This window comes from Citricoccus sp. NR2, from assembly GCF_027594385.1.
In the GTDB taxonomy this organism is placed as follows: domain Bacteria; phylum Actinomycetota; class Actinomycetes; order Actinomycetales; family Micrococcaceae; genus CmP2.
Genome location: NZ_CP115154.1, coordinates 1482031 through 1538521, shown reverse-complemented (window position 1 = coordinate 1538521; position 56491 = coordinate 1482031). Strand labels below are relative to the sequence as shown.

The window sequence follows — 56491 nt, the reverse complement described above, 5'->3', positions numbered from 1 at the left end:
AGGCGTCTTTCATGGCGCGCTTGAGCTCGGTGACGCGCTTCTTCTTGTCCGGGTAGACCACGTAGTAGGGCTGGAAACCGGACTCGGTGTCGACGGCGAACTTCCCGTAGGGCCCTTTTTTCATCTCCGCCGGCAGATCCGAGGGGCGCGGTAGGTCACGAATGTGCCCGGCAGACGCGTCGACCACCCATCCTTCGCCGAGGTATTTGGCGATGGATTTGGACTTGGCGGGTGACTCCACTATGACCAGCTTGATGCCTTCGTCGGTGGATGGCGCGGCTTTTTTGGCAGGCACGAGGCTCCTTCTGTTGCGTCGATACCCCTCTAATGTAGCGGGTTGATCGACACGGTGATGAACCGAGGGTCACCGGGGCGCGGTCTGCTCCCCGACGCGCGCGGCGTGTTCAGCCACCAGCGAGACCAGGTAGTAGACGCGTTGGGCGTCGTCGTCATCGCGGCGAGCCCGGGACCGATCCTCGAACTCGTCCAGGAGCGCGTACATGCGCGACATGAACTCGGCGCGGTCTTCTTCGGAGAGCTTCACGGTGCCGTTGGTCATCACCGGGGTGCGCGGCTCATCGACAGGCCGTTCTTCTTGGGCGCGGCGGGTGAGCTCGTCGGTAATGCGGCGGCGCTGCCGGGCGAATTGCCGGTCGACGATAGCGAATTTGCCGGCGGTGCTGGCGTCCGGGCGCAACACCAGCTCGGTGCCGACGGGACGCCAGAGCTTTTCCCGACCATCGGCGGATTCCTCGGCACGCTCGATGAACCCGTACTTTTCGAGCACCCGCAGGTGGTAGCTCATCGCGGGGGCGGTCACGCCGCAGCGCGCCGCCAACTGGGTGGCGGTGCGCGGGCTGGACGTGGCGTAGAGCTCGTCCAGCGCTTCGAGCCGGACCTCGTGGGCCAGGGCGCGCATCTGCGAGGGATCGGTGATGGTGGTGTTCATGATCAGCTCAGTCTACCCCGCCGGGCGGCTCCGATGTGCCGAAGGTCACATAGCCCTCGAGGGCGAGCTCTACGAGGGCCGCTTCCAGTTCGCGGACGGTGGCGTCGTCGAGGTCAAGAATGGCCGAGACCGCGGAGAGCAGCTGCCCGGCGCTCAGTTCACCGTCGGCAGCCGAGAGCAATCCGGCCAGGGCGGTGTCCACCGGCCGCGAGCGCTGAAATCCGGCGCCCTGCCGGGCCATGATGATCTCCGGATGGTCGGCTCCGAAATGCTGGTGACGCTCTTCGGTGACGTGGAAGGGCACGACCGGGTGCAGGGCACGCACCGCGGACGGGTCGGCGAGCGCGTCCCAAATCTCAATCGCCTCACCCCAGGCCGGGCCAAGCGGTTGGGCGATGGGGTGCAGGAGCTCCTCGGTGCGCAGCAGTGGTGCTGCCCGGTCCGAGAGATCGGCCCGGCGCAGCCACACGTAGCCGAAGCCGATCGCGGAGATGTCACGGCGGGCGAAGTCATCCAGGTAGCGGCGGTAGGCGCGCTGGTAGGCGTCGTCGTCGAGGGTTTCGGAGGAGTCCTGGAGCCACAGTTCGGCGTAACCGGCCGGGTCGTGGTGGTCGCGCTGGATGATCCAGGCGTCCAGGGGCGCCTCCGACCCAGCCACCCAGCCGCGCGGGCGGGTATCCCACGCGGCGGTTCCAGTGGATGCCTCAGTATCGGCCGGGATTTCCCAGTTAGCCAGCAATTGGGCGGTGCCACCGGGGGCGAGTACGGTGCCGACGGTAGAGATCAGTTCCGCCACCAGGTCATCACCCTGGCGGCCGGTCTCACGGTAGGTCTGCACGTGCTCCGATTGCTGTGGCGCGATCACGAAGGGCGGGTTGGACACCACCAGGTCGAATTCCTGGCCGGCCACCGGTTCGAGCAGGTTGCCCTGCAACAGGGTGACCCGCTCGGAAAGTCGGTCGCGGTCCAGGTCCAGCCGGGGCGCGTTCAGCAGCAGATTGAAGCGGGTGAAGTCCAGGGCGCGTTCGGAGAGGTCGGTGGCGGTGACGTGGTCGGCGTGGGCCAGCAGGTGCAGGGTCTGCACCCCGCACCCGACGCCGACGTCAAGCGCGGTAGCGACCTGACGGCGGATGGTGACCCCGGCCAGGGTGAGGGAGGCCCCGCCGATGCCGAGCACATGATCATCGGGCAGTGCGGTGCGGCGCTGCAACGCGGTTTGGTCGGAGGCCACCCAGAGATCTCCGGTGACATCGGTGGAATAAGGGGAGAGATCCACGGTGGGGTAGAAGAGGTGCTCGCGCACCTCCCCCAGGCGCAGCCGTGCCGCACCCTCGGCGGTGGTGCGGGGCAGGGCGCGGTTCAGCACGGTGACGGGTACCGGGTCCCCAAGCATCCAGGCGCCGATCAGTGCGGCCAGCGGTGCGGCGTCGGTTTCACCCAGCAGGCGGGAGATGATCTCGCGTGCGGGCACGGCTTGTTCGCGGTCCAGCGCCGTGGTGGCCATCGGGCCTAGCAGCTCCCCCACCGCGTCGACCGTGTAGCCGATCTGGTGCAGGTCTTCTTCCAGGGCGCTGATCAGTTCGAGCGCCTCCGGGCGCGCGTAGGGTGCCTCCCCGCTCATGCGGCCACCTCGCAGTGGGCGCACACGCGCTCCGGGTTCGCCTCGGCGCAGTCGCCACAGACCGTGTCCAGGTGCCGACACGACAGCTTCGAGCAGTTCCGCATGTCGGAGGTGGGCTGCTCGCAGAGCAGGCAGCGCCCGATGGTGACGGCGTCGTCGGAGAACTCCGTGTGCATCCGTTCGTCGAACACGTAGAGGGAACCCTCCCAGAGTCCGGCGTCGCCGAACACTTCCCCGTAGCGGACGATGCCGCCATCGAGCTGGTAGACCTCCTCGAAACCGCGGTGCTTCATCAGTGCGGTGAGCACCTCGCAACGGATGCCGCCGGTGCAGTAGGTCACCACGGGCTGATCCTTGAGGTGGTCGTACTTGCCGGACTCCAGCTCGGTGACGAAATCCCGGGTGGTCTCAGTATCGGGCACCACCGCGTTCTTGAATTTCCCGATCTTGGCTTCCACCGCGTTGCGTCCGTCGAAAAACACCACCGGACGCTTCTCGCTCTCACGCTGCTCGACCAATTCGTGCAGTGCCTCCGGTTTCAGGTGCACCCCGGTATCAGTGACCCCCTCGGTGGTCACCTCAATCTCTTCGGCTGCATCGAACGCCACCAGTTCGGGCTTCACCTTCACCGACAAGCGCGGGAAATCAGCGGCCGAACCTTCTGACCATTTGATCTCCATCCCCTGGAAGCCGGAGTACGACCGGGTGGTCTTCACATAGTGTTTGACGGCGGAGATGGGTCCGCCCACGGTGCCGTTGATGCCGTGCGGGGCAATGATGATGCGCCCGGTGAGCCCGAGCATGGTGCACAGGGCGTGCTGCCACAGCCGCACCGCCTCCGGATCGGCGATCGGGGTGAAGTGATAGTACAGCGCGATCTTGGACTGCGCCGAGGGGGCCAGGTGCAGCCCGGGGGCTTCAGGGGTTGATGAAGATGACGTCACACGTCAAGACTAGGTCACAGTTTGGTCTGAGTTCATGACTCAGACCTGCCGTTGCGCCCACCTTTGTGCCTATCCTGGGGGCATGACCTCGACACTGAATGATGCTCTGATCTCCGCTTGGGTGACCGGCTGGGCACGGTGCCGCGGCTACCGTGTGCGCCACGACGACGGCATGCACGCCACCCTGCGCCAACGCGACACCGGCGACGGCGCCACCGACACGGCCGGCCCCGGCAGCGACTGGGAGTACGTGGTGGCTGAACCCACCGACGAACAGTTGCAGACCCTGGGCGCCACGATCGCCGAGAACCCGCAACGCTTGCTGACCATTGTGGCCAGCGCCGAACGCCGCCCCGGTGACCCGGACCCGGATACCGCAGCCCGCGCTGCGGCCATCACCGGGCTGCGCGCCGTGGCCACCGGTGAACGGCTGATGACCACCGACATGGCCGAGCACGACGTCGAGACCCCGGTGATCCCCGATCAGTTTGAGGCCAAGGTGGACCGCAATGAGGGCTGGTTCCTGGTCACCTTCACCACCACGGAGGAGCACGGCCAGGGGGCCGGCCAGGTGGCTGCCCGCGGCCGCGTCGCCGTCGTGGATGACTACGCCGTCTTCGACCAGATCTGGACTTACCCGGCGTTCCGCCGCCAGGGGCTGGGCTCACTGACCATGCGCTACCTGTCCGCGCTGGCGCTGGAGCACGAAGTGGACGAGGGACTGCTGGTGGCCAGCGCCGACGGTCAGGCCCTGTACGGCTACCTCGGCTGGGACGCCCTGGCCGATGTGGTGGTCATGGGCACCGGGTCCGACACCTCCGGCGAGTCCTCCTCGCACAACACCGAGAATTGACCGACGCCGAACAGCTCACCGCCGCGCTCGGCTACCAGGGTGTTCCGGCGCAGCTCCTTCACACCCGGCGCTTTGAAGCACGCCCGGCCCGGTTCGACGACTGGCCGAAGCAGACTCCGCCCGCGTTGATCGATGCCTTCGGCGCCTCGGGGCTGTTGCGTCCCTGGCAACATCAGGTGGCCGCCGCGCAGCATGCCCTGGCCGGTGAGCACGTGGTGCTGGCCACCGGTACCGCCTCGGGGAAATCACTGGGTTACCAGCTGCCGATCGCCACGCAGTTGGCCGACGGCCGATCCACCGCCTTGTATCTGGCGCCGACCAAAGCCCTGGGTGCGGATCAACTCGGGGCATGGCGGGCACTCGCCCGTGATGGCGCGACCTGGTTGCGCGCTTCCCCCTACGACGGCGACACCGCGCCGGCGGATCGCACGTGGGCCCGCCAGCACGCGAACCTGGTGCTCACCAATCCGGACATGTTGCACGTAGGGATTCTGCCGCACCACCAACGCTGGGCGCAGTTCTTCCGGAACCTGGCCTACGTGGTGATCGATGAGGCGCACGTCTACCGGGGCGTGTTCGGCTCCCATGTCGCGGTGCTGCTGCGCCGGCTGTCCCGAGTGGTGGAGCACTACCGCGGCGCGCCCCCGGTGTTCATCGGCGCCTCAGCCACGTCCGGGAATCCGGCGACGGCGTTCTCCACCCTTATCGGAGCGGATGCCACTGCGATCACCCAAGACGCTTCCCCTCATGGCGCCGTCACCGTAGGATTCTGGGAAACCGAACTCACCGACAAACGGGGCGAGCATGGTGCTCCGATTCGCCGTTCCGCCACCGCCACCGGCGCGGACCTGCTCACCGATTTCGCCATCGCCGGGGTACGCACCATCGCCTTCATTCGGTCTCGGCGCGGCGCCGAGGCCATGGCCCAGGCCGCCTCACGGCAACTGGCCGAGGTAGACCCCTCGCTGGCCTCCCGGGTGAGTGCCTACCGGGCCGGGTATCTGCCCGAGGAGCGCCGCGCCGTGGAGACCGCGCTGAAGACCGGGCGCCTCCTCGGTGTCTCCTCCACCCCGGCGTTAGAGCTGGGCATCGACATCGCCGGGCTGGACGCCGTCGTCGTCGCCGGCTGGCCGGGCACCCGCGCCTCCTTCTTCCAGCAGTTGGGCCGGGCCGGGCGTGCCGGACAAGAGTCTTGGGCGGTGTACGTGGCCAGTGACGACCCACTCGACACCTACCTGTTGCACCACCCCGACGCCGTGTTTGATCTGGCGGTGGAGGACACCGTGATAGACCCGGTCAACCCGCATATTCTGGGCGCCCACTTGTGTGCTGCGTCGGCCGAACTGCCGCTCCAACCCGAGGATCTGGCACGGTTCGGGCCCGAGGAGCAGGTGCGCGCGGTGGTGGACGATCTGGTGGAGGGCGGCTACCTTCGCCGCCGCCCGGCCGGTTGGTTCTGGACCCACCCGGAGCACGCCGCGGCCATGGTGTCGCTGCGCGACGACGGCGGCGGGCCGGTGGACATCGTCGACGTCGAATCCGGGGCCCTGCTCGGGTCGATGGGCTCCCCTCAGACCCACTACCAAGCCCACCCCGGGGCCGTGTATGTGCATCAGGGCCGCACCTTCCTGGTGGAGGACCTGGACGAGGACGCCCACGTGGTGATGGTATCCCGCGCCGAGCCGGACTACTTCACTCAGGCCCGGGACATCACCGAGATCGAAATCCTGGACACCCACGAGAAACGCGAAAACCTCGACAAAGAGCTGGTATGGGCCACCGGGGCCGTGAAGGTCACCACCCAGGTCGTCTCGTTCCAACGCAAAGCCCTGGTCTCCGGGGAGATCCTCGGGGAAGAACCCCTAGAGCTGGCCGCCCGTGACCTGTTCACGACGGCGGTATGGTTCCACGCGCCCTCAGAGCGGCTGGTGGCCGCTGGGCTCACCATGGACCGGCTACCCGGGTCCCTACATGCGGCCGAACACGCGATGATCGGGCTGATGCCCCTGGTAGCGTCGAACGACCGTTGGGACATCGGTGGGGTGTCGATGGCGCTGCACCCGGATACTGGGCAGCCTTCGGTGTTTGTCTACGACGGTCACGCCGGCGGGGCTGGGTTCGCACAGCGCGGGTTCGCCCAGGCCGAGGTGTGGCTGCGCGCCACCGCCGATGCCGTACGATCCTGCCCCTGTGATCAGGGGTGCCCGGCCTGCGTGCAGTCGCCAAAGTGCGGCAACCGCAACAGCCCCCTCGACAAGGCCGGGGCGGTCACCGTGCTGGAGTTCGTGCTGGCGGGGCTGCAGTCTTCCGCCCGGTGAAGCCGTCCATGGTTGCGTTGACGCCGAGCACGTTCATCGCCCGGTCGAAGAGGCTCGTGGGCAGGATCCGCATCAACGGCAGGGCCCGAACGAGTTTCGGCATCATCAGTTGGTGACGGCCTGCTTCGATGGCAGCCAGGATACGAGTGGCGGCATCGCCGGGTTGCAGGATCGGCAGAAGGCGTGGGAATTTGGTGGCTACGCCGTCAAACATGCCGGTGTTGATGTAGTAGGGGCACACCACGATCGAGTCCACCCCGGCGCGTTCCTTGGCCAGTTCCATCCGGAGCGATTCGGCGAAACCGAGAGCCGCGAATTTCGTCGCCGAGTAGTCGGTCTGCCTGGCCACGCCGACCAGGCCGGCCGCACTGGCGATGGTGACCACCGCTCCGTTACCGCGCTCACGCATCCCCGGCAAGAACGCGCCCGTCACCCAATAAAGTGACAGCACGTTGACTGCATAGATTCGCTCGATCGATTCGTGGTCCAGGTCAGCGAAACGTTTGCCCGACACGATCCCAGCATTGTTTATCAGAATGTCCACGCCGCCGACGTCTTGTGCGGTTCGGTTGACAGCCTCACGGTCCGTCACGTCGACGCTCTGCGCAGTGGCCTCACCACCACGTCCCCGAATGGACCGGGCGACCTGCTCCCCTGCTTCTGCGGAGAGGTCCCAGATGATGACGCGCGCGCCGCGGGCAGCAGCACCTTCAGCCATCAGCCGGCCAATTCCGCTGCCACCGCCGGTGATGAGGACCGTCTGTCCAGGGAAGGGGTGTCGTTGCTGAGGCACAGAGAGCTCCTGTCGGTGAGGTCGTGGCAAACTGCCGGACACTCTGAGTATCTGCTGACAGTGCTCGAATCCGTCAAGGATCAGAGTATGCGCTGAGGGCGAAGGAACCAGGCGCGTCGCGAAGTGCGAGGTTTGAACCTCGTCACTCCGTCGTGTTGCCACGCTCCAGAATGATGTCTTTGTCGTCCCAGATCCCACGGCCAGAGAGTGACCCGGTAACGCTTTGTTCACTCGCGTCCGGGTCAGGAACGATCACGACGTTGGTATTGGTCCGCGCCCAGCCATCCGGTAGGTCAATGTCAAGCTGATCAGGCACCAAGAACGTGTCCAGGTCACCATGAGAGGAATCCTGGACCGTCATCGAAAGGGTTGGTGCGTCTAGCTCGTTGGCAGCCTTGCACGTCGTCGCCGCCGTACCATCGTCGCCATCCAGTGCGATGAAGCACAGCCCCTGGCCCGAATCTTCCTCCGAAGAACCACCCTGCTCGTTCACGAGGGCTGCATAGAACATCGTCGATGCGTAACGGCCCACGTGGCGGAAGTACGCCTCGTCGAGATCGTTGAGCGAAGACTCATCAAACTCCATCTCGGGAACATCGGTATTTCGGGGCTCCCGAGTAAACACCTCGTAGTCCACCATGACGTCTCGGTCGGGCGCAGACGAACAAGCACTCACGATGAGAGCAACAGAAAAACTGCTGTGACAGTGGCCATACCTTTCAACCGGGTGCGGTGCCGTGAGTGGTGGCCCATCACTGCACCCTACCGATTCTCCGAAAATTCGTCACCGGTCGGCGGGGGTCCGGCGCGGGCTTCACCCGTGGCGTTCCAGATGGGCAGGCGGGTTTCCACCACGGTGTGGATCCGGACCACGCCATCGCCCTCAATGTCACAAGATTCCAGTTGGGCCGAGTGACGAGCGACGGTATTTTCGGCCAGGGCACACGGGTCGGCGAGCATCAATCCACGGTCAGCATCAGAGGCTGCCAGGGCGGCCAGATCGGCGGCTGCGGCGGCTTTTGCGGCGGCAATGGCGGCGTGGTTGAGGGTCGCGGTGCCGGTAAGGAGCGTGAGTGCGACTGCCAGGGTGGCGAGCATGGTGATCGTGCCGGATCCGGCGTCGTCGTGTTGCAGAATATTCGTCACGGGTGCACCGTCCACTGTTGGGGTGCGTGACCTTCGGCTTCGAGTTGGAATCCGAGCAGCCAGGAGGCGGGGCCGGGTGCTGCTTTGCTGAGCTGAACGCTGGCCCATTCCCCCGACGTCGAGGTTCCGACGGAGGTATCAGCTCCGGCCATGGTGTGCACGGTGGCGGTGATCGTGGACGTGTCTTCCCCGCGGGCGAGCTGACGTGCCGCCGCGGCGGCGGCTTCTTCCATGCGGACCTGGTGGATGCCGATGACTGCAATGTTGACCGTCGCAGCCAGTACCAAGGCGGCCGCAGGCAGCAGCACGGCATATTCGGCGGTGGCGGATCCGGCGTCGGCGGTGCAGGTGATACCAAGGGATCGCTGGCGAGACAGAGTTCGAGGGCGACGTCGCATCACAGGGCTCCTTCATCTGGTGGTCAGGCGGATCCCGCCGGGCCGGGCGCTCACGGGGAACGCCCGGCACAACGAGGTGCTCGAATCGGACGGATCAGAAGGACAGCGCCTTCTCGACCAGTCCGGTGAGCAGCGACTGCACGGCCCCGGAGGACAGCACCAGGGCGAGAACGCCGGCGAAACCGACAGCGGCGAGCGTGACGATGCCATATTCCGCGGTTTGGGCGCCGTCGTCAGCCGACAGGTCGAGGCCGGTGTAGGTCTGGTCGGTGTCGTTCTGGTCGGTCAGGGTGGTGGACATGATGTTCTCCTTGGTTGAGGGGTGTGTTGGTTGGGTTCTGCGCGATATTCAGTTGTGGGTCACGGCAGCAGGGCGATCACCAGGGGGATCACGCCCAGGCAGATGAAGGAGGGAAGCAGGCAGGCACCCAGCGGCAGCACGAGTCGGATGCCGAGCTCGGACGCCAACTTTTCGGCGCGTCGGCGCCGGTTCCGGCGCAGGGTCGAGGCAGCCGATTGCAGTACGTCGGCGCTGGCGACCTGGGAGCGGGCGGCGAAATCGAGTTCGTCGCGCAGCGCGGTCAGTTCTCGGTCGTCGTCGATGGGCGCCCAGGATTGTTGCCAGTCAAGGCCGTAGCCGAGTCGGGCGGAGACCTGGGTGAGCGGGGCACATCCAGGCAGGTGCTGGCCGAGCAGTCCCAGGGCGGTGGTCAGGGGCTGGCCGGCGATGAGCATCCCAGCCATCACGTCCAGGGCGAGGGCTGCATCGACACTCTGTTTGGGCTCATGCTGCGTGGTCGTCATCAGTACGCCTCCTGGGAGGAACGGATCATCGAGGCCGTCCAGCGACGACCGGCCACGGCGAGGCCGGCACCGACCCCGAGTAGTGCCCAGCCGGCGGGGTGCACCAGGAGGTCGAACACGGTGGTGCCGAGCATCGCGGACATGCCGAGTCCGGCGGCGGGCAGCCAGCCCAGTAACTGGGCGGTGGATTTGGGACCGGCAGCGGCGGCTTCGCGGGCCTGGTGAGCGTCTTCTCCCGCGTCGAGGGCGTCGGCGAGTCGGGTGAGGACCAGGGCGACGGGCATGCCGGTGACGGAGCACAGCCGCAGGCACCCGCCCAGTTGCGCCCAGTGTTCGGCTGGTCCAGGGCCGGTGACGTTGGCGAAGAGCGCGGTGCCGCGCAGCAGGGCTGAGTTTTGGCGGCGCAGCACGTGGTGCAGGCAGCAGCTCTCCCCCGCCTCGGTGCCTTCTGGCCGGGGGCAGGGCTCGTGCAGGTCGGCCAGTTCCTGCCAGACAGTGTGCACCGAGCGCCCGGCAGACAGCAGGGCGGAGGCCTGACGGAGCATGCCGATGAAGGTTTCGGTAGGTGCGCCGGTACGAGCGGCACGCCAGACTCGCCAGGCTTCGGGGAGACGCTGGAGCGGGGTGGGTGCAGTCATGATGCGTCTTCCAGCAGGTGCAGGCCGGGGCCTTCGAGGATGCGGTGTTCCTCGACCCGTATGGCGGTGATCATGCGCAGCGGCGCTTCCGGGTCGTTGCTGGGTTCGAGCACCCCGAGTTCGACCGGATGCCTGCCGTGGGTGTGGCTGCGTCCCAGGTGGATGACTGCATCAATTGCGGAGCGGGCCTGGAGGCGCAATGCGGTGGCTCCCAGTCCGGCCAGTGCTCCCATAGCGTGGAGGCGGGCGGGCACGTCGTGGACGGAATTGGCGTGCAGGGTGCCGATCGCCCCGCGGTGCCCGGTGTTGAGTGCGGCGAGGAACTCTCCGATTTCGGCGCCGCGGCACTCGCCGACGATCAACCGGTCGGGACGCATGCGCAGCGCCTGCCGGATCAGATCGGCCAGGGTGACGCGTCCGCCGCCTTCGGCGTTGGGTTCGCGGGTTTGCAGGGACACCACGTGGGGGTGCTGGATGCGCAGCTCCCGGGTGTCCTCCACGGTGATGAGACGTTCCTGAGCGTCGGCGAGCCCTAACAGTGCAGCCATCAGGGTGGTCTTTCCGGAGCCGGTGGCCCCGCTGATGAGCAGCGTGGCGTGGGCCTGAACGAGATGCCGGAGCAGAGATAGCCACTGCTCCCGGTGTGGCCAGGAGGCGCTCAGCGTGTCGAGGGTGACGCCACGGGAGGGCAGCCGAATGCTGAGCTGCGGTGCCACGCTGATGGGCGGCAACACCGCATGCACCCGGGCGCCGCCGATCTGGGCGTCGGCGAAGGGCTGTCCGGCGTCGAGCCGGCGTCCGGCCTGGTGTAGCAGGCGGACCGCGAGCGCTTGGACGGTGTCGGCGTCAAGGATCTCGGCACGCTGTTGCAGCCCGTCGGCGCCGTCGGTCCAGAGGTGCCCGGCGGCGTCGATCATGAGGTCAGTGATGCCCTCGGTGCGGGCCCAGCCGGCCAGCGGTCCGAGCCCCACCAAGGCGTCGTCGACGTCCTGCATGCGTTGCCGAGCTTGTGCATAGCTCAGCGCCGGCGTGTGGCGCAGCACGGCTTCGGCGCTCACTTCCGGGCCAGGCGGGGTGACCCCGTGAGTGCTGACCATCCGGGTGGCGCCGGCGTCCGGGGTGGAGGCGGCACGCAGGGCGGCCCAGTCGCGGGCGGTGTTGGCGTGTGTGCGAGTTGGCGAGGGGGCGTTGGGAACAAAGGAGTTCGACATCAGCAGCCCACCCATTCCTGGCGTAGAGCGTTCAGGGCGCGATCCCGGGCACGGCGTCCGGATCCGGAGTTGGTGAGGGCGGCGGGAAGTTCGAGCAGAACCGCGTTGAAGAGTCGGCGGCGGCGCAGCTGGCGGCGCGGAGCTTTGGGAAGCAACCGGTCCCGGTGGGTGGCGGGCGTGAAGACCCGCCAGGACCGCCGTGGTTCGGTCAGTTCTCGGTGTAGCGGATCCTGAAGAGTCGCTTCGGTGAGCATGGCCAGGGCCGAATCGGTGTCTACGCACAGGGTGGGTTCGGCCGGTGCGCGGCGGGCCAACTCGAGGTGGTCCCCGCAGTCGATGACGACACCGTGTTCGGCCAGCAGTGGCACCACCTGGTCCAGTTGCCGGGAGCAGAGGTCGAGATCAACCGGCTCTCCCCCGGTTGTTCGGATCACGGAGACGGTGTCGATGCGCTCCGTCCAGCGTCTCAGGGCGGCGAGGCTGAGCCGTTCACCGCGGTCGATCACCGAGCAGAGTTCGGCCAGGGTGGTCCCAGGGCCGGGGCGGGCGGTGAGCAGGAAGGGCGAGGGGCCCAGCACGGAGGCGACGTGGCGGCTGAAGTCGGGCCACTGGTCGTCACCGCTCAGGTGCACCATGGCCACGCAGCGGGCCTGGGCAGAAATACCGGAGACCTCGAAGATACCGGGGGCAGCCGGCTCGGTAAGCTGTCCCAGTTGCGCGGTGAGTTCTTCGGCGTCGCGAGGTAGCCGCCAGGTGCGCCCTTGAAACACAGCGGAACCGTCAACGCGCAGTTCCACCACACCGAGCGCGTCCTCGGGAACCGGGGAGGTGAGCCCGCAGATCCTCGGCACCGCAGCCGCGGCGACCGCGCAGGCGCACAGGGTGATGAGCGGTTCGGAGGTGACCGGCTGCAGCGGCGGAACCGGCCAGGGCACGGTGATCGCCAGGGTGGGCAGTGCGGGGAGGTCTGGCTGCTGGGGTGTCATGCCTCCACTGTGCGATCCGGGGCCGGATCAGCGCGGTGGCGGCAGGAGCGCCTGTGGATCAGTCGCGGGGGTGGCCTGGCTGTGGAGGAGCGACGTCGGGCAGCGGCCGGGTGGCGTCCCAGTCGGTGACGTCTACATAGCGGTCGCGCTGCCAGGGCTGGGCCCAGCCGAGCAAATCCAGCATCCGGTCGAGCAGGATCGCGGTGAAACCCCACACCAGGGTGCCGCCCACCATGAACGCCGGTGAGGTAAACACGTGGCCGGTGGGCCCAGAACCGAAGCGACGCTGGGCGCTCACCCGGCGCTCGGGGTCGATAAGGTCGGCCACCGGCACCCGGAACACCCGGGTGGCTTCGGCCCGATCGACGACGGCAACTTCGCTGGGCCGGTCCCACCAGCCCACCACGGGGGTCACCATGAAGTTGGATACCGTCAGTGGCACCTCGGGCAGAGTGCCCAGCACGTGGACACCCGCTGGATCGAGGGCGGTTTCTTCTTCGGCTTCGCGGAGAGCACAAGCGATCGCGCTGGGATCTTCGGGGTCGCGGGCGCCGCCGGGGAAGGAGATCTGCCCGGGGTGTTTGCGCAGGGTGAGGGCGCGCTGGGTGAGCAGTACGTCGAGTTCTTCCGGCACGCGTGCATCCTGGTAGCGGGAGGGCACGTCGTCGAGGGCGCCAAAGAGGATGAGCACGGCCGAGGCCCGGGGGTCTTGCACCTGGAACCGGCTGAAGTCCCAGCCCAGGCTGGATTCGGGCAGCCGCCCGTTGAGCGGGATGCGCGAGGCGTTAAGTTTGCGGTGCAGGGTGCCATAGGTGCCCACCAGGGCAGCTAGGTCAGCGAGGGCGCCGTCGAGTTCGGCGGGCTGGGTATCTTGACTCATGGCTGCATCGGGTACCCTTCTGCCCGCAACTGGGCGCGGCGGTCACCGGCCAGCAGGCGAGCGTGGAGTTCTTCGCGGCCCGGCGCCAGCTCGTATTTCAGCAGGGCGCGGGCGCTGTCCGGGTTGGTTTCGCCGTCGCCGAAACTCGGACACCAACGGGCCACCGGGCACACCCCGCATGCGGGGCGTCGGGCGTGGCAGATGCGCCGACCGTGGAAGACCACCCGGTTCGACAGGGCGGTCCAGTCACGCGGCTCGAAGAGTTCGGCGACGTCGCGTTCTACCTTTTCTGGATCTTGGGAGCCCGTCCAGCCGAAGCGCCGAGCCAGCCGGCCGAAGTGGGTGTCCACCGTGATCCCAGGGCGACCGAAGGCGTTGCCGAGCACCACGAACGCCGTTTTGCGTCCCACCCCGGGCAGGGCGACCAACTCTTCGAGACGGCCAGGCACCTCGCCGTCGTGGTGTTCCACCAGGGCGCGGGAGAGCCGCAGCACCGCGGAGGCTTTGTTCTTGTAGAAACCGGTGGGACGCACCAGTTCCTGTAGTTCCCGCTCATCGGCATGGGCCATGGCTTCGGCATCCGGGAAGCGGTCGAACAGTCCGGGGGTCACCGCGTTGACGCGCACATCGGTGGTCTGGGCGGAGAGCACGGTGGCCACCAACAGTTCGAAGGGTGTGGTGAAGTCCAGTTCGGCCTCCGCATAGGGGTAGGTTTCGCCGAGCACCCGGTAGATTTTCCGGGCGCGACGTGTCCTGGCCAGCGGGGTTTCGTCGGTCATGACCGGGCTCGCTCCACCCCGTCAAGGTCAGCCAGCACACCCTGACGACCGTTGGGTGCCTGCACCAGGAAGGTGTCGCCGCGGTCTTCCAGTGCCAGAATCCATTCGCCGGCGGGCAACACAAAGCCGTGTTCGCCCTCGGTGCGCCGCTCGTTGGGCAACGCAAACCAGAAGGCGCCCGCGTGCGATTGGGCTGCTTGTGCAGGCTGCTCAGACGGGGCTGGCTGTGTGGGCTGACCTGGCTGTGCCTCGCGTCGACGCTCCTCGAACTGAGCTTGGAGTTGTTGCACCCGCTGCCCGGAAATGGTCAGTACCACTACGAGCGCCACCGAGCCCACCAGGCCCACCAGCAGCACCGCCGTGGACAACCCGAACATGGGCCCCGAGGCGGTGATCAACAACACGGCAAACCAGGTGCAGATCATCCAGCTCAACACCCGAGCCAGTTGTGGCAGGCTCAGCGTGCCCACCCGCAGCTCGCGCACCGAGGACATTCTCTCGTGCGCCAGGGTCACCCCCATCACCATCAGTGGAGCCACCACGCCCAGCAACAGCATCAATACCCAGTGCTGACGCCACACGCTTAAGCCCTCAAAGTCGAAGGAGTACTGCGACACGATAACGACGTAGCTCATCAGCGGCCACATCCCACCGACCAGCACCACGATAGAGGCGGCAAGCACGCTCCAGCTGCGTCGGGACAGCAGCCGCGCCGTCGTCGACTCTCGGGCCGCTCCGCCGGTCTGTTCCGTCATCGTCATCTCCACGTTGTCATCTGCTGAAGTCTGTGGCGCGCGTAGGGAACGCGTCGTCGCCACCACCATTGTTGCATTCTCGTTGCGGCCGCGTTGCACTGGGTCCAGCTCGCGACTGCGGCCCCACAGTTGGGCAGAGGGCGCCGTCTGCCGCATGATCCCTACCGCCTATCCGACGAGTGTGACCCGCTCGTTGCCTCGGGCGCAGGACGGCGGACTAAAGTAAACCACGAACCAGATGTGACCTCGGTTACATCGTGATCCCGCACCGCGATGCACGAAGGAGTTCAGATGGACAATCTGATGCACGAAACTCGCACGTTCCCGCCCTCGGAGGAATTCGCCTCTCAGGCGGTGGCCGGGGCCGAGCTCTACGACGAGGCCAACCAGGACCGCCTGGCCTACTGGGCCCGCCGCGCCCGCGAGGTACTCCACTGGGAGCAGGACTTCACCGAAACCCTGGACTGGTCCAACCCACCCTTCGCGCAGTGGTTCGTCGGCGGCACCACCAACGCCGCGTACAACGCTCTGGACCGGCACGTTGAGGCCGGCCTCGGTGACCGGGTGGCCATTCACTTTGAGGGCGAACCGGGCGACACCCGCACCTGGACCTACACCGAACTCGCTGCCGAGGTGCGCCGTGCCGCCAACGCTTTCGAGTCCCTAGGCGTGGCCAAGGGCGACCGGGTCGCTGTTTACCTGCCGATGATCCCGGAAGCAGTCATCACCATGCTCGCCTGTGCCCGCATCGGTGCGGTGCACTCGGTGGTGTTCGGCGGTTTCTCGGCCGAGGCGCTGCGCTCTCGTATCGACGACGCCGAGGCGAAACTGGTCGTCACCGCCGATGGCTCCTACCGACGCGGCAAGCCCTCGCTGCTGAAGCCTGCGGTGGATGAGGCGCTCTCCCCGAAGGCCGCCGCCGATGACACCGAGGCCTCCACCGTGGGCCACGTCGTCGTGGTTCAGCGCAACGGCGAAGACATCGAGATGACCCCGGAGCGCGACGTCTGGTGGCACGATGTGGTCTCTGGCGCCTCCGACGAACACGAGCTGGTCTGGCACGACGCCGAGCACCCGCTGTTCATCCTCTACACCTCCGGCACCACCGGCAAGCCCAAGGGCATCCTGCACACCACCGGCGGCTATCTGGTGCAGACCGCCGTCACCCACCACGACACCTTCGACCTGAAGCCGGAGACCGACGTCTACTGGTGCACCGCCGATGTGGGATGGGTGACCGGGCACTCTTACGTCACCTACGCTCCGCTGGTCAACGGCGCCACCCAAGTGATTTACGAGGGCACCCCGGATACCCCGCACAAGGGCCGCTGGTGGGAGATCGTCGAGAAGTACAAGATCACCCAGATCTACACCGCTCCCACCGCGATCCGCACCTGCATGAAGTGGGGTCGTGAGATCCCGGATGCCTTTGATCTGTCCTCGCTGCGCGTGCTCGGCACCGTCGGTGAGGCCATCAACCCCGAGGCGTGGATGTGGTACCGCGATGTGATCGGCTCCAATAACGGTGCGGGCACGAAAAACGACGACGGTTCCGTCACCCCGGGCCCGCGCAAGGAGCACCCCGCCCCGATCGTGGACACCTGGTGGCAGACCGAAACCGGGGCCCACATGCTCACCCCGCTGCCCGGGGTGGTGGCCACCAAACCCGGTTCGGCTCAGCGCCCGGTGCCCGGGATTACCGTGGACGTCGTCGATGACGCCGGCCAGAGCCTGGACACCACCTCGGGCGGGTTCCTGGTGGTCCGCGATCCGTGGCCGTCCATGCTGCGCGGCATCTGGGGTAACCCGGAGCGGTTCAAGGAGACGTACTGGTCGCGCTTCGACGGCATGTACTTTGCCGGTGACGGCGCCCGCCGCGACGACGACGGGGACATCTGGCTGCTGGGCCGCGTGGATGACGTGATGAACGTGTCCGGGCACCGACTCTCCACCACCGAGATCGAGTCAGCACTGGTGTCTCACGAGCTGGTGGCCGAGGCCGCCGTGGTGGGCGCAAAGGATGCCACCACGGGGGAAGCGGTCGTGGCGTTCGTGATCCTCACCGAGTCCCAGTCCGGCATCAATGCCGGCGAGGCCGACCAGCTGCTGCGCGCACATGTGGCTTCGGAGATTGGCCCGATCGCCAAGCCGAAGCACGTACTGGTGGTTCCGGAGCTGCCGAAGACCCGCTCCGGGAAGATCATGCGCCGCCTGCTCAAGGATGTGGCCGAGGGCCGCGATCCGGGTGACGCTTCGACTCTGTCGGATCCGACGATCATGCAGCAGATCGCCGAATCGCTGCGTCAGGACTAACCCGGCTCACCTCTCCACCTCATTCCCCACCACGAAGGGGCGGGCACCTCCTCACCGGAGATGCCCGCCCCTTACTGGTTTACTGTTGGTGTTTACTGCTCAGCCGCCTGAGCCGCAGCAGCCCGGCGTTCACCGTCGGTGCCGGAGGTTTCGTCGGGGTGGCGCAGTAGGTGGATCATGGCGACCACCAGGCCGCCCCAAATGGTCCCCAGCATGATGATCATCATGCCGATCGAAATCGCACTCATCGCTGAGCTCCTTCCAGTTCGGACGCTTCGTCCTCGTCATCGGTCAGGTTGGGATTGTCTTCCACATGTAGCGCCGAATGACGGGCCCACGGCACGAACGACAGCACGACGGCGACCACGAGCAGCATGGCCATCATGCCCCAGCCGAACGTGTTCACATACCAGTCCGGGTAACCACCGTAGCCCTCTTGAACGCGCTCGATCAGGTAGGCGATGACCATGTAGCCCAGCACCACCGGCATGACCACGGCGATGAGCACCTTGTACACCGGGCCCAGCCGGAAGGATGACACCGCGTTGAGGTGGTCGACCATGGGGCGCAGCCGTCGCACGATCCAGGCGACGATGATCACCGAGACCAGCGCGCCGCCGACAATGCCGACGTTGTTGGTGAACGCGTCGGTGGTGTCGAGCATCGGCAGGCCGGTGGTGGTGCCCAGCAGCAGCAGCGAGGCGATAGCGCAGGCGGTGCCCACGGTGAGCACCACGGTCCAGCGCGAGAGCCCGGTCTTGTCCTTCACCGCGGAGATCACGACTTCGAGGATCGAGACCAAGGAGGTGAACCCGGCGAAGACCAGGGAGCCGAAGAAGAGCACCCCGATGAGCGGCCCGAGCCCACCCGGAGCCTCGGAGATCAGCGCCGGGAACGCGATGAAAGCCAGACCAATACCCGCGTCGACGACGTCGGTGATACCCACACCGGAGGCTTGGGCCATGAAGCCCAGCGCCGAGAACACGCCGATACCGGCCAGCACTTCGAAACCGGAGTTCGAGAACCCGACCACCAGGCCGGAGCCGGTGAGGTTCGTGCGACGCTTCAGGTAAGACGAGTAGGTGATCATGATGCCGAAGCCCACGGACAGCGAGAAGAAGATCTGCCCATAGGCAGCCACCCACACGCCCGGATGCGTCAGGGCCTCCCAGTTCGGGGTGAACAGGGCTTCCAGGCCACTGGCTGCCCCGTCGAGGGTCAACGCGATGACGACCAGCACCAGGAACATGACCACCAGAACCGGGATACCAATGATGGAAGCCATCGCGATGCCGCGGCGCACGCCCATACCGAGGATGATCAGCAACAGGATCCAGACGGCGAGCATCGGCCAGAACACGCCGGGCACGATCTGCAGGGTCGGAGTCACGTCCTCAGCCATGTTCAGGTACTGACCGAAGAAGAAGCCGTTCGGGTCGTCGCCCCACGCCTCGGAGACCGAGAACCAGGTGTAGGAGATCGCCCAACCAATGATCGCAGCGTAGTAGATACCGATGATCACGCAGACCATCACCTGGAACCAGCCGAGCGCCTCCGTGGATTTGTGCAGGCGACGGAACGCCAACGGTGGTGAACCGCGGAAACGGTGGCCGATGGCGTAGTCGAAGAACAGCAGCGGGATACCCGCCGACAGTAGCGCCACCAGATACGGGATGACGAAGGCGCCGCCACCGTTCTCGTAGGCGATGTAGGGGAAGCGCCAGATATTACCCAGGCCCACGGCGGAGCCAATGGCCGCCATAATGAAGATCCAGCGGCCAGCGAACTGCTCGCGCTGGACACGTCCCGGGCTGATCTGCGCTGAGGATGAAATGGCTGGTTCAGCCATGGTGTGCTCCTACCGCTTCGGGTGTGATGAAAGCCCAACCCTCTGCGAACCACTTGTGAGGTTTGCCACACGGTCAGGCCTCAGCAGTATATCTAGCCTACGCACTGGCCGGTAGAGACCGCGCCGGTGTAGGAGCCAGCATCGGTCAGCACGTCCCCGGCTTCCTCACCGGTGATCGCGTAACCAACCGTGATGTCGGAGGCGGCTTTGGCAAACACCACGCCCACCACGTCACCCTGCTCGTCGACGAGTGGGCCACCCGAGTTGCCCTGTTTCACGTCGGCGTTGAGCTGGTAGATGTCGGTCAGCTCCGCGTCCTGACCGTAGATGGTGTTGATCGACACCTCCCCCACCGCCTGCACTGAGGCTGGCGCAATACGGAACGGTCCGCCGGCCGGGTAGCCGAGCACATAGGCATCGTCGTCTTCGGCCAGGCGTTCTCCGGTGTCGAGGGCCTCGATGTCACCGTCAAAAGCAATCACCGCGAGGTCGCGACTGGGATCGAAGTGCACTACTTCGCCCACGTAGATCTCCCCGTCCAGGGACTCCACCAGCGGCTCGGTCACCCCGGCCACCACGTGCGCGTTGGTCACCACGCGATTCGTCTCGACGGCGAACCCGGACCCGGTCTGGCTCTGACCGCACTCATAGGCGGTGCCGGTAATGCGCACCGTCGAGGACGAGGCCCGCTCAATCTCTGCATTGGGCGGGGCGGTGGTGGGCTCGGCCGGGGTCGGCGGCGCCTGCACCGGCAGGGCTAGCTCCGGAACCATATGAGCGTTCAGTAGTTCTGAGCGCAACTGCGTGAAGAACCCCTGTGTGGCTTCCGGGGTCAGCGAATTCACGGTGCTGATGACTTTGGACTGCTTGATGGCGGTGGTCATCGCGGGCACGCCGAGCTGGGCCAGCGAATAGGAGACCATCGAGATCATCACCGCGGCGATGGCGGTATTGATGCCGGCACCGAGCACTTTGTCGATCACCCGCAGCGCCGGCTGGTTCACCCGCAACCGCACCGCGCGTCCCAGGCCACCGCCGATAAACCAGCCCAGAGTGACCAACATCAGCACCGAAGCCCACACGGCGGCCAGTCGCCATCCGGGAGAGGGCACCAAGGTCATGATCCACGGCACCATAAAGAAGGCAGAAATTCCGCCCACAACGAAGCCGATCATCCGTCCGGCGGTGATCCAAAGGCCACGACGGTAACCGTGAATGAAGAAGACGAGGAGAGCGAGCAACATCACGAGGTCGAGCAGGGTCAGTCCGAACACATCCATCCGGTCTCCTTTCCCTGGCTCTTCCGGGCTCCTTCTAGCGCACCGCCACCGTACGAGGCTATCGTTTCAACCTGAATGGACTCGTGGAGCCACGCAGATCGAGTCTGGGTGTTCAATGTGAACCCAGGCACCAATGGCCTGTGCGGTGGACGTCCCGGGCGAAAATAAGACAGTATGTTAGGGATGTCACCAGCCGTGGAGAGCACGGCCGAGATTTGAGAGGACCCCTACCATGGATTTGGACGTTCTGCGCACCGCGCCGTTGTTCACCCATCTTGACGACGACGTTTTCACAGCACTGACCGCGGAGCTCACCGAGGTCGAGCTGTCGCGCGGCGCTTCCGCCTTCCACGAAGGCGACGACGGCGATCAGCTGTACGTCATCCTGTCGGGCAAGATCAAACTGGGACGCACCGCCGCGGACGGCCGAGAGAACCTGCTGGCCATTCTCGGCCCCGGCGAGGTGTTCGGCGAGATGGCCCTCTTCAACCCGGCGCCTCGTACCGCCACGGCCACCGCCGTCTCCGCTACTCGACTGGCCGGTCTGCGTCACGAGAACCTGCGCAAGGTCATCCAGTCCACCCCCGAGGTCTCCATGCAGTTGCTGGGCGCTCTGGCGCGCCGTCTGTCCAAGACCAACGAGTCGCTGGCCGACCTGGTGTTCTCGGACGTGCCGGGCCGCGTGGCCAAGGCCATCCTGGATCTGGCCGACCGCTTCGGCCGTCCGGCTGCCGACGGCCTGCTGGTGGCCCACGACCTCACCCAAGAAGAGCTGGCCCAGCTGGTCGGCGCTTCGCGCGAGACCGTGAACAAAGCCCTGGCCGAGTTCGTGCAGCGCGGTTGGTTGCGCCTGGAGAACCGCGCCGTGGTCGTGCTTGACCTGCAGCGCATGCGCCAGCGCGCCGGCTGATCAGCGAGCAACAACTCAGCTACAACGAAGCGGGGTCCGCACCAGATGAACTGGTGCGGACCCCGCTTCGTTTAGACGGGTTTAAGATTTCGACGGTCAGGCGTATTCGACGACGATCTCGACTTCCACTGGGGAATCCAGCGGCAGCACGGCAACACCTACGGCAGAGCGCGCGTGCACGCCGGCCTCGCCGAAGACCTCGCCGAGCAGTTCGGAGGCCCCGTTGATGACCTGCGGCTGACCGGTGAAGCTCGGGTCGGACGAAACGAAACCGACGACCTTGACCACCCGGGTCACCCGGGCGAGGTCACCGATCACGGACTTCACCGCGGCCAGCGCATTGACGGCGCACCGGGCAGCCAGCTCCTTGGCCTGCTCCGGCGAGACCTCCGCGCCCACCTTGCCGGTGGCCGGCAGTGCGCCGTCGACAAACGGCAACTGACCCGAGGTGTACACCAAGGTTCCCTGGGTGACGGCCGGAACATAGGCGGCCACGGGGGCGGCGACGGCAGGCAGCTCAACGCCGAGCTGCTTCAGCTGTTCTTCGGGATGATTTGTCTCGGTCATGACTCCTGCTTCGGTCGCTTCATGTAGGCCACCGGGTTGGACCCGTCGGGACCCGGGATCACGGTGACAAGCTCGAAGCCCTCATCGCCCCACTGGTCGAGAATCTGCTTGGTGGCATGGATCAGAAGGGGAACCGTGGCGTATTCCCATTTTTGTGGTGCACTCATGGCTCCACCCTATCCGCACGTCCGGTCCTGGAACAGATCATCTCGTGTCAGAATCGACCACAGATTCTGATGAAATTCAGAGCTCAGGTTCGGACCGTACAATGGTGGCCATGGCTTCATCCCGCTCACCCTTCTTTGACACCGCCACGACTTTGGGCAAGGTCGTGGCGTTCTTCGGAATCGCGGCCCTGTGCGGCGCATTGGCTGCCGGGCTCATGCTGCCGTTGGGCATGGTGGGCGGCGCCGCCGCAAACACCGGCAGTGAACTGCTCGACAACCTTCCTGCGGAGTTGCAGGAGGAGCCACTCTCGCTACCCTCGACCGTCGAGGCCGCCGACGGCACCGTTCTGGCCACGTTCTACGCTGAGGACCGCACCCCGGTCAGCCTCGACGAGATCTCCCAGCACATGCAGGACGCCATCATCTCCGTCGAGGACGAGCGCTTCTATGAGCACGGCGGTGTGGACGGCCAGGGCCTGGCCCGTGCGATCGTCAACAACCTCACCACCAGCACTCAGCAGGGTGCATCAACCCTGACTCAGCAGTACGTGAACAACGTGCTGGTGAACTACCAGAACCTCAATGATCTGCGCACCACGGTGTCGGGACAGAAGACCGTGCCGGACAAGTTGCGCGAGATGAAGCTCGCCGTGGCCATCGAGAAGGAAATGACCAAGGACGAGATCCTCGAGGGATACCTCAACATCGTCCTGTTCTCCGGTCGTGTCTATGGGGTGGAAGCCGCATCTCGCTACTTCTTCAACAAGAACGCCGCGGATCTGAACATCCCTGAGTCGGCCCTGCTGGCCGGCATGGTGCAGTCGCCCAACGCCCTGAACCCCCTCAACAATCCCGAGGCGGCCAAATCCCGTCGCGACACCGTGCTCTACACGATGCTCAACAACGACAAGATCACGCAGGAAGAGTACGAGGAAGCGGTCGCTTCTGAAATCGTGACCGATGAGACCCCGGTCCGCTCGGGCTGTGCCTCGGCCGTGGCTGGTTCGGGATACTTCTGCGACTACGTGCAGCGCCAGATTCTGGCCGATCCGGCCTTCGGCCCCGATGCCGACGCCCGTCAGCGCCTCCTCGATCGCGGTGGCCTGACCATCAAGACCACCCTGGATCTGGATCTGCAGCGCGTGGCCGCCGAGCAGGCCAACCAGTCGGTGCCGCGCGAAGAGAGCGACGACATCGGCGCCGCGCTGATCACCGTGGAGCAGAACTCGGGCAACATTCGGGCCATGGCACAGAACACCGCCTACAGTTCCGCCGAAGGCAACGGCAACACGACGCTGAACTTCAACGTCGACAAGCAGTGGGGTGGCGGCAACGGCTTCCAAGCCGGTTCGACGCTGAAGCCTTTTGTGGCCCTCGCCTGGCTCGGCTCCGGCAAGTCGATGCGCGACCAGGTCGATGCCTCCCGCGACTTCTACGCCAACGGCACCGCGTTCCCCGCCTACTGCCGCCCCGGTGGCGCGACCCTGGTCAACACGGACGGCGACGGGTGGGAAGTGAACAACGCCATCGCCGATATGAAGCAGCGCATGCGGGTGGACTACGGGCTGTTCTGGTCCATCAACACCGCCACCGTCGCCACGGCGTATGCCACGGACCTCTGCGCCATCACCGACATCACCACCGCCGCTGGTATCGAGCGTGCCGACGACGGCGAGCCGCTGAGTCCACAGCGACCGTCGTTCCTGCTCGGCGCGGAGGAAGTCTCACCGATGACGATGGCGTCGGCCTACTCGACCCTGGGCTCCGGCGGCACCTACTGCGAACCGCGGGCGATCGCCGAGGTCACCGATGGCAGCGGCAACAGTTATGAGGTGCCTCCGGTGCAGTGCAACTCGAACGCACTGAACTCCGAGGACATCTCCGAGCTCAACCACACCCTCAAGGCCATCGCGGACGAGCGCATCGCCCTGGGCTCCATCAACTACGACATCGCCGGCAAGACCGGTACCAACAACTTCGAGTCCTCCACCTGGTTCATCGGCTACACCTCACAGCTCACCACCGCCTCCTGGGTCGGGAACTACCGCAACCTGCAGGCGCTCACCGGTCGCACCATCGGCGGGGTCACCTATGACGACGTGTGGGGCTCGCTTATTGCGGGTCCGATGTGGGTGGACTACATGAGCCAGGTGGCCGACCAGTACGAGACCAACACCCTGCCTGACACCGGCACAGGCAACCCCCGCTCGCGGTGATTCGGCGCCCGCTCATCACCGGAGCGCTCACCGTAGCCGCCCTGGCCGCCGCCACGGTGGCCTACGGCGTGTACGAGACGCGCCGCTTCGTGGTGCGGCGGGAAACGCTGCCCTTGCTACCCGCCGGGGCTGCACCGGTGCGGGTGCTCCACCTCTCCGACATCCACCTGATGCCGCGAGACACGCTCAAACTGCACTGGTTGCGCGAACTCGACGCCGCATTGCAGCCCGACCTGGTGGTGAACACCGGTGACAACATCGGTTCCGCCGCATCCATCCCGTTGCTGCTCGAGGCCATGGAACCACTGCTTGCCCGCCCCGGGATCTTCGTGCCCGGCTCCAACGACTACTACGCGCCCAAACCACTGATCAACCCGTTCAAGTACTTCGCCGGCCCCTCCTCCGCCGACTTCGATCGCGAAGAACGCGAGGCGCTCGCCCGGCGCCGTCTACCCAGCGACCAGTTGTTCGCAGCATTCGAGCAGTCCGGCTGGCTCAACCTCACCAACACCACCGCCCGGGTGAACCTCAGTGGCACCGCAATCGACTTCGCCGGCACCGACGACCCGCACCTGGATCTCGACCGCTGGCCCGGCTTTGCTGCGGCACACTCTCCCGCCCTGCGGTTGGGTGTCACCCACGCCCCCTACCGGCGAGTGCTGGATGCGATGCGCGACGATGGCGCCGATCTGATGCTGGCCGGGCACACCCACGGCGGCCAGATCTGTCTACCCTTCTACGGGGCATTGGTCACCAACTGTGACCTGCCCACCCGCTACGCCTCCGGGCTGCACTGGTGGGACGACACCCCCTTCAATGTCTCGGCCGGGATCGGCGCAGCTCCGGCGGCGCCGCTCCGGATCGCCTGCCGGCCGGAAGCCGTCGTCATCGACCTGATGCCACGATGACCGAGAAGACCGCGAAGAGCCCCGAACGCAGCATCTGGCAGGCCATCGCCCGGCTCAGCCCCTACCTCGACGGGGTGCGCTGGCGCTGGGCGCTGGGCCTGACCGCCGCCCTGGCCGCCTCGCTCGTGGCCCTAGTGATCCCCCAGGTCATCCAGCATCTCGTGAACTCCATCGTGCACGCCGGCTCCGCCCAGGTGTGGACCGCCGCACTCGTTATGGCCGTGCTGGGTGTGGCCGAGGCCGGACTCATCTACGCCCGCCGATTCTTCGTACTGCCACCGGCCGCCGGGGTCGAAACCCGCGCCCGGGTGGCGCTGTACCGGAAACTGCAGCGGATGCCGCTGTCTTTCCACGACACCTGGCCCTCCGGACAGCTGCTTTCCCGGGCCGTGTCCGATCTGAACCTGCTGCGCCGGTGGATCGCGTTCGGCACCATCATGTTCATTGTCTCGGTGATCACCATCCTGGTGGGCATGGGGCTGATGTTCTCGCTGTCCTGGCAGCTCGCGCTCGTGTACCTGTTAGGCGCGGTGCCGATCATGTGGCGCTCCTTCGGGTTCCGCCTCGACTTCCGAGCCGCCTCACGGCTTTCCCAGGACCAGGCGGGCGACCTCGCCACCACGGTGGAAGAATCCGTGCACGGGATCCGGGTGCTCAAAGCGTTCGGGCGCAGTGGTGAGGCGCTCGACGGGTTCCGCAGCCAGGCCGACACACTGCGCGGCACCGAAGTACACAAAGCCACCGTGCTCTCCCGATTCATCGGTCTGGTGGTGGCCCTGCCGGAGATCGTGCTCGGCATCAGCCTCGCTCTCGGCCTGTACCTCACCGCAGACGGCTCGCTCACCGTGGGCGCGCTGGCCGCGTTCTTCGCCACCGCCATGGTGCTGGCCGGGCCCGTGGAATCGGTGGGCCAGCTGATGGGTATGGCGTTGTCCGCCAAGACCGCTATCGACCGGCACATCGAGGTGATGGATCAGCCCGCCGTCGTCGAACCCTCACAGCCCCAGATCCCACCACGACGCGGCAGCCTCGAGTTCCGGGGTGCCGAATTCCACTACGCCGACGCCGAACCCGACGACGCCGGGCACATACCCGCCCTGTTCAGCGTGAACCTGGAGGTCCGCCCCGGCGAAACCATGGCGCTGGTGGGTGTGACCGGTTCCGGGAAATCCACCCTGGCGCATCTGGCCCCTCGACTCTACGACGTCACTGGCGGCCAGGTGCTCGTGGACGGGGTGGACGTGCGCGAGATGAGCCTGGACACGCTGCGCACCCGGGTGGCCATCGCGCTGGAGGAGCCGACCTTGTTTTCGGACACGGTGCGCAACAACGTGCTACTCGCCGCCGACGAGGAGATGCTGCACACCGCACTGCACACCGCCCACGCAGATTTCGTCTACGACCTGCCCGAAGGCGTTGAGACTCAGATCGGTGAGCAGGGGCTGAGCCTCTCCGGCGGGCAACGGCAGCGTCTCAGCCTGGCCCGCGCGATTGCCGCCCGACCCGACATTCTGGTGCTTGACGACCCGCTTTCGGCGGTGGATGTGCACACCGAGGAGCTGATCACCGCCCGGCTGCGCGAAGTGCTCGCCGACACCACCGTGTTGATTGTGGCCCACCGCCGCTCCACCGTGGCCTTGGCCGACCGAGTGGCGGTGCTGCACGAGGGTCGCATCGTGGAAGTGGGCGCACCGGATGAGATGCGCTCCGAGATCTACCGGGAGCTGCTGTGATCGGAACCAGCGGAGAAGAAGAGCTCCACCTCTCGCGTGAGGGCCGCAAACATGTGCGGCGCCGCTCCCTGCGGCTACTCGGCGCGCTGGCCCGGCCGGTGGCCTGGAAGCTGTGGGTCGTCGTCGTCCTCGTCGTGATCGCCAATGCCGCCCGGGCCGCGTTCCCGCTGCTCATCGCCTGGTCCATCGACGCCGGGCTGCCCGCCCTGCAACGCGGAATAGAAGCCAACGACGGTTCCGCGGTGCCCACCGCACTGGGGATCGGCGGCGCCTACGCGCTCACCGGGGCAGTGGCCGGCGTGGGGCTGAGTCTCTACCTGTGGCTGACCGCCAAAGTCTCGCAAGCGATGTTGCTGGCCCTGCGGGTGCAGGTGTTCAAACACACCCAAGTTCTCTCCCTGGAGTTCCACGAGCGCTACACCTCGGGAAAGGTGATCTCACGGCAAACCTCCGATCTGGACTCGCTACGCGAGCTGCTCGACCAGGGCGTGGCCGCACTTGTTTCGGGCCTCATTTTCATGAGCTTCACCGCGGCCTCCATTATTCTGCTCGACCCGTGGTCGGGGCTGGTGCTGGCCGGGGCTTTCATCCCGGTGGCGCTGCTGGTGCGCTGGTACCAGGTACGCTCCGAGGTGGTCTACCGGGCCACCCGGGTCTCCTCGGCACGGGCAATTGTGCACTTCGTGGAGACGATGACCGGCATCCGCGCCGTGCAGGCCTACCGTCGGGCCCGCGCCAACGATGACCGTTACGAGGAACTGGCCGAACAGTACCGCGATGACACGGTGGAATCACTGCGCCTGTTCGGGGTGTTGCAGCCCACCATGGTGCTCATCGGCAACGCCACGGTGGTGGCTCTGCTGCTCTTCGGCGGGTTCCGGGTGGTGGCCGGGGATCTGGAGATCGGTGTGCTGGTGGCGCTGCTGTTGGCTGGCAAGCGGGTGTTCCAGCCCATGGAGCAGGTCGCCATGTTCTACTCCTCCTTCCAGTCCGCCTCGGCCGCGCTCGAGAAGGTCTCCGGGGTGCTCGAGGAGACCCCCACCGTGCAGTATCCGGAGCACCCCACCCCGGTGGAAGCACAGGGGCATCTCCGTTTCACCGACGCCGAGTTCGGCTACACCGACCGTACGGTGCTGCCTCGATTCGACCTGGATATCCCGGCCGGGCAGACAGTGGCCGTGGTGGGACCCACGGGTGCCGGAAAATCCACGCTGGCGAAACTGATCGCCCGCTTCTACGACGTCAGCGCCGGCAGCCTCACCCTCGACGGTGTCGCGCTGCGCGACATCTCCCACGAGCAGTTACGCGAAGCAGTGGTGATGGTGACCCAGGAGGCGTTCCTGTTCTCCGGTTCCGCTGCCGAGAACATCGAGATCGGCCGTCCGGGGGCCTCTCGGGAGGATATCGAGGCGGCTGCTCGCGCCGTCGGCGCGCACGAGTTTCTCTCGGAACTGGGCTACGACACCGACATCTCCGCCCGCGGTGTCTCCGCCGGGCAACGGCAGCTGATTTCCTTCGCCCGCGCGTTCCTGGCCGATCCGGCGGTGCTCATTCTCGACGAGGCCACCGCCTCCCTGGACCTGCCCAGCGAGCGGGCGGTGCAGGCGGGCATGGAGCAGCTGCTGGGTTCGCGCACCGCGCTGATCATCGCCCACCGGCTCTCCACCGTGCTCACCGCCGACCGGGTGCTCGTGATTGACGACGGCCGGATCGTCGAGGATGGCAGCCCGGCACAGCTGCTGGCCGAGGGCGGCCGGTTCGCCGAACTGCACCGGGCTTGGGAGCAGTCTCAGCACTGAATCAGAATCAGCTCTGGTACTGGTCCCGGTACTGCTCTCGCAGCCCCTTCTTGTTGAGCTTGCCCACCGAGGTGCGGGCAATGGTATCCACGAACAGCACTTCGTCGGGCAACTGCCAGTCGGCGAAGGCGCCGCGTAAGACACCGCGGACGTCGTCGTCACTCACAGAGTCCCCCTCCTGAGTGACGACGAGCGCCAGCGGCCGTTCTTCCCATGTCGGGTGGGGGATGCCGAAGACCGCTGCTTCAGCAACCCCGGGCAGGCTGACGATGAGGTTCTCCATATCGATGGAGGAGATCCACTCGCCGCCGGACTTGATCACGTCTTTGAGCCGGTCGGTGACCTTGAGGTAGCCGCGGGAGTCGATGAATCCCACGTCGCCGGAACGCCAGTAACCCTCGGCGTCGAAGCCGGCCTCGCTGGCCTCCGGGTTCTGGTAGTACTCCGCGGTGATCCAGGGACCGCGCAGCATGATTTCGCCCACGGACTTGCCATCGTGCGGTAGTGGTTCACCGGCCGGGTCCACGATCTTCACGTCGACGCCGGGGACCACGTACCCCTGAGACCGGCGCAGCTCCCAGGCCTCGTCCTCGGTGAGGCCCAAGCCGGGCCGCAGCCGGTTGGTGGAAGCGACCGGGGAGGTTTCGGTGGCGCCGTAGGCGTGCACCACCTCGGCCCCGGTGAGCTCATAGAACCCCCGCATCATGGACAGTGGTGGTTCGGAGGCTCCGCAGATCAGGCGCATCCTGGAGAAATCGGGAGCGGAGCCATTCTTGGCCACCCCTTCCAGGTGCTGCAGCATCGGCATCAGGATGGCCGGCGCGGCCGGGGCCACGGTGATCCCGTGATCCATCATGGCCGAGGTGAGCATCTCCATCTCGGTCGCGGCGAACCGGCCGGGAAGCACCGAGCGAGCACCCACCAGCACGGCAGTGTAGGGCAGCCCCCAGCACTGCACGTGGAACATCGGGGTGAGGAACATGATGGTGTCTTGCACGGTGATGCCGATGTTCATCGCCACCGCGGAGGCGTGCAGCCAGGTGGAGCGGTGCGAGAAGAACACGCCCTTGGGCCGGCCGGTGGTGCCGGTGGTGAAGCAGGCGCCGGAAGCGGTGCGCTCATCCACCTCGGGCAGCTGGAAGCGTTCTGCTTCGTCTTCGCTGGCCAGCAGCGCCTCGTAGTGCAGTTCGCCATCGCGGGCGTCGTCGACGTCGTCGCTGGCGATGATCCAGGTGACCGAAACCCGGTCCTGGACGTCTTCCATGACCGAGCGCAGGGACTCATCGACGATGATGTGGCTGACCCCGGAGTGCTCGATGACGTAGCTGAGGTCGGTGGGCGACAGGCGCAGGTTCAGCTGCACCATGGTCGCGGCGAGTGCGGGCACGGCGAAGTAGGACTCGAAGTGGCGCAGATCGTTCCACATCAGCAGACCCACGTGGGTGCCAGCACCGATGCCCAGGCCGCTGAGGCCGGTCGCCAGTCGTCGCACCCGCGCCCAGGTGTCGGCGTAGTTGGTGGTGTGCCACTGGCCGTCGAGGGTGCGGTGCACGACGTCCTGATCGCCGAAGCTGCGGGCAGCGTGAGCAAGCATGCGGGTGGTGGTGAGCTGCGCGTCGCCCATGGTGGAGACGGTGCCCAGTACGGGTGATGTCATCAGTGACCTCCTGGTGGAATGTCACGACGGTACTGGGCGCAACGTTGCGGTAACGTTGCAGCTTATCCACAGGTGAATTCGCGGCCGGTGAGCCGCTCAAATGCCTCCACATAGCGGGCCCGGGTCTTCGCCACGATCTCCTGAGGCAGCTCCGGAGGTTGCGAGGTGCGGTCCCAGTCGGTGCTGGTGAGCCAGTCGCGGACAAACTGCTTGTCAAACGAGGCCTGGGCGCGGCCCGGCTCATAATCGGCAGCATCCCAGAACCGCGAAGAATCCGGAGTGAGCACTTCATCACCCAGGGTGATCAATCCGGTAACGACGTCGACCCCGAACTCGACCTTGGTATCGGCGAGGATGATGCCGGCCTCGCGAGCAGCGCGTTCGGCGCGGCGGTAGATCTGCAGCGTCATCCGGCGCAGTCGCTCCGCCGGGATCTGCCCGATCCGGGAGGCCATCTCCTCGAAGGTGATGTTCTCGTCGTGCTCGCCCACCTCTGCTTTAGCGGACGGAGTGAAGATCGCCTCCTCCAGCCGGGAGCCGTCGGTGAGGCCCTGAGGCAGCGGAATGCCGGTGACAGTGCCGTGCTCGCGGTATTCGGCCAGCCCGGAGCCGGTGAGGTAGCCGCGGGCGATGCACTCCACCGGGTACATCTGCAACCGGCGCACGATCATCGCCCGGCCGCGCACCTGCTCGGGCACGTCCAGGGAGACCACGTGATTCGGAATGTGCTCCTCGTCCGGGTTCTCCGGGTCGGGCTGAGCCAGCTGCTCGAACCACCACAGCGAGAGCTGAGTGAGCACCGCGCCCTTGTCGGGGATGGCGGGAGACAGCGCAAAATCGTAAGCGGAGATACGGTCGGAGGCCACGACCATCACGGTGGTGGAGGCCCCGGGCTCGGAATCGGCGGGTTCGTAGAGGTCACGCACCTTGCCGGAGTAGATGTGCCGCCAGCCGGGAATCTCGATCATGCCTGCTCTTCCCCCGGAATCTGGATGTCGCCGCGTTCGGCCTTCAACCCGATGTCGGTGCGCCACTGGCCGCCGTCGAGGCTCAGGGTGGCCACCCCGGCGTAGGCCTGTTCGCGCGCTGCGGCGAGGGTCTCGCCCTGGCCGACCACGGCGAGGAGTCGGCCACCGGCGGACAGATACGTCCCGTGTTCTCCGAGCACGGTGCCAGCATGCAGCACGGGGGCCTGCACCTCGTCGAGCCCAGTGATCTCGTCACCCTTGCGCGGGGTGCCCGGATAACCGGCGGCAGCCACCACGACGTCGACGGCGTAGCCGGGCTCCCACTCCAGCGCCGGGTACCCATTCAGTTCGGAGGTGGCGGCGGCGTGCAGCAGCTGCCCTAGCGGCGAGCGCAACTGGGCGAGGACGGCTTGGGTCTCGGGATCACCGAAGCGAGTGTTGAATTCGATCACGCGCACCCCGCGGGCGGTCACGGCCAGCCCACAGTAGAGCACGCCGTTGAAGGGGGTGCCGCGCTGGACCATCTGCTCCAGCACCGGCCGGGCCACGGTGTCGAGCACCTCGTCGACGAAGCCGTCGGGCAGCCAGTCCAGCGGGGTGTAGGCGCCCATGCCTCCGGTGTTGGGGCCGACGTCGCCGTCGAAGATGCGTTTAAAATCCTGGGCCGGTTGCAGCGCTACGGCGTCGGTGCCGTCGGCGATGACGAACAGGGAGACCTCGGGTCCGTCGAGGAACTCCTCGATGACCACCTGCGAGCCGCCGTCGAAGCAGCTCTGCGCGTGGGCCAGGGCTTCCGCACGGTCCTCGGTGACCACGACACCCTTGCCTGCGGCCAATCCGTCGTCCTTGACCACATAGGGTGCGCCGAATTCGTCCAACGCAGCTGCGGCTTCCTCCGCGGTGGTGGCCACGCGGGCGGAGGCGGTGGGCACGCCGGCGTCGCTCATGATCTCCTTGGCGAAGGCCTTGGAGGACTCCAGGCGGGCGGCCTGCTGAGAGGGGCCGAACGTGGCGATCCCAACGGCGCGCAGGGCGTCGGTGACCCCGGCAGCCAGCGGCGCCTCGGGGCCCACCACCACCAGATCCGCCGCCAGCTGCTGTGTCAGTTGCACGACCGCGTCGGGGTCGGTTTCGGAGACGGCGTGCACGGGCACATCCCCTCCGATTCCCGCATTACCCGGGGCGGCATGGATTTCCTCCACCGCGGGGTCGTTCATGAGGGCACGAATAATGGCGTGTTCGCGGCCGCCGGAGCCGAGCACAAGAATCTTCACGGGGTCAAGCCTACTGGCTGTGCACTATTCTGGCGGTATGCATGAATCCGACCGGTCTCGTGACGATCATCCCTTCGGACATCAATACGGGCGCTCGCCCTCGTCGTCGCCGCTGATTCCAGGGTGGCTGCAGGTCACCTATATGTGGGTGATCGTCAGCTTCACCTGCACCCTGATCGTCTGGTACGGCTTCCGGATGGCCGGATTCGGCCGGGGTGACATTCCCCAGGCCACCATCTCGCTCACCGTGGGCGTCATCGCTGGCAGCATCGTCACCGTATTATTGCGCCGCCGGCGCTCGGGCCGGGGAGGCCGGCGATGACCGCCCAACTCATCAACGTGGTGCGCAACGACGTCGTCGAGTCTTCCTCGCAGGGCTCCGCCGTGGTGGTGGGCCCCGACGGTAGCGTGCTCTGCACTCTTGGCACGCCGGAGGACGTTATTTATCCGCGTTCCTCGCTGAAACCCCTGCAGGCGATCGCTTCGCTGCGGGTGGGTGCACCGTTACGTGACGAGCAGCTGGCCCTGGCCTGTGGCTCGCACCGCGGCACCGAGGCCCACCAGCAGGTCGCCGCCCGCATTCTCGACGACGCCGGTTTGAGCGAGGACGACCTGCAGTGCCCGGAGGCCTATCCCGCTGACTCCGGCGAGGTGGCCCGGCTGGCCGCCGTCAGCGCCCCGGTGCGGCTGACCAAGACGCCCTCGGCGTTCAACTGCTCGGGCAAACACTCCGGGTTCCTCTCCGCCGCCCGCGCCGCCGGGCATCCCACCGAGACCTACCTCGACCCGGAACACCCGGTGCAGCGCGAGGTGTTCTCGGTAATCGAGCAGTACTGCGATGAGACGATCACCCATCACGGCGTGGATGGCTGTGGCGCCCCGGCCCCGATACTCTCGCTGACCGGGCTGGCCCGCGGCATCGGACAGGTGGCGTCCGCCCCGCACCGGCGCACCGCAGAGCTGCCCGCCGCTCAGGTAGCCACCGCCATGCTCGAGCACCCCTGGGCGGTGCACGGCCCCACCAGCTCCGACACCGTGATCCTGCGCGAGCTCGGCGTGCTCTCCAAGCTCGGAGCCGAGGGGGTCCGCGTGCTCGCCGCCCCCGACGGCACCACCGTGGCGGTGAAAGCCCAGGACGGGTCGCACCGGGCCGGCGGGCTCGTCGGGCTGGTACTGCTCTCTCAATTCGCCCCGGAAGCGGTGCCGCTGGACGCCATCACCCCCGTGCTGGAGACCGTAGTGCCGCAGGTGCTCGGTGGCGGGAAACCCGTGGGCCGGATCCAGCTGGGCCACGACGTGCTCGAGGTGCTCGACTGATGGCGCGGCGCCGTATCGACCCCGTCGAGGGCCGGGCCGCCGTCCAGGCCTGGCGCGACGCCGAGGACCCGTCCGCACTGTCCCGCTCCGTGCGCGGCACCGCGGTGCGCTTCAGCCTGGAGGAACTCGCCGCCCTGTCCCCCGGACGCTCGGTGGAGGTCCGGGTGCCACCCTTCGGCGTCACCCAGTGCATCCAGGGTCCCGACCACACCCGCGGCACTCCGCCGAATGTCATCGAGACCGATCCGTTCACCTGGATGGCGCTGTGTCTGGGCACCCTGACCTGGGATGACGCGCTCGCTTCCGGCGCCGTCGCCGCCTCAGGGCTCCGTGCGGATCTCAGCGAGCGCCTACCCCTGTTCTGAACCGCGCTTGACGTAGCCTGCATCACATTGCACGCTCATGTCCATGAACCTGTCAGACAGCTGGACACCTGGACAGCAACCGATCGTGCGCACCAGCGCGTCCGAAGCGGTCTTCCATGCCTTGCGCTCGTCCATTGAAGCCCAGGAAATTCCCCTCGGCGCCAAGCTGGGCTCCGAAGCCAGCCTTGCCTCGGACTACGGCGTCTCGCGCTCGGTGGTCCGTGAGGCGTTGCGCTCCTGCGCCGCTATGGGCCTGACCCGCACCGAAACCGGGCGCGGCACGTTCGTGGTGTCTCACCGCCCCACCCGCACGCTGATGCTGGGCGGCTACTCCTCGGAAGACCTGCACGAGGCCCGTCCCCACATCGAGATCCCGGCTGCCGAGCTGGCCGCCGTCCGGCGCACCCACTACGACCTGGAGCGGCTGGCCGGACTCGTCGAGCAGATGGAACAGGAAGACGACGCCGCCACCTGGGTGGAACTCGACGCTGCTTTCCACGCCGCCATCGCCGCCGCCAGCAGCAACTCGGTGTTTGACCGGGTTGTCACCGATATCCGCGAGGCGATGAGCCGCCAGTCGGGAACCGTGAACCGGGTGAGCGGGCGCCGAGATCCCTCCAACCAGGAACATCACGCCATCCTCGCTGCCATCGAGTCCAAGGACGCCGCCGCTGCCGGCACCGCCATGCGCGCCCACCTCGACACCGTTCAAAACGCCGTCGCCGCCAGCAACAGGAGCACCTCGTGACCGCACTACCCCACCACGTCCCCCTGGCCGCCCAGACCCGCGGCGAACGGGTGGAATCCCTGCACTATGGATCCGCGGTGGTGCTCTCCGGAGACTCGGCGACCGTCTACGGCGACGCCGAAACCCCGTTCTATCCGCGGTCGGCCCTGAAGCCGTTGTTCGCGGTCGGGATGTTGCGGGCCGGGCTGGACCTCACCGACGAACAGATCGCTCTGACCGCGGCCAGCCACTCCGGGTCTGAGGAACACCAGCGGGTCGCTCTCTCCACCCTCGCTACCGCCGGGCTGGGCCCCGAGCACCTGGGCAACTCCATCGACCTGCCCTACGGTACTGCAGAGCGCGCCGCCTGGTTGGCCGCCGGACACGGTCCCACCCAGCTGGCGCAGAACTGCTCCGGCAAACACAGCGCCCTGGTCGCCCTGTGCCGCCTGCACGGCTGGCCCGTGGAGGGCTATCTAAGCCAGAATCACCCGGTATACCGACTACTCACCGACACGGTCATCGAACTCACCGGTGAAACTCCCGCGCACATCAGCACCGATGGCTGCGGCACCCCCGTGCACGCCCTGACCCTGCCGGCGCTGGCCCGCGGCTTCGCCCGACTAGCCGCCGCCGACGCCGACACCCCCGAGGGCCGGGTTGCCGCAGCGATGCGCGCCCACCCCGAGCTGGTGGCCGGCGAGGGCCGCGATGTCACCACCGTGATGCGCACCCTCGACGGCGCGGTCGCCAAAGACGGATTCGAGGGCATCCAAGCACTCGCCCTGGCCGACGGCACCGCTGTGGCCCTCAAGATCGCCGACGGCGCCGACCGCGCCCGAATGCCAATCACCCTAGCCCTGTTGGCTGAGCATCCCACCCCCGTGGCTCACCAGCTGGATTCCCCCGCCCTGACCGACGTCCTCGCCCCACCGGCCTTCGGTGGCGGCCAGATCGTTGGCCGCTTACGTGCCCTGCCCCGCACCGCGCGCACCGTCCGCCACTGACACCTCTGGCACCTCTCTGGGCTTTCTGATTTCTGGTCCCCGCCTGACGTCCGCCCGGCATACTGCGGGCTGATCGTCGACCCCGATTCACCATCCTGCACAGGATTCTCACCCCATGTCCTCCAGCACCCTGCCTTCCTTCAGTGCGCCCGAAAACACCGAGAACACCTGCAATACAGACAGCACAGCCACCCGCCTCGTGCACGATCTCATCGGCGAGCGCGAGGTTCCGGCCCCGACCTACTGGCCCAGGCCGGCTCCGGCATCGTGCTCAGCTACGCGAACTGTGGCTTCTTCGCCTTCCGCATCCTGCGCGCTCTCGGCGAACAGGTCATGTACCGGCCCTCCTCCGGCAAGGCTGAGCGCCCCGCCCTGGCCGCGCAGCCGGCCGGCGACGAGGGCACCGAAGACGACGCCGACCAGACGCGCGTCTGACGCACCGGTGAACTCTGGCTAGACTGGGGGCACTATGTCGCGTTCTGCTTCAAGCACCCCGGACGACCCCGGTCAGCCAGAGTCCCCCACCCCCTCGGATCCCACGCAGCTGGTGCTGCGTCGGGCCCCGCGTCTCAGCGTCTTCCTCATCGGCGGCGCCCTGCTCGGGGTCATCGCGGCACTGATCCTCAACGGCACCCAAGAGCCTAACCCGGACTTCGTGGAAGAGTCCGCACTGGGCTTCTTCATGGTCACCCTCGCGGTACCCGGTCTCGCCCTGAGTGCGCTGGCCTGGCTGTTGGTCGATCGCCGTTCAAAGAAACGCGCCCGCACCGTCTACGCCGAACCCACCACCGACTACGACAACGCCGATTTCGCCCTCGGCAGCACCGATCTCGACGAGCTGCGACGTCAGTCCCGAGAGCGCGACGCAGAGCAGTAACATAGGGAGTCGGACCCTATGTTCGTGTGGTCCGGCAGCATCAACAGCACTTCAGCAACCACCAGCACCCACAGCATCACAAGGAGCCACTCACGTGTGTGGAATCGTTGGCCATGTCTCGGCCGGTCCCGTAAACCAGCAGGTTTACGACTCTCTGCTCCTGGTCCAGCACCGCGGCCAGGACTCCACCGGCATCGCGACGGCGGATGGGCGCACCCTGCACCAGTCCAAGAAGTCCGGTCAGGTCCGCGAAGCCTACCGCACCCGTGACATGCGCGAACTGCTGGGAAACATCGGCCTCGGCCACGTCCGCTACGCCACCAAAGGCCACGCCACCAACCTGGACGAGGCGCAGCCGTTCTATGTGAACGCCCCCTACGGCATCGTGCTGGTGCACAACGGCAATCTCACCAACACCCGCGAGCTGACCCAGCAGATGCGCGAGCGTGATTTCCGCCATCTGAACTCTTCGTCCGACACTGAGCTGCTGCTCAACGTGCTGGCGTCCTCTCTGCAGGACAACGTGGGCAACCGTCACCTCGACGCCGACGCCATCTTCGAGGCCGTCACCAAAGTCCACTCCCGGATCCGCGGCGCCTACGGTGTCATTGCGCTGATCGCCGGCCACGGCCTGCTCGCCTTCCGCGACCCGCTGGGCATCCGCCCGCTGGTGCTCGGCCGCCGTCAGGTCACCGAGGAGATCGCCGAAGCAGCCCGCACCTATCGCGAGACCCACGGGCTCTCCGACGAACTGCCCGAGCAAGAATGGGTGGTCGCCTCCGAGTCCCTGGTACTGGAGGCCGGCGGCTACGAGGTCGTCCGCGAGATCGCCCCCGGCGAAGCAGTCTTCATCGACGAGGCCGGACGCATGCAGTCCCAGCAGTGCGCCACCGACACCTCCCTGGTTCCCTGCGCCTTCGAGTACGTCTACCTGGCCCGCCCCGACTCGGTGATGAACGGCATCTCCGTCTACGAGGCCCGGCTGCGCATGGGCGAGAAACTCGCCCAGACCGTGCGCCAGCACGTTCCCGACGACGATTTCGACGTGGTCATGCCCATCCCCGATTCTGCTCGACCCGCCGCCCTGCAGGTAGCCCACACCCTGGGCAAGGAGTACCGCGAAGGTTTCTACAAGAACCGCTACGTCGGCCGCACCTTCATCATGCCCGGCCAAGAGGTCCGCCAGAAGTCGGTGCGACAGAAACTCAACGCCATGCGCTCCGAGTTCGAGGGCAAGAAGGTGCTGATCATCGACGACTCCATCGTCCGCGGCACCACCTCCAAACAGATCGTGGAGATGGCCTACGAAGCAGGCGCGGTGAAGGTCACCTTCGCCTCCGCCGCTCCCCCGGTCCGCTACCCACACGTCTACGGAATCAACATGCCCAACGCCGAAGAACTCGTGGCCCATAACCGCAGCGTGGAGGACGTCCGCAAGATCCTCGGTTGCGACCACCTCGTCTACCTGGGCGTGGAGGACATGGCCGAGGCCATCATGGCCGACACCGACTGGGACGGCCTGGAGATGTCCTGCTTCACCGGAGAGTACGTGACCGGCGACGTCACCGAGGAATACCTGGAATTCGTCGCCGGCGACCAAGAGTCCTGAGCCCTTCCGAGAACACTGACACGACCCCGCTGACGCAGACGCAGAAACCGAGGCACATCATGACGCAGCAGCCAGATTCCGCCCCCATCACCTACGCCGGCGCCGGAGTCGACGTCGAAGCCGGCGACAAGGCCGTCGAGCTGATGAAAGAGGCCGTGAAGGCCACGCACTCCGCATCCGTCGTAGGCGGCTTCGGCGGCTTCGCCGGCATGTGGGATGCCTCTGCACTGACCCGCTACACCCAGCCGCTGCTGGCCACCTCCACCGACGGGGTGGGCACCAAGGTCGCCATCGCGCAGGCACTCGACATCCACGACACCATCGGCCAGGACCTGGTGGGCATGGTCGTCGACGACATCGTCGTCATCGGCGCCGAGCCGCTGTTCATGACCGATTACATCGCCTGCGGGAAGGTCGTTCCCGAGCGCATCGCCGACATCGTCCGCGGCATCGCCGAGGGCTGCCGCCTGGCCGGTACCGCCCTGGTGGGCGGGGAGACCGCCGAACACCCCGGCCTGCTGGGTGAGCACGAATACGACGTCGCCGGAGCCGCCACCGGCGCGGTCGAAGCCTCCGAGGTGCTGGGCCCGGAGCGAGTGCGCGCCGGCGACGCGGTCATTGCCATGGCCTCCTCCGGCATCCACTCCAACGGCTACTCCCTGGTGCGTCGCATCATCGTCGAACGCGACTGGGCGCTGGACCGCCAGGTCCCCGAGTTCGGCCGCACCCTAGGCGAGGAACTGCTCGTCCCCACCCGCATCTACTCCAGCGACTGCCTGGAGCTCACCCGTCACCTCAACGGCGACGCCCGCACCGGCGCCTCCGCCGCGGTCACCACCGCCTCCGGCGAACCCGCCATGCACGCCTTCTCCCACGTCACCGGCGGCGGGCTGGCGGCCAACCTGGCCCGCGTCCTGCCTCAGGGTCTGATGGCCACCGTGGACCGCACCACCTGGTCGCTGCCCCCAGTGTTCTCCGTGCTTGCCGAACTGGGACAGGTGCCCCAGCCCGATCTGGAGCGCACCCTGAACCTGGGTGTCGGCATGATCGCCGTCGTGGACGCCGAAGCAGCCGAGGAGACCCTGCGCTGGCTGAACGCCCGCGGGGTGGACTCCTGGCATTTGGGCACCGTCTCCGAGACCGACGCCGCCACCGCACCGACCAGCAGTGTGGACTACGTGCAGGGCGCCAAGGGCGTCGACGGCGGGGCCGTGCTCATGACGGGCGCCTACGCAGGCTGATTCATCGTCCCGATCTCGTTCGGAACGTTGTCAGCCCCAGCGGCTCACGATTGCATTGACGCGGGCCCGCGCCCAGTCAGCGCATATTCAGTCCCATCGGATCGACGCTCGACCAATTCGTAATCGACGAGGTAGCGGCGCAGTACGGCAACATCCTGTGAGAAAGGACGGAGCCTGTCGTTGACTTGACGTTCGGTCAGGACCTCGTCCGCAGTGAATACCTCGCTCGCCACCCAGGCCAGCAATTCACCTCGTTCTTCGAGGTTCGCGGGGTACTGCAGAATCCGCTTCCCGTCTACGAATCGCTCACGCCCCTGGCGCGTCGGGACATGCGTGGACTCGAGAACTTTTCGGAAGACATCCGGCACGAAGGCCTGTGTTTCCAGTTCCACCATGCCGCTGTTTACCAGCGCTTTGGTCACTTTTCGCCGCTTCGACGGCGAGAGGTCAGCGATCGCAGACTCGACAGTCGCACCAAGCATGATTTCTGCCGCCGCACGACGGGAGTCTGCATTGGCGAAAACGGAGATGAGGGGCCGCCACTGGTTCTGAGTATCCACGTCGGTTCGATCCTTCCTGCGCTATCTGGTCCCTTCGAATACTACGACGTGAAGCAATCGGCGATGTGAGCGCGGAGTCAGCGCGCGTGGTCGAACAGTTCCGATGAGAGATAGCGTTCGCCGGTGTCCGGAAGCACCGTCACAATGGTCTTGTTCGCGTTTTCGGGGCGGGCCGCCAGCTCGCGAGCCGCGGCAAGCGCCGCGCCCGAGGAAACCCCGACGATCAGGCCCTCTGTTGCGAGAGCCTCGCGGGCCACCTCGAGCGCGTGATCTTGCTGCACGCCGATGATCTCATCGGCGATCTCGATCTCGAGCACCGGCGGGAAACCATTGCCGCCGATGATGCCCTGGATCTTGTGGGGCTGGAATTCGCCGCCCGCTAACACCGGTGCCTCTGCGGGTTCAACCGCGACCACCTGCACGTCGGGGTTCTGCGACTTCAGGTACCGGCCCGTGCCCGTCAGGGTACCGCCCGTGCCTACGGTGGCGACGAAGATGTCGACCTGGCCGTCCGTATCGTGCCAGATCTCCGGGCCCGTGGTGCGCTCGTGCACCTCGGGATTCGCGTCGTTGCCGCCCTGCCCCGACAAGAACGCTCCGGGCAACGTGTCGAGAATGCGGCCGGCCTCCTCGTTGGCGCCAGCCATCGCCGTGTGGCCCGGCGTCAGCACCAGCTCGGCGCCGAGAGCCTTCAGTAGGGTGCGCCGTTCGAGCGAGACATCGTCGGGCATCACGATGATCACCCGGTAGCCTTTCACAGCACCGATCCAGGCGAGTGCGATGCCGGTGTTGCCGCTCGATGCCTCAAGGATGGTGCCGCCGGGTTGCAAACGCCCATCCGCCTCTGCCGCCTCGATGATCGAGAGCGCGGTGCGGTCCTTCACGTTGGCCGCGGGATTCTGTGATTCGAGCTTCGCCAATACCCGCGCTCCGCCAGCGGGCACCACCCGGTTAATCTGCACCAAGGGGGTGCGCCCCACAAGTTCGGTGAGGTCCGCGGCGATTTTCGGCCGCGCGTGTTCTGACATGGTGATTCCCTACGTCTAGTTGTATGCGGTGGGGTTCGTGCGTCGGTGCAGCCCCAGTTTGAAAGAGGCGCCTGCGGCCGTGAACACGGCAATCCCGAACACCCAGCCCGAGAGCGCCATAGCCTGCGTGCCCGAGAGCAACACGCCAATGGTACAGCCCAGGCCGATCATCGAGCCCCAGCCGAGCAAGACGCCACCCAGCAGCGCACTCGATGAGTTGAGCACGGTGACGCGCTCGGCCTTCACGCGTCGCCCGAGCAGCGCCATGACGAGCGATGCCGAGAAAATGCCGAGAATGAGCCAGCCGTTCGTGGTGATCGTGTGCACCACGACGGCGACGCAGCCGGCGAGACGCTCGTCGAGGCCCGGCATGAAGCTCGGCAGCACACCGAGGTCCGTCATCTGCGTGCGCGTGAGCGATGAGATCTGGCTAGTAACGCCCAGCGGCTGATCCTTGTAGTAAGCGAGCACGGCGATGATGCCAACCGCGGCACCCGTCACGAGTGCCGGCCAGCGGGTGAAGAAGAGCGATCTGCGGATCTCGGTTCCATCGATCGTACGAGCGGGTCGGGCCTGCACCCGCGGGTTCCACTTCAGCAGCCAGATGCCGAGGCCCGCCAGCACCGCGAGCTGCAGCACTACGGAGACCGTGTAGCCGTTGCCCGACGGCAACCACGGCACGGGCGCGCCGAGGATGAACGCCGAGTAAACGAAGTCCCACGACAAGAAGCCGGCACCGAAGCCGAGCACGACGCCGATGAGTGCCGGGATCGACCGCAGGTGGCCCTGCGGCAACCGGTAAAGGTGGCCTGCGATGCAGCCGCCCGAGATCACCATGCCGACGCCGAAGGCGAGGCCGGCAACGACGAGCGCGAGCGAGACCGGCGCGATATGAGCGTCCTCCGGTATCTGGTTGCCGGTGGGGTTCGGGATCCGCATGCTGAAGATCACCGCATACCCCAGCGTGCCGACCGCGATCGAGACGAGCACCGCATACAGGCCGCGCGAGTTCCTGTTCTCGAAGAAGTCCCGGAAGATACAGAAGAAGCAGTAGCGGCCGCGTTCGAACAGGATGCCGAGCCCCGCGCCGACCAGCAGGATGAAGGCTGCATTCTGGCCGCCGACGCCCTCGCCGCCGATGGCGGCGAGCCAGCTCGCGGTGCCTAAAAGCGCCGCGGCGACCGCCAGCGCGATGATGGTACGAATCGTATCGCCGCGCGTCCATCCCAGCGCGGCTTCGGCGGTCACCGAGGAGTCTGTTTCTTCAGTGACCGCCGAGGTGGTTGTTGTCGAGCAGGTCACGATTCGCTGGAACCCCAGAGACCAGCGCGCTGATCGGTGTTGTTCCCCACCGGCACGCCGACGCTGTTGCCCCACTCCGTCCATGAGCCGTCGTAGACCTTCACATCGGCACCCAGGATCTGGCTCAGTGCATACCACGTGTGAGAGGCACGCTCACCGATGCGGCAATAGGTGATGATCAGCTCGTCGAAGTCGACGCCCGCCTCTTCGTAGATGGCGCGGATTTCGTCGGCGGGCAGGAACTGTCCGGTCTCCTCGTCGACGATCGTGCTCCAGGTGACGTTGACGGCGCCGGGAATGTGGCCCCAGATCGTGGTCGCTTCTCCACCGAAGATCGCGGGGTCGACGCCGATAGCGCCGTCGTACTCGTCCTTGGATCGGATGTCGACCAGGGTGACGTCGGAATCACCGTCGTTGACGTTCTCCTCGGCGACCTCGAGCACCTCGGGCTGCAGAGCACGAATGTCGAGGTTCTGCGGCTGTGCGACCCAGTCACCCTGGGTCACCTGCGGCACTTCTTCGGTGAGCTCACGGCCGTCGAAGACCTCCCACTTGTGCAGTCCGCCGTCGAGCAGGCGCACGTCTTCGGCGCCGTAGAGGTTGAATACCCACGCACCGTAAGCGGCGAACCAGTTGCTGTTGTCGCCGTAGAGCACGATGGTGTCGCCCTCGTTGATGCCGAGGCTCTGGGCGAGCTCGGTGAACTCATCTTGCGTGATGAATTCGCGGGTGTTCGGCTGTGTGAAGCCTTCGCTCCAGTTCACGTACTGGGCCTGCGGAATGTGACCCTCCTGGTAAGGGGTCAGTTCGGACGATGCCAGGTGCTCCGAGATGTCGATGAGCACGATGCCCTGATCGGAGAGGGAACCCTCCTGCAGGCGCTCGTCGAGCCACTCGGTGCTCACCAGGACGTTCTCGAGGTTCTCCTCGCCGCCCTGGTGCACCTCGTCGTAACCGCGGTGTTCACCGACCACGGTGACGTCTGACACCGTCTGGGCCTGTTCACCTCCGCGGCCTGATGCGGCGGTCGTCGGGGAATCGCCGCTGCCGCTGACGCTGTTCACGATCACGCCACCGGCGACCGCCGCCACCGCCGCGACAGCAACGAAGGCCACGGGCAGCTGCCATTTGGGCTTGCCCTTCCTCCCTGTCTGGATGTTGTCTTTGTCTGCGCTCATGCTGGGATCGGTCCTCTCCGTGGTGCGTCGATTCGTGTGAGTGTCCCAGGAGCGTTTCCCAGCATTGCTGGTGAATTCGCCGCCTGAGGACGGTGTGAGATGTTGCGTGCGCACCAATCTGTCAAGCTTCGAGGTTCCGCCCCAACCCTCGAGTAATTTGCCGACACGCTACACCGTTCAAGTCCCCCATCTCCGGCGGAATGACCACGTCCGGCACGAGTGGTATATGGAGTGGTCCTGTTGCGGCTCCCAGACCGTCGCCGGGTCGGGCCAGGTTCGCCTGTCCCTCCACGCTCGGGGTCTCATCGATGAAACGGACCGCGCCGAGGACATCATCGACGCGGATCCAGCTGAACCGCCGATTGCCGCCAGTGCGGTGCCAGGGGCTGCGGCCGATAGTGCGTATTCGGTAGCAGCGGGACTCCAAGTCCCGTCTGAATGCGCCACCAATGAATCCAGACGCTCCGGCGATCACGGCCAGCGGAGTGCTCAAGGGATCCCCCTTCCCCATCGCCCGAAGACCTCAGGCGCCTTCGGCGCGGCCGTGACGCCAGTAGCCCATGAATGCGATGGTCTTGCGGTCCACGCCGAGCTCTTTGACCAGGTGACGGCGCAGCCCGGTGATCACTCCGGCCTCACCCGCCAGCCAGGCATAGCGCTGAGCGGATCCGGCATCGGGGGACTCCCAGAGCAGGATGTTCTCATCCTCGACGAGCTCGGTGTCTTGACCGGCTGAGGCTGAATTCGCGCCCACGCTGGCCCTAGCATCCGCGTCTCGGTAGAACTCGGCTGCTGTTTGCTTCGCTGCGGCCGTCAATTTCTCTCCGTGCCCAGCACCGTTGCGCCCCAGCCACGTCAGGGCCATTCCGGAGGGAACCGTGACCTCGGCGTCCATCACGTCAGTGTCGGAGGGCACCTCGATCAGGGCGTGCCCGGTGTATCGCAGCCCGGGCTCGGCCTGCTCACGTTCGGCGAGCTGTGTCAGGATGGACAGAATCGCAGGCGCTGCGGTTTCGTCACCGGCCAGTAGCAGATCGGTGGCCTCACCCGGTTTGAAATCAATGCCGCCGTTGGTGGTGTCCGCGCGGGAATCCGGCCCGACGATGACGATCTCGTCACCGATCTGGGCGGTGGAGGCCCAGGCGGAGGCTGGTCCCTCGGTGCCGTGCAGCACGACGTCGACGTCCACCTCAGCCTGTTCCGGACGCACCTGGCGCACGGTGTAGGTGCGCATCGGATTCCGCTGGTCCTCTTCGAGCAGCCGCCAGGCCTGGTACCACTGCATCATGGTGGGCCGAGGGTCGGAGAACATGCCGATGTCGGTATAGGAGCCGTCGGCCAGCGGGAAGAGCAACTTGATGCGTTGATCGAGCCGATCGGTGCCAAAGTGCTGAACCTCGTCGCCGCTGAAGGTGAAGCGGACGAAGTGCTCGCTGAGGCTCTGGCGGGCAGCCACCTGCACGCGGTAAGCACGGGTGGAGGGGTAACTGTTGTTCGATGTGGTCACGCGGTCTCCTGGGACGTTGGTGGATGCGGCGGGTGGTCGGTGCGGTGGTGGCGGCCCATGGGCACCATGAGGGGCTGGTTCGACACCGGGTCGGTGATGATGAGCGAGTCCAAGCCGAACACGGACCGTACGCTCTGCGTGGTCAGCACCTCATGGGGTGTCCCGGCCGAGTGTACGGTGCCGTCGACAATCGCCATCAGGTGGTCGGCGTAGCGGGCCGCTATATTCAGGTCATGCAGCACCATCACCATGGTGGTACCCACGTTGTGGTTCAGTTCGGTGAGCAGGTCCAGCACCAAGGCGATCCAGACCCGCTGACGCTGGCCCCCGGAGAGCTCATCCACGGGCCGGTCCACCAGGCCGTGGGCGTGGGTGGCTTCCAGTGCGGCGGCCACCGGTCGCTCATCGGCCTCGGACAGCGGCTCGGCGCTGACGGTCTGGGAGAACTCTTCGGTGCCGTCGGAGGTCTCGGCCACGGATTCCGGAGTCTCCAGACCCAGGTCGTTGAAGAACGCCGTGCGCGGATCATGGGTGGTGTAGAAGCTGACCTCGCTCAGGTCGGAGGAATCAACCTGGGCCAAAAACATCGCAGACTTGCCTTCGAGTTCGGGGTTCTCCTCCGCCGTCTCGGAGAGAGAGTCGTAGTCCTGCTGAGTCAGCCCCGAGTAGGCAACCAGGATGACGTCGGCGTCGTTGCCGGTGCCGCCGCATGCGGTCAGCGCCAATGCAGCAGCCACAGTCAGGGCGGTCAGCGGGGTTTCGAGGCGCCGTGGGAACACGCAGTGAACGCATTCGTCCCTCCAGTCTTCGCAGGCGTTCATGAGGCAACCCGTAATAGATCTGTCATGATTGCCTCAATTAGAGTAGGCAGATCTATGCGGACGCGCAATCGCGCAGTTCTGCGGCTCACTACCGCTGTTCGGACAGGTCAAGGTGCTGCGGAAGGCACCCGGCGTCTTGCCGGTGCGCTCTTTGAATGCCGCACAGAAGGCGCTCACGGTGCGGTAACCGATGACCTCGGCGGCGCATTCGATGCCGTGGCCGTGGGCGAGCAGGCGCGCCGCGTGTTGGGCACGCACCGTCATACGCCAGCGGGAGAAGCCCAGTCCGGTCTGCTCGGTCAGCAGCCGGGTCACGGTGCGGGTACTGATACCCAGCAGCACAAACCACTCATGCAGGTCCCGCGGATCACGTCAGGGTCTCCACCGCACCGGCGGCGTAGACGGGCAGACTGCGCACCTCGGTGGACCGGGTGCGGGTGACGCTCACGTCTCGAGCTGGCGGTGCAACCAGGTGACGGCGGGGGCCACCCGGGCACGCCACCGGTACTCGGCCTTGGCATCGGCCCGGGTGGGTCCGGCATTGATCAGTGCCACCGGTTTGCCCGCGCGCTGAGCATCGAGCACGAAACGGTAGCCACTCATCACCGCCAACGAGGAACCGATCACCAGCAGCCCGCCGGCGTCGTCCAGCAGTTCCGATGCGTGACGGCGGCGTTCTGGCGGAACAGATTCGCCGAAATACACGACGTCGGGCTTGAGCAAAAACGAGCCGCAATTCAGGCAGGCCACCATCTGGAAGTCGCCGATCAGCTCATCCGGCAAGGTCACATCGCCGTCGGGATTCACGTCGAGGCGGTCCGACAGCGCGGCGTCAATGTAGCCGGGGTTGACCTCATCGAGCCGGGCGTCCAGGCCGTGCCGCGACTCCATGGCACCACAGTTCAGGCAGATCACCCGGTCGAGGTCCCCGTGCAGTGCGACGAGCGCCGCTGGATCGTGTTCGTGGCTGATCTGGCTGGCGGACGCCACCTCACGGGCCGCCTGGGCGTGCAGGCCGTCTACGTTCTGGGTGACGATCCCGGAGATCAGCCCGCAGGCGTTCCACTCGGCGAGAATGCGGTGAGTGTCGTTCGGTGCTGCCGCGACCATCTGGCGCCAGCCCACATAGGACCGGGCCCAGTACCGCTGGCGTGCCGCGGCGTCGAAACGGAACTCCTGGTAGGTCATCGGCCGGTGCCGACGCAGGGAACCCTGCGGGCCACGGTAATCGGGGATTCCCGAATCGGTGGACACTCCGGCCCCGGTGATGATCAGTGGCGACTGCCGCAAGACACCCAAGACACCCGGACGTGCGAGATGCTCGCCCTGGGGGCGAGCATCATCGTGAACGACCCGGTCAATGGAGCGCAGTGCGGCCTGGTGGGCCCGATGCGCCGGATGATCCGGTTCGATGTCAGCGAGTCCGATACGACGATGCGTCATCGTCGTCGGTCTCGTCATCGTAGACGTCGGCGTATTTGTCCGCGAGGTCAGAATAGTTGTCTTCCTCAGAGCCCGAGCGTTTGCCGGACAGCTCTGCCTCGAGGGCAGACAGATCGGTGGCAGGGGAGAAATACTTCATATCCCGTGCCTGCTTGGTAGCCTTTGCCTTCTGACGGCCGCGCCCCATGAGCGTGACCCCCTTCGCGGTCTCATGTCCCCGGCGGCAGCGATCATGATCGGCTGGCGCGGAGGTGTGCTTCTACAGGTTGGTTCGTGCTCACTAGGTTAACATGTTTGTCAGGACTTCGTCGCATAGCCACCGGGTTCTGGGGCTCGGACGTGCCCGCTTCAGGGCGGATTTCCCGGACAGCGGAATCTTCCGCCCGTCTGCGGTGCACTCACACCCCGGAACCGTGGCACGATAGGGCGAACGACGACGTAGCACCAGCAATCCACGAGCAACCATCAGAAGGACAGTCGAGCGACGATGACGCAGCCACCCGACGAGAACGTCGAAGGTCCCGCCGAGACGACCCCCGAGGATCCCTTCACCGTGTCCGATGAGGCACCGCAGACCTCGGTGCTCGCCGATGCCGAGCGTAAGAAGTCGCGCCGCGATGTGCGCCGTCGTCGCCAGAACCGCAACCGCTGGCTCGCCACCGGTGCCCTGCTCGTGGTGATCGTGGTGATCGGCCTCGTGGTGGTGCCGTGGGTGAGCTCGATGCTCAACTCAGACTCCAGCGAGGAGACCCCGACCGCCACCGAACGGAACGAGAATCCGGGTCTTGACGGCATTATCGCCACCGGGTTGCCGCCCGAGGACTTCGAGCCGGGCGACTGCCTCACCGATTTCATCTCCACCCAGGATCCGGCCACCGTCATCGAATGCGATCAGCCCCACGAGGCGGAACTGGTGGGACGCCAAACTTTTGCCGACGCCGACGCCTACCCGGGCACTGACCAGATGCGTGCCGCCGCCGAAGAATTCTGCGGCTCCATCCAGTTGACCGGCACCGCAGACGCCCCCGTAGTGATCCAGGTGACCAACCCCTCCGAAGGCTCCTGGGGCGAAGGCGACCGCCGGGTGGACTGCCTGGCCACCACCACCGAAGGCCAGCTCACCGGCACCCTGGTAGAGAACCCGGTGGTCGACAACACCGGTTCGGCTTCCGGCGAGGAATCGCCCGAAACTGACGCCGAGGCCGACACCGACGAGGGCTAGATCCAGCCCTGCTCCCAGGCGTGCTGGGATGCTTCAGCGCGGGTGCTCACGCCCAGCTGCTGCATGGCGGAGGAAAGGTAGTTCCGCACGGTTCCCGGAGCCAGATTCAACTGCTGGGCGATCTGTGCCACCGAGGTGGCGTTGCGTCCGGCGCGCAGCACATCCAGCTCCCGGTCGGTCAGTGGGCACCGCGCGGCGGTCAGTGCGGTGGCGGCGATCTCGGGGTCGACGTAGCGCCGTCCCGCCATCACTTCGCGGATCACTCCAGCCAGCCGCTCGGCCGGCGTGGATTTCGGCACGAATCCGGCGACCTTCTCGGCCAGCGCACGGCGCAGCACTCCGGGTCGGGCGTGGCGGGTGCAGATGATGACCTTGGTCGCTACGGAGGCGGCGATCTCGCGGGCGGCATCCACCCCGTCAAGCTCGGGCATTTCCAGATCGAGCACGCACACATCCGGAGTCAGCCGCACCGCAGCGGCGACCGCAGCACGGCCGTTGGCAACGCCGGGCAGGATCTCCAGGTCCTCCTCCAGCCCCAGCAGCGTCTCCATGGCAGTGCGGATCATGGTCTCGTCGTCGGCGATCATCACACGGATCATCTGAAGTCCTTCGGTCATGGCAGCGGCACCGCCGCAATCAGTCGGAATCGGGAGCCATCATGTTCATGAGTCACGGAACCGCCGGCCTCCCGGAAACGGGTGTCCAGTCCGGCAAGTCCGGTGCCCTGCTGTCCCGAGGAGTTCTCCGCACCACCGGGTTCGACGCCGTCGTTGATGATTTCCAGGCGCTGCACGTCGTCCACACTCCAGCGCAGCGACACCTCGGCGGCGGAGGAATGGCGCAGGATATTGGTGGTGGCCTCGCGCACGGCCAGGCCCATCAGCCGGTCGTGTTGCTCGGAGACCGTCCCTGGGCCGGTCTCGACGTCGATGGTGGTCGCAATACCCGCCGCTTCGAGAACATCGCGGGCGTTATCCAGTTCTTCGCGCAGGGACACCACCCGCAGGTCACGCACCAGCTGACGCGTCTCCTGCTGGGCCTGCTCAGCCAGGGCGCGCACCTCTCGGATAGCCTTCTGCGCGGCGGTCTGCGCGTGGGGGTTCGAGGACGACAGCATCCGGTCGGCCAGTTCGGCCTGCAGGGCGATCACCTGCAGGTGGTGGCCCTGAATGTCATGCAGGTCGGAGGCGAAACGTAGCCGCTCGCGGGCCACTGCCAGCTGACCGCTCGCGGTGCGCGCCGCATCGAGATCAACGACGACGCGCCACCACCATGCTGAGAAAACGATGCTCGGGGGCAGCAGGACCAGCAGGATCACCACGGTGGTGAATGGCTGGCCCGGGCCCAGCACCATCGACGTATCCGGGTTGAGCCAGCCGTGCCCGAGCACCAGGACGGTGCCGACGAGGAAGACGACCAGCCGCTGCCGCAACCGCAGCAGGGGCAACAGCACGCTGATCAGGATCCACAGCGGTAGCGCCCCATAAAATGCGGCACCGGGGAGGGCCACCGTGACCGCCCAGCACACCACGGGCACGGAGAACATCGCCAGCGTGGCGGGCCACGGCGTCCAGCCGGTGCCGTAGTTCTCCCGCATCAGCCAACTCGCGTACATCACCGCCGGGATGGTCCCCAGACACAGCGCGAGGCTGACCACGAGCAGCCCGATGGAGGCCTCCGCCTCCTGCATCATCACGCCCAGCACCAGTGCGGAAATCCCCAGCATCGCCAGGGCCAGAGCGAGCACCGAGACAAAGGTGTACCACCAGGTGACGGTCACCCCGCGGGCGCGGGTCAGCGGCAGATTCACCCGGAAGTCATCGTCGAACCCTTCCCCGGAGGCAGCGCTCACTGGCAACTGGCCGGTGGGGCGGTGGGCAGGCTGCGGCTGGGAGGTGGTCACGGTGCCAGTGTAGGACCATGACAGTTGTCACTGTCTGCGTGCACCGATGTCATACGATCCGGTGACACCACGGCACTACCTGGCGGACGTGCACCGCGGAAGACTGAGAACATGAACTTCATCGACAGCTTGCAGAACTTCGTCCTCTCCCTGCCCGAGGCCATCCAGTTCCTCGGTGTCTCCCTGGTGGCGATGATCCCCTTCATCGAAAACTACGGCGCGGTGGTGGTCGGATCCGTCGCCGGGGTCCCCGTGTGGGTTGCCGTACTCATGGCGATCATCGGCAACCTCGCCGTCGTCGCGGTGCTCACCCTCATCGCCTCCGGCACCCGTGAAGCCATCGTTGCGCGGAGCTCTTCCGGCTCATCAGCTGGCGGCACCGTAGAGTCTTCGCCCCGCCAAGATAAGGTGCGCCGGCTTTTCGATCGTTATGGGGTCCCCGGTGTCACCGTGCTAGGCATGCTGGTGGTGCCCACCCATGTCATCGCTCCGACCCTGGTGTCCTTCGGCTCACCCAAGACGGTCGTATTGGTCTGGCAGGCCATCTCCATCACCCTCTACGCCGTCGTCGCCGGATTGCTCGTCAACGGGCTGATCAACCTCGCCGGTTTCTAAACAATGACAGCAATCACCCGCCACACCGCAGCGGGGCTGACCCTTCATTGGGTCAGCCCCGCTGTGCGTCAGATCAGCGTCACCGCTGGGAGGTGATGGTCAGGCCGTCGGCGTCCTCGGCGCTGTCGCGGTCCACCCGCACGGTGTCGCCGTCTTGGACGTCCCCGCGCAGCAGCGCCTTGGCCAGCTGGTCGCCGATTTCGCGCTGGATCAGGCGGCGCAACGGCCGGGCACCATAAGCCGGATCGTAGCCAGTGAGTGCCAGCCATTCCTTCGCAGCGTCTGTGACGTCCAGAGAAAGCCGGCGCTCAGCGAGCCGTTCGGCCAGCACTTGGACCTGCAGATCCACAATCCGGGTGAGGTCTTCCACCCCGAGCGGCTCGAAATGGATGATGTCATCCAACCGGTTCAGGAACTCCGGCTTGAACGCGGACCTCACCACCTGACCCACCGCTTCGGCCTTCGCCTCTGCGGAGAGGTTCGGGTCCACCAGGAACTGCGAGCCCAGGTTCGAGGTCAAGATCAGGATCACGTTGCGGAAGTCCACGGTGCGGCCCTGCCCATCGGTGAGCCGACCGTCGTCGAGCACCTGCAGCAGAATGTCGAAGACCTCCGGGTGAGCCTTCTCCACCTCGTCGAGCAGAATAACCGAGTAGGGACGACGGCGCACGGCTTCGGTGAGCTGACCGCCCTCGTCGTAGCCGACGTAGCCGGGAGGGGCACCCACCAGCCGGGAGACGGAGTGCTTCTCCGCGTATTCGGACATGTCGATGCGCACCATGGCGTGATCGTCGTCGAAGAGAAACTCCGCCAGCGACTTGGCCAGCTCGGTTTTACCCACACCGGTGGGACCAAGGAACAGGAACGAACCGATCGGCCGGTTCGGGTCCGCGATTCCGGCCCGCGAGCGCCGCACCGCGTCCGACACCGACTGCACAGCAGCGCGCTGACCGATGAGCCGATGACCCAGCTCGTCTTCCATGTGCAGCAACTTCTCCTGCTCGGAGGTGAGCATTCGCCCGGCCGGAATACCGGTCCACGCGGAGATCACCTCGGCGATGTCCTGCGCGGAAACCTCTTCGGAGACCATGGTCGCGGTCTTGGGCCCCTGAGACTCGGCTTCCTCTTGAGCGGCGAGCTGCTGCTCCAGAGTGGGGATCTCGCCGTAGAGGATGCGAGACGCCTCGGCCAGGTCGCCGTTGCGCTGGGCTTTCTCTGCCTCAGAGCGTAGCTCGTCGAGCTTGGCGCGCAGATCACCGGCCCGATTGAGCTGGGACTTCTCCTCTTCCCACTGGGCCTTGAGCGCGGACAGTTCTTCCTTACGGTCCGCCAACTCTTCGCGTAGTGCGGCCAGACGTTCCACGGAGGCGGCGTCGGTCTCGTTCTCCAACGCTAGTTCCTCCATGGTGAGACGATCGACAGCGCGGCGCAACTGATCAATTTCCTCGGGAGCCGAGTCGATCTCCATGCGCAGCCGGGATGCAGCCTCATCCACCAGGTCAATGGCTTTATCCGGTAGCTGACGCCCGGAAATGTAGCGGTTGGAGAGATTCGCGGCAGCCACCAGCGCGGCATCGGTGATCGCCACCTTATGGTGTGCCTCGTAACGCTCCTTCAATCCGCGCAGAATGGCGATGGTGTCATCCACCGAAGGCTCGCCCACGTAGACCTGCTGGAAGCGGCGCTCCAGGGCTGGGTCCTTCTCGATGTTCTCGCGATACTCATCCAGGGTGGTAGCGCCGATGAGCCGTAGCTCGCCGCGAGCCAGCATGGGCTTGAGCATATTGCCCGCGTCCATCGACCCATCGGACGACCCGCCCGCCCCGACCACGGTGTGGATCTCGTCGATAAAGGTGACGATCTGTCCGTCGGAGCGCTTGATTTCCTCGAGCACCGCCTTGAGACGTTCCTCGAACTCACCGCGGTATTTGGCGCCGGCCACCATGGCACTCAGGTCCAGGGAGATCAGTGTCTTGCCACGCAGCGATTCTGGGACGTCGCCGGCCACCATGCGCTGGGCGAGGCCCTCGACGACAGCGGTCTTGCCGACGCCGGGCTCACCAATGAGCACGGGGTTGTTCTTAGTGCGCCGCGAGAGTACCTGCACCACCCGCCGGATTTCGGCGTCACGGCCGATCACCGGGTCGAGCTTGCCGGAGCGGGCCACCTCGGTCAGATCGGTACCGTACTGTTCCAATGCTTGGAAGGTTCCCTCGGGATCTGGGCTGGTGACGCGGGTATCTCCGCGCACAGACGTGACCGCAGCTTTGAGAGCCTGCAGCGTGGCGCCGGCATCTCGTAGTGCCTGTCCGGCTGCACCGGAGTCGGCGGTCAGACCAAGCAGCAGATGCTCGGTAGATACATACTGATCCCCCATCTCTTGGGCCTGGGCTTGTGCGGCCTGCACCACCTGAAGCCCAGTACGCGAAAGTTTTGCCTGGGCGACGGAGTCACCCGAGGTAGCAGGCAACGACTTGATGGCGGTCGATGCCGCGGTGGAGATGACGTCGGGGTCGACACCGGCGGCTTTCAATACGCCCACGGCCACCGATCCTCGTTGATCCATGACTGCTTTAAGCAGGTGGACAGGCTCGATCTGCGGGTTACCCGCAGTGGAAGCGTTCATCGCCGCGGCGGAGAGCGCCTCCTGAGATTTCGTGGTGAACTGTGCGTCCATCACCGCTCCTTTCGTCCCGGCCTCCCGGGGCTGATCAATGCTGGATACTCTTACTTGAGTCTACTTAACTCAACCTTGTCGACGCGACACTTATTCCAGCCCGAAAAGCCGACCTCACCGGCCAGTCTGCCGCATTACTTCCCCACGAGACTTTTCATCCATTAAAGTCAGAGGAAACTTTCAGGCGCGGCAAGTTATCCACAACATGATTACTCAAATGCGAAAGCCCTCAATCACCCCCTACGCTGGTGCACTGAATCGTTCCAACCACATTCTTATCAAAGCATCGATCACCGCGAGTAGGGGAGTTCTGACCGCCACTGGGTGAGCGACTCGAGGTCTTGGTCTTTCGCGGGATACGTCCGACGCTGCTGATATGGCACCAGGCCGCCTCGAAGGGAACCCATGACCATCTTCAGACCACGACGCCGCACCATCATCGGCGCAGGAGCAGTGACCACCGTGGTTGCCCCCTCGCCGTGCTCGCCCCAGCGTCCGCTGACATTGCGGACGTCGCCGACCCGGAGTTCGACGTCTACGACTTCCCTCTCGTGATCGATGAGGACACCACCCTGGGGACCTGCACGACCACACCACTGAGCGCAGAGACAATGGCGTCTTTGGTCTGCACCCTGGAGAACGAGGCCTACCTCACTCAGCACGACAACATCTGGGCCATGGCAGACGCGTTCATGCAGGCATGGCAGCAGACTGATGAAGAGTCGGTGACCTTCGGCACCACACGCGGGATGATCGGGGTGCCACTGCCCGGCGGTATCGGCCCCCGGGAGTCTCGCCGAAGCGGGAGACGATGTCCATGGACGGCTGGACCGGCTCGAACCGCACCGAAGCGTTCTGGCGCATGTTCATCCCCGGTTCTCTGGTGGAGGGCGCAGATCCCGTCACCATCGTCGATCAGATCCCCGAGGGGCTGAGCCACTGGGAGGACTCGGTACGCAACCCTTCGGTGCCGGTTACGCAGGAGGGCTGGGGCAAGTTCCAGGCCAATGACGGACAGGCCGTTGGCCCGGACCGTTACGAGGTCTCGAGCTCGGGCAACGAGCTGAGTATCGATCTACAACCAACGCCGAGCTGCAGTCACGCGGTTCCGGCACAGCTAGTGGCGATCTGATCCCGACCGAGCCTCCGGAACCGACCGAGCCCACCGAGTCAACGGAAGCCTCGGTGTCCGAAACCTCCGGCGAGAGCACTCCCCCCGGAATCCGCCTTGGCCACCGCAGAGGCCCCCCACCACGGATGCGCCGTCCACACCCCCACTGTTTTAAGTGGCTGAGTGTGAGGCGTCAGAAACCGCTAGGAATCCGTCGGCGACGGGCTGGTTGCGCTCGACGTCGGCGAGGGGCTTGATGATTCATCGTCACCGAAAGCGTCCTCGAGTCGATTGATCTGCTCGGTGAACAGCGTCTCCGCCTCAGCTTCGCTGATTCCCGTGGCCGCAATGTAAACGTGGTGGTTGCCCGCAGTCCCGCCACCGGTGTGGAGCGTCTCCACCTCGCCTGAACCGTCATCCACGCTCAGCTGGAACGCATCCAGATCGCCCAGCTGAGTGAAGGTGGCCGTCGAACCTTCCAGCTCATCGCTGTCCACCGAGTCGCACGCGCCCGGGATCCGGGAGTACACCGACATCGGGTCGACATCATCCGCTGTCTCGATCACCATGGTCTCGATGACGACCGAGGACTCGGCATCCGCGTCCGACGCGTCACCCTCCGACTCCGTGCTCTCCGGCGTCGGCTCATCGTCAGATGCGGCCGCTTCATAGTGGCCGGTCACGCCGATCAGCGCCTGGGTGCTGAACGCATTAAGCTCCGCCAGCAGATCCGCACACTGGCCCGTGGTGGTGAACTCGCTCAGCGAGAAATACATGGTGAAGGGCTGGTTCTCATACGACTCCACGCTGAGGTTCAGCTCGCCAGGCAGGGCCTCATCACCGGTGGTCAGCAACACCTCGGCCAACTCGTCCACGCTGGCCTGCGGCGCCACACTGGCCGATGAGGACGCCGACTCGGAGGGAGATTCGGACGGGCTCCCCGACGGTTCCGGTGAGGGCTCAACGGTGCACGACGTCAACGTCAGGCCGGCTGTGAGGAGCAAGAGTGCGGGAGCCGTCGTCAGCGCGCGCGTGCGGGAGTCTGCCATGACCTTCACAGTAGTCTGCTCCGCCAAATCCCTTCAACCGAGCCCGCCTCGCTCAGGTCGAGCTTCCGTTGCCAGCACACGGACGGACGGTACGCTCGAAGCTATGAGTTCTGCCCCGAAACGACGACGACGGCGTTTCTCGCGGCGCACCTACGCTGCACCCCGAGCGTCGGTGATCTACGTGCTGCGCCGCACCTGGATGCGACTCATCGAGAT

At 66.1% G+C, this 56491-nt stretch carries 58 protein-coding genes (2 of these 58 running past the window's edge); 21 read left to right on the top strand and 37 right to left on the bottom strand.

The window, feature by feature from the left end; all coding sequences use genetic code 11:
• From topA to trhO, 4 genes are all read right to left on the bottom strand, one after another.
• Positions 1-295, bottom strand: partial view of a type I DNA topoisomerase gene (gene topA / locus O1A05_RS07240; protein ID WP_270107360.1) — the 5' portion only. The gene continues 2492 nt to the left of window position 1, outside the view; the window shows 295 of its 2787 coding nt (coding positions 1-295); it begins with the start codon at positions 293-295; its stop codon lies beyond the left edge, outside the window.
• A gap of 69 nt (positions 296-364) precedes the next feature.
• Positions 365-949, bottom strand: a complete 585-nt coding sequence (locus O1A05_RS07235) for an ArsR/SmtB family transcription factor (protein WP_270107359.1) — start codon at positions 947-949, stop codon at positions 365-367.
• A 7-nt stretch (positions 950-956) separates the two neighbouring features.
• Complete coding sequence (locus O1A05_RS07230; RefSeq protein WP_270107358.1) at positions 957-2570, bottom strand: DUF7059 domain-containing protein; 1614 nt, start codon at positions 2568-2570, stop codon at positions 957-959.
• Positions 2567-3472: an oxygen-dependent tRNA uridine(34) hydroxylase TrhO gene (trhO, locus tag O1A05_RS07225; RefSeq protein WP_270107524.1), complete on the bottom strand. Its 906-nt coding sequence runs from the start codon at positions 3470-3472 to the stop codon at positions 2567-2569. The genes O1A05_RS07230 and trhO overlap by 4 nt, the downstream gene beginning before the upstream one ends.
• A gap of 124 nt (positions 3473-3596) precedes the next feature.
• Between trhO and O1A05_RS07220 the strand changes: the two genes are divergently transcribed.
• Positions 3597-4367 carry a GNAT family N-acetyltransferase gene (locus tag O1A05_RS07220; RefSeq protein WP_270107357.1) on the top strand — a complete coding sequence of 257 codons (771 nt, stop codon included), beginning with the start codon at positions 3597-3599 and terminating at the stop codon, positions 4365-4367.
• Complete coding sequence (locus O1A05_RS07215; protein ID WP_270107356.1) at positions 4364-6685, top strand: DEAD/DEAH box helicase; 2322 nt, start codon at positions 4364-4366, stop codon at positions 6683-6685. Before O1A05_RS07220 ends, O1A05_RS07215 begins: the two co-directional genes overlap by 4 nt.
• Here the strand turns inward: O1A05_RS07215 and O1A05_RS07210 are convergent.
• The 12 genes from O1A05_RS07210 to O1A05_RS07155 all read right to left on the bottom strand — a co-directional run bounded on the left by O1A05_RS07210 (position 6636) and on the right by O1A05_RS07155 (position 15075).
• Positions 6636-7478 carry an SDR family oxidoreductase gene (locus O1A05_RS07210; RefSeq protein ID WP_270107355.1) on the bottom strand — a complete coding sequence of 281 codons (843 nt, stop codon included), beginning with the start codon at positions 7476-7478 and terminating at the stop codon, positions 6636-6638. The genes O1A05_RS07215 and O1A05_RS07210 overlap by 50 nt on opposite strands.
• 142 nt (positions 7479-7620) lie before the next feature.
• Positions 7621-8118, bottom strand: coding sequence for a hypothetical protein (locus O1A05_RS07205; RefSeq protein WP_270107354.1), 498 nt, complete (start codon positions 8116-8118; stop codon positions 7621-7623).
• Positions 8119-8240: 122 nt separating this feature from the next.
• Complete coding sequence (locus tag O1A05_RS07200; protein ID WP_270107353.1) at positions 8241-8624, bottom strand: Rv3654c family TadE-like protein; 384 nt, start codon at positions 8622-8624, stop codon at positions 8241-8243.
• Positions 8621-9022, bottom strand: a complete 402-nt coding sequence (locus tag O1A05_RS07195) for a TadE family type IV pilus minor pilin (protein WP_270107352.1) — start codon at positions 9020-9022, stop codon at positions 8621-8623. The genes O1A05_RS07200 and O1A05_RS07195 overlap by 4 nt, the downstream gene beginning before the upstream one ends.
• A 94-nt stretch (positions 9023-9116) precedes the next feature.
• On the bottom strand, positions 9117-9323 hold the full coding sequence (locus O1A05_RS07190) for a DUF4244 domain-containing protein (RefSeq protein WP_270107351.1): 207 nt from the start codon (positions 9321-9323) through the stop codon (positions 9117-9119).
• Positions 9324-9382: 59 nt separating this feature from the next.
• Positions 9383-9826, bottom strand: coding sequence for a type II secretion system F family protein (locus tag O1A05_RS07185; RefSeq protein WP_270107350.1), 444 nt, complete (start codon positions 9824-9826; stop codon positions 9383-9385).
• Positions 9826-10464: a type II secretion system F family protein gene (locus O1A05_RS07180; RefSeq protein WP_270107349.1), complete on the bottom strand. Its 639-nt coding sequence runs from the start codon at positions 10462-10464 to the stop codon at positions 9826-9828. The genes O1A05_RS07185 and O1A05_RS07180 overlap by 1 nt, the downstream gene beginning before the upstream one ends.
• Positions 10461-11675 carry a CpaF family protein gene (locus O1A05_RS07175; RefSeq protein WP_270107348.1) on the bottom strand — a complete coding sequence of 405 codons (1215 nt, stop codon included), beginning with the start codon at positions 11673-11675 and terminating at the stop codon, positions 10461-10463. Before O1A05_RS07175 ends, O1A05_RS07180 begins: the two co-directional genes overlap by 4 nt.
• A complete protein-coding gene (locus O1A05_RS07170) occupies positions 11675-12661 on the bottom strand; it encodes a hypothetical protein (protein ID WP_270107347.1) in 987 nt (328 codons plus the stop codon). Before O1A05_RS07170 ends, O1A05_RS07175 begins: the two co-directional genes overlap by 1 nt.
• A gap of 58 nt (positions 12662-12719) precedes the next feature.
• Positions 12720-13541 (bottom strand): NUDIX hydrolase, encoded by an 822-nt coding sequence (locus O1A05_RS07165; RefSeq protein ID WP_270107346.1) that lies wholly within the window; start codon positions 13539-13541, stop codon positions 12720-12722.
• Positions 13538-14320 (bottom strand): endonuclease III, encoded by a 783-nt coding sequence (gene nth, locus O1A05_RS07160; RefSeq protein WP_270107345.1) that lies wholly within the window; start codon positions 14318-14320, stop codon positions 13538-13540. Before nth ends, O1A05_RS07165 begins: the two co-directional genes overlap by 4 nt.
• Entirely contained in the window at positions 14317-15075 is a 759-nt protein-coding gene (locus O1A05_RS07155; RefSeq protein ID WP_270107344.1) for a hypothetical protein, read from the bottom strand. The genes nth and O1A05_RS07155 overlap by 4 nt, the downstream gene beginning before the upstream one ends.
• 291 nt (positions 15076-15366) lie before the next feature.
• Here O1A05_RS07155 and O1A05_RS07150 point away from each other — a divergent pair, with 291 nt between their 5' ends.
• A complete protein-coding gene (locus O1A05_RS07150; RefSeq protein WP_270107343.1) occupies positions 15367-17388 on the top strand; it encodes an acetate--CoA ligase in 2022 nt (673 codons plus the stop codon).
• A 92-nt stretch (positions 17389-17480) separates the two neighbouring features.
• Here O1A05_RS07150 and O1A05_RS07145 read toward each other — a convergent pair whose 3' ends face one another.
• The 3 genes from O1A05_RS07145 to O1A05_RS07135 all read right to left on the bottom strand — a co-directional run bounded on the left by O1A05_RS07145 (position 17481) and on the right by O1A05_RS07135 (position 20517).
• Positions 17481-17636 (bottom strand): methionine/alanine import family NSS transporter small subunit, encoded by a 156-nt coding sequence (locus tag O1A05_RS07145; RefSeq protein WP_270107342.1) that lies wholly within the window; start codon positions 17634-17636, stop codon positions 17481-17483.
• On the bottom strand, positions 17633-19237 hold the full coding sequence (locus O1A05_RS07140; protein ID WP_270107341.1) for a sodium-dependent transporter: 1605 nt from the start codon (positions 19235-19237) through the stop codon (positions 17633-17635). The genes O1A05_RS07145 and O1A05_RS07140 overlap by 4 nt, the downstream gene beginning before the upstream one ends.
• 92 nt (positions 19238-19329) lie before the next feature.
• Positions 19330-20517, bottom strand: coding sequence for a MarP family serine protease (locus tag O1A05_RS07135; protein ID WP_270107340.1), 1188 nt, complete (start codon positions 20515-20517; stop codon positions 19330-19332).
• A 232-nt stretch (positions 20518-20749) separates the two neighbouring features.
• On the opposite strand from O1A05_RS07135, the gene O1A05_RS07130 reads away from it, so the two are divergent.
• Positions 20750-21427 carry a Crp/Fnr family transcriptional regulator gene (locus O1A05_RS07130; RefSeq protein WP_270107339.1) on the top strand — a complete coding sequence of 226 codons (678 nt, stop codon included), beginning with the start codon at positions 20750-20752 and terminating at the stop codon, positions 21425-21427.
• A 96-nt stretch (positions 21428-21523) separates the two neighbouring features.
• Here the strand turns inward: O1A05_RS07130 and O1A05_RS07125 are convergent, their stop codons facing one another.
• Together O1A05_RS07125 and O1A05_RS07120 are read right to left on the bottom strand one after the other, a co-directional pair.
• Positions 21524-21994: a RidA family protein gene (locus O1A05_RS07125; RefSeq protein WP_270107338.1), complete on the bottom strand. Its 471-nt coding sequence runs from the start codon at positions 21992-21994 to the stop codon at positions 21524-21526.
• Entirely contained in the window at positions 21991-22161 is a 171-nt protein-coding gene (locus O1A05_RS07120; RefSeq protein WP_270107337.1) for a hypothetical protein, read from the bottom strand. Before O1A05_RS07120 ends, O1A05_RS07125 begins: the two co-directional genes overlap by 4 nt.
• A gap of 110 nt (positions 22162-22271) precedes the next feature.
• Between O1A05_RS07120 and O1A05_RS07115 the strand changes: the two genes are divergently transcribed.
• Genes O1A05_RS07115 through O1A05_RS07100 form a run of 4 tightly spaced genes read left to right on the top strand, consistent with a single transcriptional unit; the run spans position 22272 to position 28817 of the window.
• On the top strand, positions 22272-24377 hold the full coding sequence (locus O1A05_RS07115; RefSeq protein ID WP_270107336.1) for a transglycosylase domain-containing protein: 2106 nt from the start codon (positions 22272-22274) through the stop codon (positions 24375-24377).
• Positions 24374-25285 (top strand): metallophosphoesterase, encoded by a 912-nt coding sequence (locus O1A05_RS07110; RefSeq protein WP_270107335.1) that lies wholly within the window; start codon positions 24374-24376, stop codon positions 25283-25285. The genes O1A05_RS07115 and O1A05_RS07110 overlap by 4 nt, the downstream gene beginning before the upstream one ends.
• On the top strand, positions 25282-27018 hold the full coding sequence (locus tag O1A05_RS07105) for an ABC transporter ATP-binding protein (RefSeq protein WP_270107334.1): 1737 nt from the start codon (positions 25282-25284) through the stop codon (positions 27016-27018). Before O1A05_RS07110 ends, O1A05_RS07105 begins: the two co-directional genes overlap by 4 nt.
• Entirely contained in the window at positions 27015-28817 is a 1803-nt protein-coding gene (locus tag O1A05_RS07100) for an ABC transporter ATP-binding protein (RefSeq protein ID WP_270107333.1), read from the top strand. Before O1A05_RS07105 ends, O1A05_RS07100 begins: the two co-directional genes overlap by 4 nt.
• A gap of 7 nt (positions 28818-28824) precedes the next feature.
• Here the strand turns inward: O1A05_RS07100 and O1A05_RS07095 are convergent, their stop codons facing one another.
• From O1A05_RS07095 to purD, 3 genes are all read right to left on the bottom strand, one after another.
• Positions 28825-30474, bottom strand: a complete 1650-nt coding sequence (locus O1A05_RS07095) for a long-chain-fatty-acid--CoA ligase (RefSeq protein WP_270107332.1) — start codon at positions 30472-30474, stop codon at positions 28825-28827.
• Positions 30475-30536: 62 nt separating this feature from the next.
• Positions 30537-31442, bottom strand: coding sequence for a phosphoribosylaminoimidazolesuccinocarboxamide synthase (locus tag O1A05_RS07090; protein ID WP_270107331.1), 906 nt, complete (start codon positions 31440-31442; stop codon positions 30537-30539).
• The gene (gene purD, locus O1A05_RS07085; RefSeq protein WP_270107330.1) at positions 31439-32716 is read right to left on the bottom strand and encodes a phosphoribosylamine--glycine ligase; all 1278 of its coding nucleotides are present in this window, start codon (positions 32714-32716) and stop codon (positions 31439-31441) included. Before purD ends, O1A05_RS07090 begins: the two co-directional genes overlap by 4 nt.
• Positions 32717-32753: 37 nt before the next feature.
• Between purD and O1A05_RS07080 the strand changes: the two genes are divergently transcribed.
• The 9 genes from O1A05_RS07080 (at position 32754) to purM (ending at position 39859) form a co-directional block, all read left to right on the top strand.
• Positions 32754-33038, top strand: coding sequence for a hypothetical protein (locus O1A05_RS07080; protein WP_270107329.1), 285 nt, complete (start codon positions 32754-32756; stop codon positions 33036-33038).
• A complete protein-coding gene (locus O1A05_RS07075) occupies positions 33035-34033 on the top strand; it encodes an asparaginase (protein WP_270107328.1) in 999 nt (332 codons plus the stop codon). The genes O1A05_RS07080 and O1A05_RS07075 overlap by 4 nt, the downstream gene beginning before the upstream one ends.
• Entirely contained in the window at positions 34033-34398 is a 366-nt protein-coding gene (locus O1A05_RS07070) for a sterol carrier family protein (RefSeq protein ID WP_270107327.1), read from the top strand. The genes O1A05_RS07075 and O1A05_RS07070 overlap by 1 nt, the downstream gene beginning before the upstream one ends.
• A 43-nt stretch (positions 34399-34441) precedes the next feature.
• A complete protein-coding gene (locus O1A05_RS07065) occupies positions 34442-35146 on the top strand; it encodes a FadR/GntR family transcriptional regulator (RefSeq protein ID WP_270107326.1) in 705 nt (234 codons plus the stop codon).
• Positions 35143-36132 (top strand): asparaginase, encoded by a 990-nt coding sequence (locus tag O1A05_RS07060; protein WP_270107325.1) that lies wholly within the window; start codon positions 35143-35145, stop codon positions 36130-36132. The genes O1A05_RS07065 and O1A05_RS07060 overlap by 4 nt, the downstream gene beginning before the upstream one ends.
• 267 nt (positions 36133-36399) lie before the next feature.
• Entirely contained in the window at positions 36400-36567 is a 168-nt protein-coding gene (locus O1A05_RS07055; RefSeq protein ID WP_270107324.1) for a hypothetical protein, read from the top strand.
• Positions 36568-36601: 34 nt separating this feature from the next.
• Positions 36602-37009 (top strand): hypothetical protein, encoded by a 408-nt coding sequence (locus tag O1A05_RS07050; RefSeq protein ID WP_270107323.1) that lies wholly within the window; start codon positions 36602-36604, stop codon positions 37007-37009.
• A 94-nt stretch (positions 37010-37103) separates the two neighbouring features.
• Complete coding sequence (gene purF / locus O1A05_RS07045) at positions 37104-38618, top strand: amidophosphoribosyltransferase (RefSeq protein WP_270107322.1); 1515 nt, start codon at positions 37104-37106, stop codon at positions 38616-38618.
• Between the two features lie 59 nt (positions 38619-38677).
• A complete protein-coding gene (gene purM / locus O1A05_RS07040) occupies positions 38678-39859 on the top strand; it encodes a phosphoribosylformylglycinamidine cyclo-ligase (protein WP_270107321.1) in 1182 nt (393 codons plus the stop codon).
• Positions 39860-39903: 44 nt separating this feature from the next.
• Here purM and O1A05_RS07035 read toward each other — a convergent pair whose 3' ends face one another.
• The 9 genes from O1A05_RS07035 to O1A05_RS06995 form a co-directional block, all read right to left on the bottom strand.
• Positions 39904-40419 carry a DUF2087 domain-containing protein gene (locus O1A05_RS07035; protein WP_270107320.1) on the bottom strand — a complete coding sequence of 172 codons (516 nt, stop codon included), beginning with the start codon at positions 40417-40419 and terminating at the stop codon, positions 39904-39906.
• Positions 40420-40496: 77 nt separating this feature from the next.
• Entirely contained in the window at positions 40497-41447 is a 951-nt protein-coding gene (cysK, locus tag O1A05_RS07030) for a cysteine synthase A (protein ID WP_270107319.1), read from the bottom strand.
• Between the two features lie 15 nt (positions 41448-41462).
• Positions 41463-42695, bottom strand: a complete 1233-nt coding sequence (locus O1A05_RS07025; RefSeq protein ID WP_270107318.1) for a YeeE/YedE family protein — start codon at positions 42693-42695, stop codon at positions 41463-41465.
• 50 nt (positions 42696-42745) lie between these two features.
• Positions 42746-43927 carry a sulfurtransferase gene (locus O1A05_RS07020; protein WP_270107317.1) on the bottom strand — a complete coding sequence of 394 codons (1182 nt, stop codon included), beginning with the start codon at positions 43925-43927 and terminating at the stop codon, positions 42746-42748.
• A 523-nt stretch (positions 43928-44450) separates the two neighbouring features.
• Positions 44451-45434: a siderophore-interacting protein gene (locus O1A05_RS07015; protein ID WP_270107316.1), complete on the bottom strand. Its 984-nt coding sequence runs from the start codon at positions 45432-45434 to the stop codon at positions 44451-44453.
• On the bottom strand, positions 45431-46213 hold the full coding sequence (locus O1A05_RS07010) for an ABC transporter ATP-binding protein (RefSeq protein ID WP_270107315.1): 783 nt from the start codon (positions 46211-46213) through the stop codon (positions 45431-45433). The genes O1A05_RS07015 and O1A05_RS07010 overlap by 4 nt, the downstream gene beginning before the upstream one ends.
• Positions 46214-46288: 75 nt before the next feature.
• A complete protein-coding gene (locus O1A05_RS07005; RefSeq protein ID WP_270107314.1) occupies positions 46289-46597 on the bottom strand; it encodes a helix-turn-helix transcriptional regulator in 309 nt (102 codons plus the stop codon).
• A gap of 102 nt (positions 46598-46699) precedes the next feature.
• Complete coding sequence (locus O1A05_RS07000; protein ID WP_270107313.1) at positions 46700-47698, bottom strand: Sir2 family NAD-dependent protein deacetylase; 999 nt, start codon at positions 47696-47698, stop codon at positions 46700-46702.
• Complete coding sequence (locus O1A05_RS06995) at positions 47670-47885, bottom strand: DUF3073 domain-containing protein (RefSeq protein ID WP_270107312.1); 216 nt, start codon at positions 47883-47885, stop codon at positions 47670-47672. Before O1A05_RS06995 ends, O1A05_RS07000 begins: the two co-directional genes overlap by 29 nt.
• A 300-nt stretch (positions 47886-48185) precedes the next feature.
• Here O1A05_RS06995 and O1A05_RS06990 point away from each other — a divergent pair, with 300 nt between their 5' ends.
• Positions 48186-48920 carry a septum formation family protein gene (locus O1A05_RS06990; RefSeq protein WP_270107311.1) on the top strand — a complete coding sequence of 245 codons (735 nt, stop codon included), beginning with the start codon at positions 48186-48188 and terminating at the stop codon, positions 48918-48920.
• Here the strand turns inward: O1A05_RS06990 and O1A05_RS06985 are convergent.
• Both O1A05_RS06985 and O1A05_RS06980 read right to left on the bottom strand, forming a co-directional pair.
• Positions 48917-49519: a response regulator transcription factor gene (locus O1A05_RS06985; protein WP_270107523.1), complete on the bottom strand. Its 603-nt coding sequence runs from the start codon at positions 49517-49519 to the stop codon at positions 48917-48919. The genes O1A05_RS06990 and O1A05_RS06985 overlap by 4 nt on opposite strands.
• 14 nt (positions 49520-49533) lie before the next feature.
• Positions 49534-50823, bottom strand: a complete 1290-nt coding sequence (locus O1A05_RS06980) for a sensor histidine kinase (protein ID WP_270107310.1) — start codon at positions 50821-50823, stop codon at positions 49534-49536.
• A gap of 111 nt (positions 50824-50934) precedes the next feature.
• On the opposite strand from O1A05_RS06980, the gene O1A05_RS06975 reads away from it, so the two are divergent.
• Positions 50935-51438, top strand: a complete 504-nt coding sequence (locus tag O1A05_RS06975) for a hypothetical protein (RefSeq protein ID WP_270107309.1) — start codon at positions 50935-50937, stop codon at positions 51436-51438.
• Between the two features lie 79 nt (positions 51439-51517).
• Here the strand turns inward: O1A05_RS06975 and clpB are convergent, their stop codons facing one another.
• Positions 51518-54115, bottom strand: a complete 2598-nt coding sequence (clpB, locus tag O1A05_RS06970) for an ATP-dependent chaperone ClpB (RefSeq protein ID WP_270107308.1) — start codon at positions 54113-54115, stop codon at positions 51518-51520.
• 817 nt (positions 54116-54932) lie between these two features.
• On the opposite strand from clpB, the gene O1A05_RS06965 reads away from it, so the two are divergent.
• Complete coding sequence (locus O1A05_RS06965; protein WP_270107307.1) at positions 54933-55247, top strand: hypothetical protein; 315 nt, start codon at positions 54933-54935, stop codon at positions 55245-55247.
• 182 nt (positions 55248-55429) lie between these two features.
• Here O1A05_RS06965 and O1A05_RS06960 read toward each other — a convergent pair whose 3' ends face one another.
• Positions 55430-56275 carry a hypothetical protein gene (locus tag O1A05_RS06960; protein ID WP_270107306.1) on the bottom strand — a complete coding sequence of 282 codons (846 nt, stop codon included), beginning with the start codon at positions 56273-56275 and terminating at the stop codon, positions 55430-55432.
• Positions 56276-56378: 103 nt separating this feature from the next.
• On the opposite strand from O1A05_RS06960, the gene O1A05_RS06955 reads away from it, so the two are divergent.
• Positions 56379-56491, top strand: partial view of a YihY/virulence factor BrkB family protein gene (locus O1A05_RS06955; protein WP_270107305.1) — the 5' end (the start) only. 1144 nt of this gene lie beyond the right edge of the window; 113 of the gene's 1257 nt are visible here — the first part of the coding sequence; the start codon lies at positions 56379-56381; its stop codon lies beyond the right edge, outside the window.

Bases quoted from the DNA above. Each gene is read 5' to 3' on its own strand.
- O1A05_RS07235 (WP_270107359.1), bottom strand. From the start codon at position 949: ATGAACACCACCATCACCGATCCCTCGCAGATGCGCGCCCTGGCCCAC.
- O1A05_RS07230 (WP_270107358.1), bottom strand. From the start codon at position 2,570: ATGAGCGGGGAGGCACCCTACGCGCGCCCGGAGGCGCTCGAACTGATC.
- O1A05_RS07220 (WP_270107357.1), top strand. From the start codon at position 3,597: ATGACCTCGACACTGAATGATGCTCTGATCTCCGCTTGGGTGACCGGC.
- O1A05_RS07205 (WP_270107354.1), bottom strand. From the start codon at position 8,118: ATGGTGGACTACGAGGTGTTTACTCGGGAGCCCCGAAATACCGATGTT.
- O1A05_RS07195 (WP_270107352.1), bottom strand. From the start codon at position 9,022: ATGCGACGTCGCCCTCGAACTCTGTCTCGCCAGCGATCCCTTGGTATC.
- O1A05_RS07190 (WP_270107351.1), bottom strand. From the start codon at position 9,323: ATGTCCACCACCCTGACCGACCAGAACGACACCGACCAGACCTACACC.
- O1A05_RS07185 (WP_270107350.1), bottom strand. From the start codon at position 9,826: ATGACGACCACGCAGCATGAGCCCAAACAGAGTGTCGATGCAGCCCTC.
- O1A05_RS07180 (WP_270107349.1), bottom strand. From the start codon at position 10,464: ATGACTGCACCCACCCCGCTCCAGCGTCTCCCCGAAGCCTGGCGAGTC.
- O1A05_RS07175 (WP_270107348.1), bottom strand. From the start codon at position 11,675: ATGTCGAACTCCTTTGTTCCCAACGCCCCCTCGCCAACTCGCACACAC.
- O1A05_RS07170 (WP_270107347.1), bottom strand. From the start codon at position 12,661: ATGACACCCCAGCAGCCAGACCTCCCCGCACTGCCCACCCTGGCGATC.
- O1A05_RS07165 (WP_270107346.1), bottom strand. From the start codon at position 13,541: ATGAGTCAAGATACCCAGCCCGCCGAACTCGACGGCGCCCTCGCTGAC.
- nth (WP_270107345.1), bottom strand. From the start codon at position 14,320: ATGACCGACGAAACCCCGCTGGCCAGGACACGTCGCGCCCGGAAAATC.
- O1A05_RS07155 (WP_270107344.1), bottom strand. From the start codon at position 15,075: ATGACGGAACAGACCGGCGGAGCGGCCCGAGAGTCGACGACGGCGCGG.
- O1A05_RS07150 (WP_270107343.1), top strand. From the start codon at position 15,367: ATGGACAATCTGATGCACGAAACTCGCACGTTCCCGCCCTCGGAGGAA.
- O1A05_RS07145 (WP_270107342.1), bottom strand. From the start codon at position 17,636: ATGAGTGCGATTTCGATCGGCATGATGATCATCATGCTGGGGACCATT.
- O1A05_RS07140 (WP_270107341.1), bottom strand. From the start codon at position 19,237: ATGGCTGAACCAGCCATTTCATCCTCAGCGCAGATCAGCCCGGGACGT.
- O1A05_RS07135 (WP_270107340.1), bottom strand. From the start codon at position 20,517: ATGGATGTGTTCGGACTGACCCTGCTCGACCTCGTGATGTTGCTCGCT.
- O1A05_RS07130 (WP_270107339.1), top strand. From the start codon at position 20,750: ATGGATTTGGACGTTCTGCGCACCGCGCCGTTGTTCACCCATCTTGAC.
- O1A05_RS07125 (WP_270107338.1), bottom strand. From the start codon at position 21,994: ATGACCGAGACAAATCATCCCGAAGAACAGCTGAAGCAGCTCGGCGTT.
- O1A05_RS07120 (WP_270107337.1), bottom strand. From the start codon at position 22,161: ATGAGTGCACCACAAAAATGGGAATACGCCACGGTTCCCCTTCTGATC.
- O1A05_RS07115 (WP_270107336.1), top strand. From the start codon at position 22,272: ATGGCTTCATCCCGCTCACCCTTCTTTGACACCGCCACGACTTTGGGC.
- O1A05_RS07105 (WP_270107334.1), top strand. From the start codon at position 25,282: ATGACCGAGAAGACCGCGAAGAGCCCCGAACGCAGCATCTGGCAGGCC.
- O1A05_RS07095 (WP_270107332.1), bottom strand. From the start codon at position 30,474: ATGACATCACCCGTACTGGGCACCGTCTCCACCATGGGCGACGCGCAG.
- O1A05_RS07090 (WP_270107331.1), bottom strand. From the start codon at position 31,442: ATGATCGAGATTCCCGGCTGGCGGCACATCTACTCCGGCAAGGTGCGT.
- O1A05_RS07080 (WP_270107329.1), top strand. From the start codon at position 32,754: ATGCATGAATCCGACCGGTCTCGTGACGATCATCCCTTCGGACATCAA.
- O1A05_RS07075 (WP_270107328.1), top strand. From the start codon at position 33,035: ATGACCGCCCAACTCATCAACGTGGTGCGCAACGACGTCGTCGAGTCT.
- O1A05_RS07070 (WP_270107327.1), top strand. From the start codon at position 34,033: ATGGCGCGGCGCCGTATCGACCCCGTCGAGGGCCGGGCCGCCGTCCAG.
- O1A05_RS07065 (WP_270107326.1), top strand. From the start codon at position 34,442: ATGAACCTGTCAGACAGCTGGACACCTGGACAGCAACCGATCGTGCGC.
- O1A05_RS07050 (WP_270107323.1), top strand. From the start codon at position 36,602: ATGTCGCGTTCTGCTTCAAGCACCCCGGACGACCCCGGTCAGCCAGAG.
- purM (WP_270107321.1), top strand. From the start codon at position 38,678: ATGACGCAGCAGCCAGATTCCGCCCCCATCACCTACGCCGGCGCCGGA.
- cysK (WP_270107319.1), bottom strand. From the start codon at position 41,447: ATGTCAGAACACGCGCGGCCGAAAATCGCCGCGGACCTCACCGAACTT.
- O1A05_RS07020 (WP_270107317.1), bottom strand. From the start codon at position 43,927: ATGAGCGCAGACAAAGACAACATCCAGACAGGGAGGAAGGGCAAGCCC.
- O1A05_RS07000 (WP_270107313.1), bottom strand. From the start codon at position 47,698: ATGACGCATCGTCGTATCGGACTCGCTGACATCGAACCGGATCATCCG.
- O1A05_RS06995 (WP_270107312.1), bottom strand. From the start codon at position 47,885: ATGGGGCGCGGCCGTCAGAAGGCAAAGGCTACCAAGCAGGCACGGGAT.
- O1A05_RS06990 (WP_270107311.1), top strand. From the start codon at position 48,186: ATGACGCAGCCACCCGACGAGAACGTCGAAGGTCCCGCCGAGACGACC.
- O1A05_RS06985 (WP_270107523.1), bottom strand. From the start codon at position 49,519: ATGATCCGTGTGATGATCGCCGACGACGAGACCATGATCCGCACTGCC.
- O1A05_RS06975 (WP_270107309.1), top strand. From the start codon at position 50,935: ATGAACTTCATCGACAGCTTGCAGAACTTCGTCCTCTCCCTGCCCGAG.
- clpB (WP_270107308.1), bottom strand. From the start codon at position 54,115: ATGGACGCACAGTTCACCACGAAATCTCAGGAGGCGCTCTCCGCCGCG.
- O1A05_RS06965 (WP_270107307.1), top strand. From the start codon at position 54,933: ATGGACGGCTGGACCGGCTCGAACCGCACCGAAGCGTTCTGGCGCATG.
- O1A05_RS06960 (WP_270107306.1), bottom strand. From the start codon at position 56,275: ATGGCAGACTCCCGCACGCGCGCGCTGACGACGGCTCCCGCACTCTTG.